The sequence below is a fragment of the Pseudomonas sp. Ga0074129 genome (assembly GCA_001465025.1).
Lineage (GTDB): Bacteria > Pseudomonadota > Gammaproteobacteria > Pseudomonadales > Pseudomonadaceae > Aquipseudomonas.
This window is the reverse complement of sequence record LNDO01000115.1, coordinates 1-48,267: the sequence shown is the minus strand read 5'-3', so window position 1 is coordinate 48,267 and position 48,267 is coordinate 1. Positions and strand designations below refer to the sequence as shown.

General features: G+C 59.3%; 43 protein-coding genes, 2 tRNA genes, 1 other RNA gene and 2 pseudogenes. 17 read left to right on the top strand and 31 right to left on the bottom strand.

The window, feature by feature from the left end:
* Positions 1-81 precede the first annotated feature (81 nt).
* Positions 82-537: an SOS-induced cell division inhibitor SulA gene (gene sulA, locus AUK77_RS18200; protein WP_296132646.1), complete on the top strand. Its 456-nt coding sequence runs from the start codon at positions 82-84 to the stop codon at positions 535-537.
* Between the two features lie 78 nt (positions 538-615).
* Here sulA and AUK77_RS18195 read toward each other — a convergent pair whose 3' ends face one another.
* From AUK77_RS18195 to fadB, 6 genes are all read right to left on the bottom strand, one after another.
* Positions 616-849, bottom strand: coding sequence for a hypothetical protein (locus AUK77_RS18195; protein ID WP_296132643.1), 234 nt, complete (start codon positions 847-849; stop codon positions 616-618).
* A gap of 78 nt (positions 850-927) precedes the next feature.
* Positions 928-1,446, bottom strand: a complete 519-nt coding sequence (locus tag AUK77_RS18190; protein WP_296132641.1) for a DUF6586 family protein — start codon at positions 1,444-1,446, stop codon at positions 928-930.
* Between the two features lie 63 nt (positions 1,447-1,509).
* Entirely contained in the window at positions 1,510-4,119 is a 2,610-nt protein-coding gene (gene topA, locus AUK77_RS18185) for a type I DNA topoisomerase (protein ID WP_296132639.1), read from the bottom strand.
* 125 nt (positions 4,120-4,244) lie between these two features.
* A complete protein-coding gene (locus AUK77_RS18180; protein WP_296132635.1) occupies positions 4,245-4,481 on the bottom strand; it encodes a DUF1653 domain-containing protein in 237 nt (78 codons plus the stop codon).
* Positions 4,482-4,623: 142 nt separating this feature from the next.
* Positions 4,624-5,799 (bottom strand): acetyl-CoA C-acyltransferase FadA, encoded by a 1,176-nt coding sequence (gene fadA, locus AUK77_RS18175; protein WP_296132633.1) that lies wholly within the window; start codon positions 5,797-5,799, stop codon positions 4,624-4,626.
* A 30-nt stretch (positions 5,800-5,829) separates the two neighbouring features.
* A complete protein-coding gene (fadB, locus tag AUK77_RS18170; RefSeq protein ID WP_296132630.1) occupies positions 5,830-7,977 on the bottom strand; it encodes a fatty acid oxidation complex subunit alpha FadB in 2,148 nt (715 codons plus the stop codon).
* Between the two features lie 481 nt (positions 7,978-8,458).
* On the opposite strand from fadB, the gene AUK77_RS18165 reads away from it, so the two are divergent.
* Positions 8,459-9,280, top strand: a complete 822-nt coding sequence (locus AUK77_RS18165) for a hypothetical protein (RefSeq protein ID WP_296132627.1) — start codon at positions 8,459-8,461, stop codon at positions 9,278-9,280.
* A gap of 133 nt (positions 9,281-9,413) precedes the next feature.
* Here AUK77_RS18165 and AUK77_RS18160 read toward each other — a convergent pair whose 3' ends face one another.
* Complete coding sequence (locus AUK77_RS18160; RefSeq protein WP_296132624.1) at positions 9,414-9,848, bottom strand: hypothetical protein; 435 nt, start codon at positions 9,846-9,848, stop codon at positions 9,414-9,416.
* A gap of 84 nt (positions 9,849-9,932) precedes the next feature.
* On the opposite strand from AUK77_RS18160, the gene AUK77_RS18155 reads away from it, so the two are divergent.
* A complete protein-coding gene (locus AUK77_RS18155; protein ID WP_296132621.1) occupies positions 9,933-10,373 on the top strand; it encodes a universal stress protein in 441 nt (146 codons plus the stop codon).
* 79 nt (positions 10,374-10,452) lie between these two features.
* Here AUK77_RS18155 and AUK77_RS18150 read toward each other — a convergent pair whose 3' ends face one another.
* Positions 10,453-11,139, bottom strand: a complete 687-nt coding sequence (locus AUK77_RS18150) for a hypothetical protein (RefSeq protein ID WP_296132618.1) — start codon at positions 11,137-11,139, stop codon at positions 10,453-10,455.
* A gap of 45 nt (positions 11,140-11,184) precedes the next feature.
* Complete coding sequence (locus AUK77_RS18145) at positions 11,185-13,104, bottom strand: ATP-binding cassette domain-containing protein (RefSeq protein ID WP_296132615.1); 1,920 nt, start codon at positions 13,102-13,104, stop codon at positions 11,185-11,187.
* 331 nt (positions 13,105-13,435) lie between these two features.
* Here AUK77_RS18145 and AUK77_RS18140 point away from each other — a divergent pair, with 331 nt between their 5' ends.
* Positions 13,436-15,361, top strand: a complete 1,926-nt coding sequence (locus tag AUK77_RS18140; RefSeq protein ID WP_296132612.1) for a transglycosylase SLT domain-containing protein — start codon at positions 13,436-13,438, stop codon at positions 15,359-15,361.
* A 56-nt stretch (positions 15,362-15,417) separates the two neighbouring features.
* On the opposite strand, the gene AUK77_RS18135 is transcribed toward AUK77_RS18140, so the two are convergent.
* Positions 15,418-16,224, bottom strand: a complete 807-nt coding sequence (locus tag AUK77_RS18135) for an MOSC domain-containing protein (protein ID WP_296132609.1) — start codon at positions 16,222-16,224, stop codon at positions 15,418-15,420.
* On the opposite strand from AUK77_RS18135, the gene AUK77_RS18130 reads away from it, so the two are divergent.
* Entirely contained in the window at positions 16,223-16,702 is a 480-nt protein-coding gene (locus AUK77_RS18130; protein WP_296132606.1) for a DUF1499 domain-containing protein, read from the top strand. The two genes, AUK77_RS18135 and AUK77_RS18130, sit on opposite strands and share 2 nt — an antisense overlap.
* Before the next feature lie 31 nt (positions 16,703-16,733).
* On the opposite strand, the gene AUK77_RS18125 is transcribed toward AUK77_RS18130, so the two are convergent.
* Entirely contained in the window at positions 16,734-17,669 is a 936-nt protein-coding gene (locus AUK77_RS18125) for a chemotaxis protein CheV (protein WP_296132604.1), read from the bottom strand.
* A 304-nt stretch (positions 17,670-17,973) separates the two neighbouring features.
* Here AUK77_RS18125 and AUK77_RS18120 point away from each other — a divergent pair, with 304 nt between their 5' ends.
* The gene (locus AUK77_RS18120) at positions 17,974-18,672 is read left to right on the top strand and encodes a pirin family protein (RefSeq protein WP_296132601.1); all 699 of its coding nucleotides are present in this window, start codon (positions 17,974-17,976) and stop codon (positions 18,670-18,672) included.
* 124 nt (positions 18,673-18,796) lie between these two features.
* Here the strand turns inward: AUK77_RS18120 and AUK77_RS18115 are convergent, their stop codons facing one another.
* From AUK77_RS18115 to AUK77_RS18105, 3 genes are all read right to left on the bottom strand, one after another.
* Positions 18,797-20,356 (bottom strand): FGGY-family carbohydrate kinase, encoded by a 1,560-nt coding sequence (locus AUK77_RS18115; RefSeq protein WP_296132600.1) that lies wholly within the window; start codon positions 20,354-20,356, stop codon positions 18,797-18,799.
* An 84-nt stretch (positions 20,357-20,440) separates the two neighbouring features.
* On the bottom strand, positions 20,441-22,024 hold the full coding sequence (locus tag AUK77_RS18110; RefSeq protein ID WP_296132597.1) for a glycerol-3-phosphate dehydrogenase/oxidase: 1,584 nt from the start codon (positions 22,022-22,024) through the stop codon (positions 20,441-20,443).
* Between the two features lie 2 nt (positions 22,025-22,026).
* Positions 22,027-23,622 carry an FAD-binding oxidoreductase gene (locus AUK77_RS18105; RefSeq protein ID WP_296132595.1) on the bottom strand — a complete coding sequence of 532 codons (1,596 nt, stop codon included), beginning with the start codon at positions 23,620-23,622 and terminating at the stop codon, positions 22,027-22,029.
* A gap of 139 nt (positions 23,623-23,761) precedes the next feature.
* Between AUK77_RS18105 and AUK77_RS18100 the strand changes: the two genes are divergently transcribed.
* The 6 genes and pseudogenes from AUK77_RS18100 to AUK77_RS18075 form a co-directional block, all read left to right on the top strand.
* Positions 23,762-24,784, top strand: coding sequence for an AraC family transcriptional regulator (locus tag AUK77_RS18100; RefSeq protein WP_296132594.1), 1,023 nt, complete (start codon positions 23,762-23,764; stop codon positions 24,782-24,784).
* 591 nt (positions 24,785-25,375) lie between these two features.
* On the top strand, positions 25,376-26,260 hold the full coding sequence (locus tag AUK77_RS18095) for an alpha/beta hydrolase (protein WP_296132591.1): 885 nt from the start codon (positions 25,376-25,378) through the stop codon (positions 26,258-26,260).
* A gap of 95 nt (positions 26,261-26,355) precedes the next feature.
* A tRNA-Gly gene (locus AUK77_RS18090) sits at positions 26,356-26,429 on the top strand.
* Between the two features lie 274 nt (positions 26,430-26,703).
* Positions 26,704-27,711, top strand: coding sequence for a GlxA family transcriptional regulator (locus AUK77_RS18085; RefSeq protein WP_296132589.1), 1,008 nt, complete (start codon positions 26,704-26,706; stop codon positions 27,709-27,711).
* Positions 27,704-27,952, top strand: a complete 249-nt coding sequence (locus AUK77_RS18080) for a DUF1272 domain-containing protein (RefSeq protein WP_296132587.1) — start codon at positions 27,704-27,706, stop codon at positions 27,950-27,952. Before AUK77_RS18085 ends, AUK77_RS18080 begins: the two co-directional genes overlap by 8 nt.
* A 35-nt stretch (positions 27,953-27,987) precedes the next feature.
* Positions 27,988-28,254: pseudogene (locus AUK77_RS18075) on the top strand (MFS transporter); the annotation flags it as partial.
* A 185-nt stretch (positions 28,255-28,439) separates the two neighbouring features.
* Here AUK77_RS18075 and gdhA read toward each other — a convergent pair.
* Together gdhA and AUK77_RS18065 are read right to left on the bottom strand one after the other, a co-directional pair.
* A complete protein-coding gene (gdhA, locus tag AUK77_RS18070) occupies positions 28,440-29,777 on the bottom strand; it encodes an NADP-specific glutamate dehydrogenase (RefSeq protein ID WP_296132583.1) in 1,338 nt (445 codons plus the stop codon).
* Positions 29,778-30,109: 332 nt separating this feature from the next.
* Positions 30,110-30,184 (bottom strand) — tRNA-Arg (locus tag AUK77_RS18065).
* A 117-nt stretch (positions 30,185-30,301) separates the two neighbouring features.
* Between AUK77_RS18065 and AUK77_RS18060 the strand changes: the two genes are divergently transcribed.
* Positions 30,302-30,781, top strand: coding sequence for a GNAT family N-acetyltransferase (locus AUK77_RS18060; RefSeq protein WP_296132580.1), 480 nt, complete (start codon positions 30,302-30,304; stop codon positions 30,779-30,781).
* A gap of 40 nt (positions 30,782-30,821) precedes the next feature.
* Here AUK77_RS18060 and AUK77_RS18055 read toward each other — a convergent pair whose 3' ends face one another.
* The gene (locus AUK77_RS18055) at positions 30,822-34,289 is read right to left on the bottom strand and encodes an indolepyruvate ferredoxin oxidoreductase family protein (protein WP_296132577.1); all 3,468 of its coding nucleotides are present in this window, start codon (positions 34,287-34,289) and stop codon (positions 30,822-30,824) included.
* A 201-nt stretch (positions 34,290-34,490) separates the two neighbouring features.
* Between AUK77_RS18055 and AUK77_RS18050 the strand changes: the two genes are divergently transcribed.
* Complete coding sequence (locus AUK77_RS18050; RefSeq protein WP_296132575.1) at positions 34,491-34,958, top strand: Lrp/AsnC family transcriptional regulator; 468 nt, start codon at positions 34,491-34,493, stop codon at positions 34,956-34,958.
* A 65-nt stretch (positions 34,959-35,023) separates the two neighbouring features.
* Positions 35,024-35,113 (top strand): annotated as a pseudogene (locus tag AUK77_RS18045) (AsnC family transcriptional regulator); the annotation flags it as partial.
* Positions 35,114-35,270: 157 nt separating this feature from the next.
* Here AUK77_RS18045 and AUK77_RS18040 read toward each other — a convergent pair.
* From AUK77_RS18040 to AUK77_RS18010, 7 genes are all read right to left on the bottom strand, one after another.
* Positions 35,271-36,494, bottom strand: a complete 1,224-nt coding sequence (locus AUK77_RS18040; RefSeq protein WP_296132572.1) for an MFS transporter — start codon at positions 36,492-36,494, stop codon at positions 35,271-35,273.
* Positions 36,491-37,240, bottom strand: a complete 750-nt coding sequence (phnP, locus tag AUK77_RS18035) for a phosphonate metabolism protein PhnP (RefSeq protein ID WP_296132570.1) — start codon at positions 37,238-37,240, stop codon at positions 36,491-36,493. Before phnP ends, AUK77_RS18040 begins: the two co-directional genes overlap by 4 nt.
* Positions 37,231-37,866, bottom strand: coding sequence for a phosphonate metabolism protein/1,5-bisphosphokinase (PRPP-forming) PhnN (gene phnN, locus AUK77_RS18030; RefSeq protein WP_296132568.1), 636 nt, complete (start codon positions 37,864-37,866; stop codon positions 37,231-37,233). Before phnN ends, phnP begins: the two co-directional genes overlap by 10 nt.
* A complete protein-coding gene (locus AUK77_RS18025) occupies positions 37,866-39,011 on the bottom strand; it encodes an alpha-D-ribose 1-methylphosphonate 5-triphosphate diphosphatase (RefSeq protein ID WP_296132565.1) in 1,146 nt (381 codons plus the stop codon). Before AUK77_RS18025 ends, phnN begins: the two co-directional genes overlap by 1 nt.
* Positions 39,001-39,726 carry a phosphonate C-P lyase system protein PhnL gene (gene phnL, locus AUK77_RS18020; RefSeq protein ID WP_296132563.1) on the bottom strand — a complete coding sequence of 242 codons (726 nt, stop codon included), beginning with the start codon at positions 39,724-39,726 and terminating at the stop codon, positions 39,001-39,003. The genes AUK77_RS18025 and phnL overlap by 11 nt, the downstream gene beginning before the upstream one ends.
* A 166-nt stretch (positions 39,727-39,892) precedes the next feature.
* Positions 39,893-40,702 carry a phosphonate C-P lyase system protein PhnK gene (gene phnK, locus AUK77_RS18015; RefSeq protein WP_296132560.1) on the bottom strand — a complete coding sequence of 270 codons (810 nt, stop codon included), beginning with the start codon at positions 40,700-40,702 and terminating at the stop codon, positions 39,893-39,895.
* Entirely contained in the window at positions 40,699-41,505 is an 807-nt protein-coding gene (locus AUK77_RS18010) for an alpha-D-ribose 1-methylphosphonate 5-phosphate C-P-lyase PhnJ (RefSeq protein ID WP_296132558.1), read from the bottom strand. Before AUK77_RS18010 ends, phnK begins: the two co-directional genes overlap by 4 nt.
* Before the next feature lie 54 nt (positions 41,506-41,559).
* Here AUK77_RS18010 and AUK77_RS18005 point away from each other — a divergent pair.
* Positions 41,560-41,641: non-coding RNA, sX9 sRNA (locus AUK77_RS18005), on the top strand.
* A 4-nt stretch (positions 41,642-41,645) separates the two neighbouring features.
* Here AUK77_RS18005 and AUK77_RS18000 read toward each other — a convergent pair.
* The 7 genes from AUK77_RS18000 to phnC form a co-directional block, all read right to left on the bottom strand.
* On the bottom strand, positions 41,646-42,707 hold the full coding sequence (locus tag AUK77_RS18000; RefSeq protein WP_296132557.1) for a carbon-phosphorus lyase complex subunit PhnI: 1,062 nt from the start codon (positions 42,705-42,707) through the stop codon (positions 41,646-41,648).
* Positions 42,707-43,318 carry a phosphonate C-P lyase system protein PhnH gene (gene phnH, locus AUK77_RS17995; protein WP_296132552.1) on the bottom strand — a complete coding sequence of 204 codons (612 nt, stop codon included), beginning with the start codon at positions 43,316-43,318 and terminating at the stop codon, positions 42,707-42,709. The genes AUK77_RS18000 and phnH overlap by 1 nt, the downstream gene beginning before the upstream one ends.
* Positions 43,318-43,794 carry a phosphonate C-P lyase system protein PhnG gene (phnG, locus tag AUK77_RS17990; protein WP_296132549.1) on the bottom strand — a complete coding sequence of 159 codons (477 nt, stop codon included), beginning with the start codon at positions 43,792-43,794 and terminating at the stop codon, positions 43,318-43,320. The genes phnH and phnG overlap by 1 nt, the downstream gene beginning before the upstream one ends.
* Positions 43,795-43,807: 13 nt before the next feature.
* Positions 43,808-44,512, bottom strand: a complete 705-nt coding sequence (gene phnF / locus AUK77_RS17985; RefSeq protein WP_296132546.1) for a phosphonate metabolism transcriptional regulator PhnF — start codon at positions 44,510-44,512, stop codon at positions 43,808-43,810.
* Between the two features lie 35 nt (positions 44,513-44,547).
* On the bottom strand, positions 44,548-45,342 hold the full coding sequence (gene phnE / locus AUK77_RS17980) for a phosphonate ABC transporter, permease protein PhnE (protein ID WP_296132544.1): 795 nt from the start codon (positions 45,340-45,342) through the stop codon (positions 44,548-44,550).
* Positions 45,343-45,408: 66 nt separating this feature from the next.
* Positions 45,409-46,413, bottom strand: coding sequence for a phosphonate ABC transporter substrate-binding protein (phnD, locus tag AUK77_RS17975; protein ID WP_296132542.1), 1,005 nt, complete (start codon positions 46,411-46,413; stop codon positions 45,409-45,411).
* Between the two features lie 55 nt (positions 46,414-46,468).
* Positions 46,469-47,305: a phosphonate ABC transporter ATP-binding protein gene (phnC, locus tag AUK77_RS17970; protein ID WP_296132539.1), complete on the bottom strand. Its 837-nt coding sequence runs from the start codon at positions 47,303-47,305 to the stop codon at positions 46,469-46,471.
* Between the two features lie 391 nt (positions 47,306-47,696).
* Between phnC and AUK77_RS17965 the strand changes: the two genes are divergently transcribed.
* The gene (locus tag AUK77_RS17965; RefSeq protein WP_296132536.1) at positions 47,697-48,014 is read left to right on the top strand and encodes an Arc family DNA-binding protein; all 318 of its coding nucleotides are present in this window, start codon (positions 47,697-47,699) and stop codon (positions 48,012-48,014) included.
* Positions 48,015-48,267: the final 253 nt, after the last annotated feature.

The following is a 48,267-nucleotide window of genomic DNA, read 5'->3' as shown; positions in this document are numbered from 1 at the left end:
AGCCCTGCGTCGCTGCGCTCCGACTGCCTGTCCGAATGATCGTGGAACAGGTGTCCGGATCAGCGTGGGCTGAGTGTCCGAATGGCGTGGAATCCGCAGTCTACAGCAGCCAATCTGCAGAACACTGGAGCCGATTGCACAGACCAAAGCACGGCGGCTGCGCACTTTAGTGAGGTATCACTGAGCGGCGCTGCCGACCAATGCATGAACTTACTCGCCCCGATGCTGCGCGAATTAAGTGATAAGCAAGATGGCCGCTGGTTAACCTTAATAGCGCCACCGGCTAACCTTAATCAATCTTGGCTACGCGAGGGTGGTTTGAATCGCGAGCGAATACTGGTGCTGCAACCAAGAGGACGGCAAAGCGATTTTGAACTTGCACAGCAGGCGTTGAGCCTAGGCCGCAGTCATACGGTAGTCAGTTGGTTGCATTCGTTAAGCACAGAGACGCGCAACCAGCTAGAGGATGCTGCACTGCAGGGAAAAGCGCAGAGTTTAAATATTAGTTTGAAAATAACGGCCAAGTTTGATGCGTGAGCGGCATGTCACCGATCAGCGTCAACACATTTAAAAGTCGTAAGTTTCAAATGAGGGATAAGAAATTGTGTCAGGGGGTCAGTGTAGAACGCGCGGACCTTCTTCGTCCTGGAAGTTGTTTTCCGCCAAACGACCTGCCATCTGCACACCAACATTGAGCATGGCCTTGGCCACTTCGATGTGCTGACCCTGCAAAAAGGCTTTAGCATCGGCTGAAAAATCAAGCACAACCAATGATTCTTCATCGTCGCCACGACGCAGGGCTATACGCCCGTCAGGCAATTCGACAATTTCCAGGAAGGATGTAGGCATTGGTTCAACTCTCCACGAAAGATCGACAGTGTATCAGCCGACTTAAGCTCGCCCTAGCCCGCCGATCCATTTGCACCTTCACCACTCACTTAGGGTTTCGCGGAATCGCTGCGCCAACACCTTAAGCTGCTGCCGCCAAGCTTCTAGATCCTGATGTGTGAGAGGTTTTTCTTCTTCATCCAGGCTAACCGCTGTAATCAGCGGCATCGCTGGATCCAACTTGGCTTTTTTGCCAGCTTGGGGGGGCTTGAAGAGCAATGCGTAAGCACTCAACAATTGAGCCAGCCAACTCTCGGATGCCTGTGCCAACTCAACCAACTCACCCAACTCCTGGCTAGGTGCTGACTGCAGAACCGCCGGCGTCAGGAAGCTCTCCGCGCGCGGCGCAGTACTGTCGGTAATACGGTAGTAACCGGCAATCTCATGGCAAAGCCCGAGCAATGCACCGTACAGGTGAAACAATGCGGCTTCACGCTCAGCTTGAATCAACGCCAGAGCGTTCAGGCTTTGTGCTTGTTCAGCCTTACGCCAAGACTCCAGTGCCAAGCCGGCATAGAAGATTTTCTGATTGGTACGGGTATAGAGTTCTTGGGCCATCAGGGCACCCTCCACAGCAGTTGCACCCTGCGCCAGCTATACACCGGCGCAGGATTAGACTCATCAGCTCTTGTCTTCGACCTTCCACTTACCGCCATCAAAGAACGCACGCCAGCCAGTCGGCTTGCCATCGACTTCTGTCTGAACGTATTGCTCTTTGGTTTTGCGGCTGTAGCGGATCACAGCTGCACGGCCTTGCGGGTCTTTCTTTGGGGCGTCACAGAGGAAGTGATACTTGGGATCGATCTCGTCGCGATGCGGGATCAGTTCCAATACCAACGGTGCACGAGTTTCGCGATTCTTCGGAAACTGGCTAGCCGCTAAAAACAGACCCGAAGCGCCATCACGCAGGATGTAAGTGTCGTTGACCTTCTCGCACTTGAGTTCGGGCATCTTCACCGGGTCCATTTTCGGCGGAGCCGCCTCGCCACTTTTCAGCAGCTTGCGGGTGTTCTTGCACTCGCTGTTGGTGCAACCGAAGAACTTGCCGAAACGCCCGGTCTTGAGCTGCATCTGACTGCCGCACTTGTCACAGTCCAGGCTCGGCCCTTCATAACCCTTGATCCGATACTGACCCTGCTCTACTTCATAGCCAGAGCAATCCGGGTTATTGCCGCAGATATGCAGCTTGCGGGTTTCATCAAGTAGATAGGCATCCATGGCGGTGCCGCACTTCTGACAACGATGCTTACCCAGCAATACCAAGGACTCGGATTCGCCCTCGTCGTCTGCGGCAATCTCGTCGCCCGGCACCAGGTTGACCGTGGCCTTGCAGCGTTCTTTCGGCGGCAGGGCATAACCGGAGCAGCCAAGGAAAACCCCGGTTGAAGCGGTGCGGATGGTCATCGGTCGACCGCAATCGCGGCAAGGAATATCGGTCAGGGTCGGCAGGTTGGCACGCATACCGCCCTCGCCCGCCTCGGCCACTTCGAGCTTCTTCTTGAAGTCGCCGTAAAACTCATCAAGCACGTGCTTCCACTCGCGCTCACCTTGAGCGACGTCATCCAGATGCTCTTCCATGCCAGCAGTGAAGCCGTAGTCCATCAAATTCGAGAAGCTTTCGGAGAGGCGCTCAGTAACGATGTCGCCCATCTTCTCGGAGTAGAAACGGCGGTTGTGCAAGGCCACGTAACCGCGATCCTGAATCGTGCCGATGATTGCGGCATAGGTCGATGGACGGCCAATGCCACGTTTTTCCATCTCTTTAACCAGACTGGCTTCCGAGTAGCGTGCAGGCGGCTTGGTGAAGTGCTGGCTGGGGTCGAGTTTTACCAGTTTGAGCACTTCGCCCTGATTCATTTCCGGCAACACATCGTCATCGCCCGGCTTGCTCAGCTGCGGCAACGCACGGGTATAACCGTCAAACTTGAGAATACGGCCCTTGGCGCGCAGTTCGAACTGAGCCGCCGTCACCGTAACCGTGGTCGACAAATATTCGGCTGGCGGCATCTGGCAAGCCACAAATTGACGCCAGATCAGCTCATACAGGCGCTCGGCGTCACGCTCCATGCCTGACAGCTGGGTCGGTTTGAGGTTGACGTCGGAGGGGCGAATCGCTTCGTGCGCTTCCTGCGCGCCTTCTTTGCTGCTGTAGGCAATCGGGTTGGCGGGCAGGTACTTCTTGCCGAACTCGCCTTCGATAAAGTCACGCACCATAGTCACGGCATCGGCCGAGAGGTTGGTCGAGTCGGTACGCATATAGGTGATATAGCCGGCCTCATACAGACGCTGGGCCATCATCATGGTCTTCTTTACCCCGAAGCCCAGGCGGTTGCTCGCGGCCTGCTGCAGGGTGGAGGTAATAAACGGCGCAGAAGGTTTGCTGCTGGTCGGTTTGTCTTCGCGCTTGGTGATGCTGTAGCTGGACGCCTTCAGCGTCGCCAAGGCGGCCATGGCCTGCGCCTCGTTCAGCGGTTTGAAGGCCGCACCGTTCTCACGGGCCACTTCAAAGCGCACATTGGCGCCTTTGGCAGTGCCAAGATCGGCATGCACTTCCCAGTATTCTTCGGGAACGAAAGCGCGGATCTCTTTCTCACGCTCGACCACCAGCTTCACGGCAACCGACTGCACACGACCGGCAGACAAACCACGGGCAATCTTCGCCCACAGCAGCGGCGATACCATATAGCCCACTACGCGATCGAGGAAGCGCCGTGCTTGTTGCGCGTTCACGCGATTGATGTCCAGCTCACCCGGCTTGGAGAACGCTTCCTGGATCGCCTTTTTGGTGATTTCGTTGAACACCACACGCTTGTAACGGCTGTCGTCGCCACCAATGGATTCGCGCAGGTGCCAGGCAATGGCTTCCCCCTCGCGGTCCAAGTCGGTTGCGAGATAGATGGTGTCGGCATCCTTGGCCAAACGGCGCAATTCCTCGACAACCTTCTCTTTGCCAGGAAGGATCTCGTACTTGGCCTTCCAACCATGCTCGGGATCAACCCCCATACGCGCAAACAGCTGACGCTTGGCCTTTTCCTTGGGCGACAGCGACGGCACCTCACCTGCAGCGGCTTTACCACGCTTGGCCGGTTCTTTAGCGGTGCTCGCCGAACCACTGGTGGGTAGGTCACGGATGTGGCCGATGCTCGACTTCACCACGTACTCGTTACCCAAGTACTTGTTGATGGTCTTGGCCTTGGCCGGGGATTCCACGATGACCAGCGATTTGCCCATGGATTGGAAAATTCCTGAAATTCGGTAAATAAATGCGGGAGGCGCTGAACTGCCTGCTAGCGCGGCACCGCTATATATAGTGGTGGTCCGGCCGAGGTCAAGCGCAGCAGTGGCCCGATGTCAGCTCAAGGCCGAGTAAACAATGTGTTTTCAGCCTGAATCAAAGCAAAGCGTGGAACCGTCTCGCCGTCCACTTCAACGCTTTCGCAGAACATATCCAACGGTCGCACCCACAGGCCAAACTCGCCGTACAACGCCTGATAGACCACCATCACCTGTTCCGTTTCGGAGTGCTGGGCGACGCCAAACACACGGTACTCAGGGCCTTTGTAGTGACGGTAGAGACCGGGCTGTAAATGCATGCGTTAAATCCCTGTAGCTGCTCTAAGCCAAAAACTCTCAAGAGCCATTTATGTGGCAATCAAGAAATACCTATAAATCAACAAAAACAAAAACCGGGGCACCAGGCCCCGGTTTTCTTTCTGTCTCTACACCCGTTAAAGCTTACAGGCGTTCGAAGACAGTGGTGATGCCTTGGCCGAGACCTACGCACATGGTGGACACACCGAAGGTGCCGCCATTTTGCTTCATCACGTTCAACAGGGTACCGGAGATACGCGCACCGGAACAACCAAACGGGTGACCCAGGGCGATTGCACCGCCATGCAGGTTGACCTTCTCTTCCATTTTGTCGAGCAACTTCAGGTCTTTGAGCACAGGCAGCGCCTGAGCAGCAAAGGCTTCGTTAAGCTCGATGAAATCGATATCAGCCATGGTCAAACCAGCACGCTTAAGCGCTTTCTGGGTGGACGGCACTGGACCGTAACCCATGATTGCTGGATCTACACCGGCAACAGCCATGGCACGAACCACAGCCATTGGCTGGATGCCGAGGTCTTGAGCACGCTGTGCGCTCATCACAACCATGCATGAAGCACCGTCAGTGATCTGCGAGGAGGTGCCAGCGGTTACGGTACCGCCTTTTGGATTGAACGCAGGCTTCAGGGCAGCCAGGCTTTCCAGGGTCGTCTCAGGACGAATAGTTTCGTCAAAGTCGAAGACCTTCAGGAAGCCATTCTCGTCGTAGCCTTGCATCGGGATGATTTCATCCTTGAACTTGCCTTCGACGGTAGCTTTTTGTGCCAGACGGTGAGAACGCTCACCGAAGGCATCCTGTTGCTCACGGCTGATGCCGTGCATCTTGCCGAGCATTTCTGCGGTCAGACCCATCATGCCCGAGGCCTTGGCTGCGTACAGCGACAGGTGCGGGTTTGGATCAACGCCGTGCATCATGCCAACGTGGCCCATGTGTTCCACACCGCCGACGACGAATACGTCACCGTTACCGGTCTGGATTGCCTGCACGGCAGTGTGCAGAGCGCTCATGGACGAACCGCACAGGCGGCTTACAGTTTGACCAGCCGCAGTGTGCGGGATCTGGGTCATCAGCGACGCCATGCGCGCGATGTTCCAGCCCTGCTCCAGGGTCTGGTTAACGCAGCCCCAGATCACATCTTCAACTTCAGCTGGATCCAGCTTGGTGTTGCGTGCCAGCACGCCGCTGATCAGCAGGGCCGACATGGTTTCAGCACGGGTATTGCGATGCATGCCGCCCTTGGAACGACCCATCGGGGTACGACCGAAGTCGACGATGACTGCATCTCTAGGATTCAGGCTCATAAATTCACTCTCGCTCTAGTCGTTGCGCGATTAACCGAAAAACTTCTGGCCGCTAGCAGCCATTTCGCGAAGCTTGGCAGTCGGGGTGTACAGCGCGCCCAACTCGGCATATTTGTCGGCCAGGGCAACGAATTCAGCTACACCGACGGTATCGATATAACGCAGCGCACCACCGCGGAAGGGCGGGAAGCCGATGCCGTAAATCAGGCCCATATCAGCCTCGGCAGCAGTGTCAACGATGCCATCTTCCAGGCAACGCACGGTTTCCATGCACAGCGGGATCATCATGAAGTTAATGATGTCTTCATCAGTCACTTCACGCTGCTCGGTAACGATAGACTTGAGCAACTCGTAAGCCTGAGGGTCGATGACCTTCTTCGGCTTGCCGCGCTTGTCCGTCTCGTAGGCGTAAAAACCCTTGCCGTTCTTCTGACCCAGACGATTAGCTTCGTACATCACGTCAACCGCAGTACGACCTTCAACCGCCATGCGATCCGGGAAGCCTTCAGCCATTACGTCGCGACCGTGGTGACCGGTGTCAACACCGACCACGTCGGACAAGTACGCCGGGCCCATCGGCCAGCCGAACTTCTCCATAACCTTGTCGATACGCACGAAATCAACGCCGAAACCCAGCAGCTTGGAGAAGCCACCGAAGTAAGGGAACAGCACACGGTTGACCAGGAAGCCTGGGCAGTCGTTAACCACAACCGGGGTTTTGCCCATTTTCTTGGCGTAGGCAACGGTGGTAGCAACAGCTACATCGCTGGACTTCTCGCCACGAATTACTTCAACCAGCGGCATCATGTGCACAGGGTTGAAGAAGTGCATGCCGACGAAGTTTTCCGGACGCTTGAGGGCCTTGGCCAGCAAGTTGATGGAAATAGTCGAGGTGTTGGAAGCGAGGATTGCATCCTCTTTAACAACGCCTTCCACTTCAGCCAGCACGATCTGCTTGACCTTAGGGTTCTCGACAACCGCTTCAACCACGATATCAACAGCGCCGAAGTCGCCATAGGACATGGTCGGACGGATAGCCGTAAGGGCTTCAGCCATCTTCGCCGGGGTCATACGACCTTTGGCAACACGGCCACCGAGCAGTTTGGATGCTTCGGCCAGGCCCATCTGGATACCTTCTTCACGGATATCCTTCATCAGGATCGGCGTACCTTTGGAGGCCGACTGATAAGCGATACCGCCACCCATGATGCCAGCACCGAGAACGGCAGCCAGTTTCACGTCTTTGGCGATTTCGTCGTATTGCTTAGCTTTTTTCTTCAGATCCTGATCGTTCAGGAACAGGCCGATCAAGCTGGCAGCAACCGGCGTTTTAGCCAGCTTAACGAAACCCGCAGCTTCAACTTCCAGCGCTTTATCGCGCGTCATGTTGGCGGCTTTCTGGATAGTTTTGATGGCTTCAACCGGGGCCGGGTAGTTAGGACCGGCTTGGCCTGCCACGAAACCTTTGGCAGTTTCAAAGCACATCATCTGCTCGATGGCGTTCAGCTTGAGCTTTTCCAGCTTGGGCTGACGCTTGGCCTTGTAGTCCAACTCACCAGAGATCGCACGCTTGATCAAATCAAGCGCAGCGGCTTGCAATTTGTCAGCGGCAACCACGGCATCCACTGCGCCTACTTTCAGGGCATCAGCAGCTTTGTTTTCTTTACCGCTAGCAATCCACTCAACAGCGTTATCAGTACCGATAACACGTGGCAGACGAACAGTACCGCCGAAGCCTGGGTAGATGCCCAGTTTGACTTCTGGCAGGCCGACCTTGGCAGTTTCAGCCGCGACACGGTAGTCGGCAGCCAAGCACATTTCAAAACCACCGCCCAAGGCGATGCCATTGATTGCAACAACGGTCGGAACACTGAGGTCTTCAAAATCATTGAAGATCTTGTTGGCTTCGAGGTTGCCCGCCACCAGTTCCTCGTCTGGCAGCTTGAAGCTGTCGACGAACTCGGTGATGTCGGCGCCGACGATAAACACGTCTTTGCCACTGGTGACAATCACGCCCTTGATCGAACCATCAGCCTTGATTGCATCAACTGACTGACGCAGTTCATTGAGGGTTAGACGGTTGAATTTGTTGACGGATTCACCCTTGAGGTCGAAATTCAATTCGACGATGCCGCTCTCAAGAGCCTTAACCGTGATGGCTTTACCTTCGTAAATCATCAACTGATCTCCACGGTATGGAAGCTGAACAGTACACATCGGAGCCAACCAGCAAGCTACTCCACGGCATGGCCGTTTCAGAGTAGCCCCAATCAGCCTGGCACACCCACCGACGCGATAATCGGACTGTAAAGGCGTTGTCATTAGAGGCAAACGCTCAATTCATACGCCCGTTTGATTTGGGTGTGCACACCTTCAAGGAAAAGCCCTTACTTGTCAATTGGCCTTTATGTGGTCTTACGGACGTACAAAAAATAACGTTCCCAGCGGTGACAAGTGACAAATGGTCGCGTATTGAAAAAGCGTGCATCCGCATCGAAAACGGGCGATTTAACGGCTTTTCAACGCATTAGCTGCCCTCAGTCGTGATCTAGCAAAATGAGGATGCTACAGGTACATTCGTCTCAACTCGGCCTTACCCACAAAGCCGAGAGCAAAACAAAAACAATTAAAGCCCAGCCTCGGGCAAACGGAGCCCCCAATGTCGAGCCGTATGCTTGCCATCCTTTTGAGCACTCTGCTCGCCAGCACCTTGAGCCTTTTCAGCATCACGTCCCACGCGGCAGATTCTGCACCCACCCTGCTCAAGCTCCATCAATTACGCCTTGCCGCACAGAAAACCCTGAGTGACTTCTACATGTTTAACGGCATGGAAGGTGATCAGCGCTATGCACGCATGATCAGTGAGTCGGTAACAGAGACCAATACTCTTTTGGGTGCATTGACAGAGATGCCGGGGGAAGGTTCCAAGGCGCTTAGATCAAAGCTTGAAGTGTTATGGCTGGGATACCAGACGGACTTGAATAACCTCACCACAGCCATCAAGGACCAGGGTTACACCGACCTGCAACCAGTGGCCGATTTGGCCTCGCGTAACCAGCAACTGATGAGCCTATGCCTTGAGCTCTATAACAAAATTCAGCAGGAAAGCCGCTACAGCGTCCCAGCCCTCACGCAACTGAGTCGCGAACAGAGCTTGCTGATGCAAAGTATTGCCGTTGATTACGCTTCGCGCAGCGCTTCGGTAGGCGCAACCTTTATGGGCGGCGCCGGCGACGCTCGGCCGATGGAAGAACTGGTTGCCGACTTCGCCACCAAGATGGATCAACTGGAAAAGACGCCGCAGAACACTCCACAGCTCAAGACATCGTGGGAGGGGGTCAATACCAAGTGGCGTTATATCGAAAAATCGCTGATCAATTACAACGAAAACAGCGTGCCTTTCTTGGTCAACAAATACTCCAGCACCATCATTCAGGGCATTGAACAGATCGCAGGGCAATACGCCGCCGCCAGCCTTTAAACCGCATGCACCTATCAGGTCGGTTTACCGCAACCCTGCGCCGCACAAACAACGAGCATTCGTGAAGACAACCTGAAGCCTGCGCCCAGCCCCCTTGCTGGGCGCTCTTTTGCTGCCAGCAAAGGCGCACGGATCAAGCCGTAGACTGCAAAAACTCAACGACCTTGCTCAGCGCTTCTTTACCGCCCCGCTCCCCCCAGTACACCGAGAGCATCTGCTCATTGGCGTCGACCTTAAATACATCCGGCGGCAACGCTTGCAATTGCGTCAATAAAGAAGCGCTTTCACAAGGCTCACGCCATTTATTCACCCACTGGCCCGGTTCCATCTGCCAATAACACCAACTGTCTTTCCCCTGTCGCCTCACAAGGTAATACTGCGGGCATGAGCCAGGCGGCTGGCTGACCAACCAGTAGGGCCATTCCTGCGGGGTCAGTTGCATGGCCACACCCAGGCGCCGGGCCAAAAGACGTGTGTCCATTCGCCCTCGCTGATGGCGAGACGGTGCAAGCATCGACAAAGGGCTCAGCACAATTGCCATGAGTAAAACCAGAAGCCAGGGACTCATATCGTTATCTCGAAGGTAAACCTGTCATCAATGCATACGACGGCCATACTTAAGCCAGCGATTTTTCTAGAGGAGGATCATCCCATGCCCTATCAGCACGTACTGGTTGCCATTGATCTGACAGATGAGTGCGACCCCGTAATGCTCCGAGCACAGAAATTGGCGACCAGCAGCGCGGCAAAATTGTCTGTGGTGCATATCGTCGAACCCATGGCCATGGCTTTCGGTGGCGATGTACCGATGGACCTTTCCATGTTGCAACAACAGCAATTCGATCAAGCCCGCGAACGCCTAGACACGTTCGTGAAAAAGCACCCCGAAATCAGCCCGGATAAGTGCCACCTGGCGTACGGCCAACCCCGCCAGGAGATTCATCGCCTGGCAGAAGAACAGCAGTGCGACCTGATCATCGTAGGCAGCCACGGACGTCATGGCCTGGCCTTGCTACTGGGCTCCACGGCCAACGACGTGCTGCATGGCGCGCCGTGCGATGTGCTGGCGGTACGCTTGAAAAAAGCGCACTAGGCGAAGTCCTTAAATCTGCTGCCAAAATCGCTCAAAACACATGAGAGACGCGGCAGCAGCAATCGATGAGATAGCCGGGTTAATCGCCTGACTCAGAAGCGCCCATGACCATAGGGCGAATTTTCTGCAACTGTGTTTCCAGCGAATATGTGATGCTGGACGCCATGGAGAAGAACGTGAGAAATGCCTTAAGGTTGGAGTCGCCTTCACAGGTAGCATGAATGCGTTGCCAAAACGCCTGATTGACCAATTGCAATTGCTGAAACATCCGCACCAGCCCCTTGAGCTCCCAGTCAGGCGAGCGCCCCTCACGCAGGTTGAAATACTGCTGCGTCAGGTAGAGCGAAACGGTGCGCAGGATAAATTCCTGGCTGCTGGCAAAAGGAAGATGATGCTGCGCCATTGGTTTCAGCTTGCCCAACACAGGGCAGGCACTGGTGGCCATGATCACCCCCAACAAAGCACGCAGACCCTCTTCAAGACCCGCCACCTTGCTGTACTCACGCTCAGGCGTACGCACCCAGACCGACACTTTCTTGAAGGCCGGCAGACCTTGAAAATCCTCAATGACACGGTGCAAATCAACCGCAGCCGGACAATGACTGAACTGATCTTTGCTGAGCGGACAATTGCTGCACTGCTGATGCTCCAGACGCGTCCAGCTCGGTGCGCTCTGCGCAACCTCTGCGGCATAGACGCGATCCAGTTCAATCCTGTAACTGAACTGATGGTTATCGTCGAGAGTGATGCGGTACTCGATGGCCATAGGAGCCTCCGGCAGAGAACACGACGTCCTGTTTAAGATTAACGCTTAGCCTTCCAGCTCAGCCCAACGCTCAACCAACTGATCCAACCCTTCTTGAGCAGACTGCAGTGCAGCCAGCACGGTCGCTGTTTTGTCTGCCGGTTGTTGATAGAAGCCGGCATCAGCGATCTGTGCTTGCAGTTCAGCGATGTTCAGTTCAGCGGCATCAATCTGAGCGGGAATAGCTTCCAGCTCACGCTGGAGTTTATAGCTGAGCTTCTTTTTCGGTGCATCAACAGCCACTACCGGTTCTGCGGCCACAACCGGCGCGGCGACAACAGCAGAGGCTAGTTCAGGCTTACCCGCTTTGCTCTCACCTACACCGAGCAGGCGCGGCGAGCCGCCTTGACGCAACCAGTCCTGGTAGCCGCCCACGTACTCGCGCACAAAACCCTCTCCCTCGAAGACCAGGGTGCTGGTTACCACGTTATCGAGGAAGGCACGGTCGTGGCTGACCATCAGCACAGTGCCGGGGAAGGTCAGCAACACTTCTTCCAGCAACTCAAGGGTTTCTACGTCGAGGTCGTTGGTGGGTTCGTCCAGCACCAGCAGGTTGGCCGGCTTACTGAACAACTTGGCCAACAGCAGGCGGGCACGCTCACCACCGGATAACGCCTTGACGGGCGTACGGGCACGCTGCGGGCTGAACAGGAAATCGCCCAGGTAGCTCAGCACATGGCGGTTTTGTCCGTCGATCTCGATAAAATCACGGCCTTCAGCCACGTTGTCGATCACGGTCTTTTCCAGATCAAGCTGGTGCCGCAGTTGGTCAAAGTAGGCCACGTCAATGCGCGTCCCCTCTGCCACCGTGCCACTGGTGGGCTGCAACCCGCCCAGCATCAACTTGAGCAAGGTGGTTTTACCGGTACCGTTAGCGCCCAACAGACCGATACGGTCGCCGCGCTGCAGCACCATGGAGAAGTCCTTGATCAGGAACGGGCCGCCAGGGTGCGCAAAGCTGACATTTTCCAGCACCATCACCTGTTTGCCGGATTTCTCCGCAGTTTCCAGTTGGATGTTGGCTTTGCCGGTTCGCTCGCGGCGCTCACTGCGCTCTACGCGCAGAGCTTTCAAGGCACGTACACGGCCTTCGTTACGGGTGCGGCGGGCTTTGATGCCCTGACGAATCCACACTTCTTCTTGGGCCAGCTTCTTGTCAAACAGCGCGTTGGCGGTTTCTTCGGCCGCCAAAGTCGCTTCCTTATGCACCAGAAAGCTGGCGTAGTCGCCGTTCCAGTCGATCAGGCCGCCACGGTCTAGCTCAAGGATGCGCGTAGCCAGGTTTTGCAGGAAGGAACGGTCGTGGGTGATAAACAGCACCGCGCCCTGGAAATCGGTCAAGGCTTCTTCCAACCAGGCAATCGCACCGATATCCAAGTGGTTGGTAGGCTCATCGAGCAGCAGCAGATCCGGCTCAGACACCAGCGCTTGAGCCAGCAGCACACGTCGACGCCAGCCACCCGAAAGCTCGGCCAGGGTTTTGTCCGCCGGCAGTTGCAAGCGACTCAAGGTACTGTCGACCAATTGCTGCAAGCGCCAGCCGTCACGGGCTTCAAGGTCTTGCTGCACGTGCATCAGCTTGTTCAGGTCGTCTTCGGTGACGCAGTTCTGCGCCAGGTGATGATATTGCGCGAGCAACTCGCCAACGCCGTCCAGGCCCTGGGCGACCACATCAAACACGGTACGGTCATCGGCAACCGGCAACTCTTGCGGCAACTCGCCGATCTTCAGCCCCGGCGCGCGCCATACGGAGCCGTCATCGGCTTTTTGATCGCCCTTGACCAGCTTCATCATGCTTGATTTGCCAGTGCCGTTACGGCCAATGATGCACACCCGCTCGCCGCGGGCGATTTGCCACGACACCTTGTCCAACAGCGGCATTGCGCCGAAGGCCAGGGAAATTTCGGTGAACTTGAGCAGGGTCATGACGCGCCTCAACAAAAAACAACGGGGATAGCGGGTTTAACTGCCGCAAGTGACACGCTTGCCACGTCGACACGGCGCTGGCCGGCTAAAAACCCAGAAAACCACTCACAGCTGCCACAGCAGCTGCAAAACAGGGCGCGCATTCTAACCGAGAAGCAGGCCAGCATCGCAGGCAATTTAGTCCTTCGGTCACGTAATCTCGATCACTGGCAAGCCGGTACAGCAGCGGGCGGCTCTAGCGAGCGATTACGCGTTGAAACGCTTTGAGCCTTCTCCGCCCCAAGGCAAACGACTAAGCTTGGCCGATACGCACTATTTGCCTGGAAGTGTCATGCGCGGTTCCTTATTCAGCCTGTTGTCCTGCCTGTTGATTTCCACCCTGAGCATTCCCGCCGCCAACGCCGTCACCTTGGCGCAACAACGTCAGTACTACGACCAAGCCAAAGCCGCATTGGCCAAAGGCGATAAAGGCCCTTACGAACGCTACGCCACGGCACTGCGCGACTATCCGCTGGAGCCTTATCTGGCGTATGACGAGCTCACCGCACGGCTGAAGTGGGCGAGCAACGATGAGATAGAAAAATTCCTCGCCGAACACGGTGATCTGCCGCAAATCAACTGGATGAAACTGCGCTGGTTGCGCTGGCTGGCTGAACGCGGCGAGTGGCAAACCTTCGTCAATTACTACAACCCAGCATTGAATTTCACCGAACTCGACTGCCTGTACGGCCAGTATCAGTTGAAACACGGCATGCGCAGCGAAGGCCACGCCACTGCAGAGAAACTCTGGCTGGTGGGTAAATCGCAACCCAACGCCTGCGATCCGCTCTTCGCGCTCTGGGCGGCTGATGGTCAGCTCACGGAGCAAAAACGCTGGCAGCGCGCCAAACTGGCTGCCGAAGCGCGCAACTACGGCTTGGTCACGCACCTGATCAAAACCTTGCCCACCCTCGGCCAGCAGGGCAAAAATCTGTTGGAAGTGGCGCAGAACCCGCTACTGGTCAAACAAACCGGGCGCTTCACACAAAATGATCCGGCCACCGCTGATGCCGTGGGCCTTGGCTTGCGTCGATTGGCGCGCCAGGAGCCGGAAAACGCACTGAAACTGCTTGAAAGCTATGCCCAGCGCATGAAGTTTTCCAGCCAGGAACAGGTCGCCATCGCCCGTGAAATTGGCCTGACGCTGGCCAAGCGCTTCGATGCGCGGGCCTTGCCGATCATGGCCAAGTACGACCCGGAGTTGCGCGATAACTCGGTAAGTGAGTGGCGCGCGCGCTTGTTGCTACGTTTAGGGCGCTGGGAAGAGGCGCACCAACTGACCAACAGAATGCCGCCAGATTTGATTAAAACCAGTCGCTGGCGCTACTGGCAGGCGCGCAGCCTGCAACTGGCGCAACCCAACAACCAAAAGCCCAAAGCGCTGTATCAAGCGCTGGCCAAAGAGCGCGACTTTTATGGCTTTATGGCAGCCGACCAGGTGCAAATGCCCTATTCGCTGAACAATAAGCCACTTGCGCTGAGCCCGCAGACCATCCAGAAAGTGCGTAACTCGGCAGCCATCCGCCGTGCGCTGGAGTTTCATGCACGCGGCAAGATCGCTGATGGCCGCCGCGAGTGGTACAACGTTAGCCGCCTGTTCAGCCGTGATGAGATGGTCGCCCAAGCACGCCTGGCCTACGAAATGGGCTGGTACTTCCCGGCGATCCACACCATCAGCCGGGCTCAGTATTGGGATGATCTGGACGTACGCTTCCCCATGGCTCACCGCGAACACCTGATCCGCGAAGCCAAGAATCGCGACATTCACTCAAGCTGGGTGTTTGCCGTCACGCGTCAGGAAAGCGCCTTTATGGCCGACGCCAAGTCCCATGCAGGGGCCATGGGCTTGATGCAGTTGATGCCGGCTACCGCCATGGAAACCGCCAAGCGCTTTGGCATCCCGCTGTCCTCACCGCAGATGGCCTTTCGCCCCGAGATCAACATTCAATTGGGCGCAGCCTATTTGAGCCAGATCTACGGCCAGTTCAAAGGCAACCGTGTGCTCGCTTCCGCCGCCTACAACGCCGGCCCCGGCCGCGTTCGCCAGTGGCTGCGCGGCGCGGATCACCTGTCGTATGACGTATGGATTGAAAACATCCCGTTCGACGAGACCCGCTCGTATGTGCAGAACGTACTGACGTACGCGGTTATCTACGGGGAGAAGCTCAACGCCTCACAACCGCTAGTGGCTTGGCACGAGCGTTATTTCGATCAATAACTACGCGCTGAGAAATGGCTACGCCACGGCCGGTCTTAACGACTGCCGTGGCTGAGTTAAGCCAAGACCTCAACCGGCATATCCAACGCCAGCCGCCCGCCACCGCAAGCGATAAGGTTTTGTCCGAAATAGACCTCACCATCTCGCTCACGGTAACGGCGCAAGCTGGTGAGCGGCTCGCGGTCTTCGCTGCGCTCGCCAGTTAGAGGGTCAAGGGTGGTCATGATGCAGCGTGAGCATCCCTTCACCACGCGAAACTCCACCTCGCCAATGCGGATGCGCGACCAACCATCCTCGGCGTAGGCCGCACTGCCGTTGACCACAAGATTGGGACGAAAGCGCAGCATCGACAACGCTCGGCCCACACGCGCCGACAAATCCTCCAGCGATGCCTGGCCAATCAACAGCAACGGAAAACCATCTGCAAAAGCCACCCGCTCACCGGGTTGCGCATAGGCGGTGTCGATCTGCCGGGCCCGTTCAGCACTGATATAAACCAGTCGACACGGCCGCTTCAGCCAGCAACTCAGCCACTGCGCCGCCGCCTCACCCGCATCCGGTACCTGCGGATTATCGCGCCAGATCGTCACGGGCCGCAGCGGAGCCCATTCATCCGGAACAGCCACCTGCAGCTCGTCCATGCCCGGTGCGCTCAACACAATATAAGCGTGACCTTGCCAGCGAACATTCAGCTGAGTCATGGACGGTAATAGACGTTGCGTCAGAAAGCGTCCTGTTTCAGCATCAACGGCCATCCAGCGCCGATCCCCCTGGACACCCAGGTCATCGAGCATGGCTTCACTCAACGCCTCACCCGCCGCCGACTTCATTGGATAACGGTACAACCCGGAGAGATGCAACATGAATCCAGCTTCCGTTTGGCAAAATGCTCTTATACGAGCAACCCGCCGCGCTCACAAGCCTGCATTGGCGTTGCCGCTGGTGCTGTTGCTGAGTGCCTGCAGTGGCAGCCCACCCGACAATCTGGGTATCAACGGTGGCAACCTAGCAGCCTGCCCAGACTCGCCTAACTGTGTCAGCAGCCAAGCCAGCGATGCGCGCCATGCCATCGCCGCCCTGCCCCTCGTAGGCACAGCTGAGCAAACCCAGAGCAAACTGAAAACCCTGCTTGAGAGCGAGCCAAGGGCGCGCGTAGTGGAAGAAGCGCCCGGTTACTTGCGCGCCGAGTACACCAGCCAATGGATGCGCTTCGTCGATGATGTGGAATTTATGATCGGCACGCAGGCCGTGGAAGTGCGGTCAGCGTCGCGCCTTGGTTACAAGGACTTCGACGTTAACCGCGAACGCATCGAGCGCTTACGCCAGCGTCTGAGCGAATAACGAAGTACCGGCCTGGCAATGCTGCCAGGCCTTACTCTTCACCGTGCAATATCGCCAAACGCTGGCGCACGACATCGACCAGTTTGTCCGGCTGGAATTTGGAGAGAAAACTGTCACACCCGACCTTTTTCACCATGGCTTCGTTGAAGCTGCCGGAGAGTGAGGTATGCAGCACCACATAAAGGTCCTTCAGGCGAGGGTCGCTGCGAATTTCAGTGGTGAGGCGATAACCGTCCATCTCGGGCATTTCGGCATCGGTGATCACCATGAGCAACTTCTCATGCACGTCCACGCCGTCGTCGGCCCAACTCTTGAGCAAGTTTAAGCCGCGCAAACCATCGCTGGCCGAGTGGCAACGAATGTCCAGTTGCGCCATGGTGCCTTTGAGCTGCGTCATGGCCACGTTGGAATCGTCGACCAGCAAAACCTCACGACCACGGGCAAACTCAAGCAGCGGATCAGCCAGTTTTTCCGGCGAGACCTTGGTGCTCATCGGGCTGATTTCGGACAGCACTTTTTCTACGTCGATCACTTCAACAATCTGGTCATCAACCTTGGTGATCGCCGTCAGGTAATGCTGCCGCCCCGCACCACCCGGAGGCGGCAGGATGGATTCCCAGTTGAGGTTGAGAATGCGTTCGACCCCGCCCACCAGAAACGCCTGCACGGAGCGGTTGTATTCGGTGACGATGATCGTGCTGCGCTCATCTGGGACGATGGGGCGCATGCCGATGGCCTGGGACAGATCAATCACCGGCAAGGTTTGCCCACGCAGGTTGACCACACCGCAGACAAACCGATGACGCTGCGGCATCAGCGTCAACTTAGGCATTTGCAGCACTTCCTGCACTTTGAACACGTTGATCGCAAACAACTGCCGGCCATTAAGGCGAAACATGAGAATTTCTAGGCGATTCTCGCCCACCAGCTGGGTGCGTTGATTCACTGAGTCGAGAATGCCGGCCATCATGCGCTCCTGTTCACGTTACTGATCTAGCCTAGCTCAAATAGCCATGATCGGATGTATCGGCCAGATGCCGCACATCTGAAGGGATATAGCGAGCTGACATCATGCGGTATAGGCGCAACTGGCTGCCAGTGAGAAAACAACGGCAGGCTCACGACAGCGCCTTTCACGACCGAATAAAACTACAAAACCGATCATTTAGAGCAATATTTAGAGTTTTTACATCGCTTTGATTTATAGGACTATCAATGGCACTCAACATGCAGCGGTAAGACCGCTGCAGTTCCCCAACGAGGATCGAGCCATGATTGAAGTACGTCCTTACGCCGACCTGGGCGCCGCCGATTTCGGCTGGTTGAATGCGCGCCATCATTTCTCCTTTGGTCAGTATTACGAGCCCACGCGCATGGGCTGGGGCACGCTGAGGGTGTGGAACGACGACGAGATTGCCGCGCATAGCGGCTTCCCCACGCACCCGCATCGCGACATGGAGATCATCACCTATGTGCGCCAGGGGGCCATTACTCACAAAGATAGCTTGGGCAATCAGGGCCGCACCGAAGCGGGTGACGTGCAGGTGATGAGTGCCGGTACCGGGATTGCCCACAGCGAATACAACCTGGAAGACAGCACGACGAAGATTTTCCAGATCTGGATTGAGCCCAATCAATCCGGGCTACCGCCGTCTTGGGGCAGCAAGCCGTTCCCCATAGGCGAACGTGCTGGCACCTTTATCACCTTGGCCAGCGGTTTTGCCGAAGACCAGGACGCCCTGCCGATCCGCACCCCCGCGCGCATGGCTGCTGCCACCATGCAAGCTGGCCAAAGCACCGAATATCCGCTGGGCGCTTCTCGCAAGGCGTATCTGGTGGCCGCCAGCGGCCGCATTGAGGTCAACGGCGTAAGCGCCCAGGCCCGCGATGGGGTAGCCGTCAGCGATGTCGAGGTGATACGGGTGACAGCTATCGAAGACAGCGAAGTCATCTTGGTGGATGTGGCCTAAAGCGCCACTGAGAAACCGTCCAAAGGCTCGCGCGCTAGAGCCCGTTGGATGGGTCGGGCCGCGCAGGTTAGCCGAAGGCGATACCCATCGATATGCCGATGGGTATCACTGTGTTCAACCCATCCTACGCCGGGTAGCCAGTGATCTTGCGGATCGCCTGATACAGCGGCTTAAGCTGCTTGTACATGCGTTGATAAACCTGTGTGTACAGCTGCTCATAGGTGCGCTGAGCTTCAGGGTTAGGCGTAAAAACCTGCCCCACCCGCGTCATGGCGGCAATCGCCGTGGGGTAATCCGGGTACAAGCCCAGCCCGACCGCACAGTTGATCGCTGCGCCCAGCCCGCTGGTTTCATACAGATGCGGGCGCTCGGCTGGCAGTCCGAAAATATCCGCCGTCAGTTGCATGGCCGCATCGCTCTGCGAGCCGCCGCCAGACACCCGCAAACGGGTGATGCGCGTGCCAGAGCGTTGCTCGATTTTTTCTTTGCCCTGACGCAGGGCATAGGCCAGCCCTTCGAGAATCGCCCGGTAGATGTGCGCGCGGGTGTGCACGTCGCCAAAGCCAATGATCGAGCCTTTGGCCTCCAGCCCCGGCTCACGAATCCCCGGCGACCAGTACGGCTGCAGCATCAGGCCCATAGAACCAGCCGGCACGCTGTTGACCAATTCATCGAACAGCGCCTCGGGCTCGACGCCCAACTCTTTAGCTCGCTGCATTTCGCGCAGACCAAATTCCTTTTTGAACCAGCTGACCATCCAGAAGCCGCGATAAATCATAACCTCGGTGTTGAAGTGATCAGGAATCGCCGATGGGTATGGCGGAATCAGCGGGATGGTTTCCAGGTAGGTGCTGCGCGTGGTGTTGATGGTCGCCGTGGTGCCATAAGACAAACAGGCCGTGCTCGTCGCCACCCCGCCAGCGCCGAGCACCTCGCAAGCTTTGTCGGCACCGGCGGCAATCAGCGGCAAGCCTTCGGGAATCCCGGTATGGCGACTGGCCGCCGCCGTGATATGGCCCAGCAACTCACCCGGTTTGCGTAACTCAGACAGTTGCTCGCGGCGCACCGGTAGTGCCTGCCATTTCCAGTCACCCGGTTTGGCCCACTGCAAGCGTTTGTAGTCAAACGGCAGGTAGGCCACGCAGCTGGTCAGGGAGTCGACAAACTGGCCGCACAGCCGATGGGTGAGAAAGCCCGAGAGCAGCAGTACCTTGTGGGTAGCGGCCCAGATATCCGGCTGATTCTGCGCAATCCAATTGACCTCGGCTTGGGCGCGAAAATAATCCACGGTGGCCTGCGCTCTGACGATCTTGAATAACCAACCCCAAGGCCCTTTGATTGGCTCGCGCACTTCAGCCTGGCGCTGATCGAGCCAGAGCATCGCCGGGCGCAGTGGCTGGCCGTGCGCGTCAACATTGATCAGGGTGCCACGCTGGGTGGTCAGCGATACGCCACGGATTAGGCTGCGATCGATGTCCACCTGCTGCCACAACTGCGCGCACGCCTCGCCCAAGCTAGCCCAGTAGTATTCCGGGTCTTGCTCGGCCCAGCCGGGCTGTTTGGAATAGTAGGCCTCAAGCTCCACCTTGCCCTTGGCGAGCAGGTTGCCCTGAAGATCGAACAGCAGCGCCCGGATGCTCTGGGTGCCGTTGTCGATGGCCAGCAGGTAGTTTTTATCGCTCAAGACACAACCCTTTCTATAAATGCGCGCCGTATTCCGGATCCACTCCGGGAAACCGCTCCCGGATTGCATCCGGGCTACTGTTATTCAGACCTCAGTTGGCAAGCTGTAGCAGTGTTGCCACAGCGCCAAATAATCCTGTTGTTCCTGTTGCCAGCGTGTATCGCTCCAGCCCAGCCGCGCCTGACACAACGCCCGGATACGCGGCAATTCAGCCGCCGCTCCGCGCTCCAACAACAGGCCGAGGCGAGTACGGCGCAGCAACAGGTCATCCAGATGCAGCACCAACTCCTGTTCGGCGGCCCAGGCCAGCTCGGCCCAGAGCGTATCGGTGCCGACCACCTGTTCGGCACCCAGTTCGTCAACCAGCGCTAGCAACTGCGGCAACGCGCGGCCATAGCGACCGATCAGACGCCGCTGTTGAGCCGGACTGAGCGCGGGCATCGGTTGAGGGGCGAGCGCTGCAAATGTCTGCGCGCCATGATCATGCACGGCACGGTCAACAAATGGCGCGCAGGCCTGCAAGACTTCCAACGCCAACAAACGGAAAGTGGTCAGCTTGCCGCCCGCCAAGGTCACGCAACCGGGCTCCACCCAGAGCGCATGCTCGCGTTTTTCATCCGAGGGTTTGCGTCCCGGCGCGCCATCGCTGACCACCGGGCGAACCCCGGCCCAGGTCGACAGCACATCGGCCGCACCGATTCCGGCAGCAGGGAACTGCTGGGCGCAGGCGGCCAGCAGGTAGCCCACTTCATCCGGGCTAATGCGTGCTTCTTCAGCCAGCGGAGCCGGGTGATCCAGATCAGTGGTGCCGATCACCGTCGCGCCTTCCCACGGGAAGACAAACACCGGGCGTTTATCGGCGGCGTGCATAAAGCTGAACGCATGAGCCATTGGCAAGCGCCAGGCCGGGATCAGCAGATGGCTGCCGCGCAGCGGGCGGATGTGTTCCAGCCCGGTTTTCTGCCGCAGCTGATCGGCCCAAGCTCCAGTAGCCTGCGCCACGGCGCGGGTCTTGAAACCGTAGCGCAGGCCAGTCTGACTGTCTTCGGCGAGCAGGCCGGTGACGCGCCCGTCCTCGCGCAGCAGTTCGACCACGCGCATGCCGTTGAGTGCTTCAGCGCCATCGGCACGGGCCTCGCCCAGCACGCGCTGCACCAGCCGTGCATCGTCGGTCACCGCATCGAAGAAGCGCGTGCCACCCAGCAGGCCGTCTTCCTTGATGCCGGGTGCCAGGTAGCGCAGTTGCTGCAACGGGTAGTACAGATGATTACGCTTGCCGGCCAAGGCGTCATACACCGCCAGCAGACCGCCGAATACCTTGGGGCCGGGAAAGCCGCCCTGGTAGTGGGCCATGATAAAACTCAAGGGATCGACCAAGCCCGGCGCTTCCTGCAACAGACGCTGGCGCTCGCGCACCGAATCGCGGGTCAGGCCGAACTGTCCCTTGGCGATGTAACGCAACCCGCCATGCACCATTTTCGAAGAGCGGCTGGACGTGCCCCACGCGAAGTCGCGCTGCTCCAGCAGCAGGCACGTCCAACCGCGCCGCGCGGCTTCACGCAGAATCCCGGCACCGCTGATGCCGCCGCCGACGACGATCAGATCCCAATCGCGGGAGGCCAGTTCAGGCAGTGCTCGCTCGCGCCAGGCGGCGTTCCAGTTGTTCATCATCAATCCTGAATCAACACGCCAGGAGCCAGGCGCTGCTCGGGGTCGAAGTGCCCGGCCAATGCCTTGAGCGTGGCCATGCCCAACTCGCCTTTCTCAATGGGCAGATAGGGCGCATGGTCGCGGCCGACACCGTGTTGATGGCTGATGGTGCCGCGGTTTTCGGCGATGGTCAGGCTGGCGGCATGTTTGAGTTTCTGCCAACGCGCCATGGCCTCGGCATAGTTGCTGCCAGGGCGGAACACGTAGGTGGTGTAGATGCTCGAGCCTTCGTTGTAGACGTGAGACAGGTGGGTAAACACATGCACCTGTTCGCCCTCTTCGCTCAAGCCGTTGCGCAAGCTGGCCTCAACCTTGTTCAGCAGGTTGTCGACATTGCTCCAGTCGGTGGCGGTTTCCAGGGTGTCCACTGCATAACCGGCGGCCCACAGGCCATGGCGCAGGTAGGGGAAACGGAAGCGGTTTTCTGCCCATTTTTTGCCCAGCAGAGTGCCTGTGAAGATGCCGCCAAACCCCTTAAGTAGCTTTTTCGCCTGCTTCAGCGAAGCGGCATTTTGTGTGCGGCTGCCGGTGACGCCGAAGGTCAGCATGCACTTGCCCTCACGCGCGCCGCGCAGCGCTAGGTATTTTTCCAGCCAGGCGATCTGCTGCGGATGGCCGGCCAATGCAAGCTGGGTTTTGGTTTCAATGGCGTTGGACAGGCGCAGCATCGACAGCGGCACGCGAGCCTGAGCAAGGCTGCGAATGGCGCTCAGCGCCTGCTGCCAGTTGGGCAAAAACACCGCGTAGAAATTCTCCTGCTCGGCCAGGCGGGTAATGCGCACCTTGACCTCAGAAATAATGCCGAAGCGCCCTTCCGAACCCATGAGGATTTCGCGTAGATCAGGCCCCGCGGCAGACGCCGGAAAGGTCGGAATTTCCAGAGTGCCGGCAAAGGTCTCGACCTTACCGCCGGCAAACAATTGCTCGATGCGCCCGTAGCGCAGCGACTGCTGGCCACTGGAACGGCTGGCCACCCAACCGCCCAAAGTCGACAGTTCCCACGACTGCGGGAAATGGCCGAGGGTATAGCCCTGCGCGCGCAACTGGCTTTCCACCTGCGGGCCAGCGGCACCGGGGCCGAAGGTAGCGATCAGGCTGTCGTGATCGATCTCGATCAGCTTGCCCATGCGCTCAAGCGATAACGTCAGCACCGGCTTGCTGCTGGCCTGCGGGTTGATATGCCCGGCCACCGAGGTGCCACCGCCATAAGGGATAACGATCAGATCCTGCTGACTGGCCCAGGCCAGCAATTCGCGGATCTGCGCGGCGCTTTCCGGGTAGGCCACGCCATCGGGGAACACACCGAAATCGCCGGAGCGCATCGCCAGCCAGTCCGGCAGGCTTTGGCCACGGGCGTGACGCACGCGGTCTTCGGCATTTAGGCAGATCAGTGGATGAGCCTGCAGACGCGAGGCGGGCACCGTCGCCAGCACTTGCTCCAGGCTGGCATCAGCCAGCGTCTGACCTGCGCCAATCAGCTCAGCCAGAAAAGCCTCACCATGGGCAGGCAGCTCCACCACCGTTGCGTCATCACCCCAGCCGTTCCAACGTCGCATCTGTGTCTCCCGGATATTTCAGTCACCTGCAATGGCTGCCTATACTAGCGGGCCACACGTGGGCGTCACTGTCGTATCGAGCCAGCCGATATCGCCAATCAAGCCATTCAGAATATGCACTCAGAATAAGAACAGGCCCATGGAAAACCTCGGCTACACCTCTGTGCCCTCCCTGCTCAAATACCTGCGCCATGCCGAACAACTGGGTCTGGATACCGATCAGGCCTTGGCGGCAGCCGGCATTAACGCCGCTGAACTGACCGACAACAGCAAACGCATCCCCAGTGAAACCCACGAGCGCCTGCTCGGCCATCTGCTGCAGGCATCCGATGACCCGCTGTTTGGCCTGCACTGTGCACGCTTTGTACAGCCGGGCTCCTGGAGCGTGCTGGGCTATATCACCATGAACTGCGCCACCCTCGGCGAAGCCATGAGCCGCATCATGCCCTATGAAAAACTGGTGGGAGATATGGGTGTCAGCCGGGTCGAGGCGGCCAGTGATCACGTCAAAATGATCTGGACCTGCCGCCATCAGGCCGAGCCGATTCGCCGGCACATGGTGGAAAACGTCTTGGCCTCCTGGCTGCTCTATGCGCGCTGGATCGCCGACATGGACCGTTCCCCCACAGAAGCCTGGTTCGAACATGCCCTGCCGCAGGGTGTGGATGTGGCTGAGTACGAAGCGATTTTCGGCTGCCCAATTCGCTTTGAGCAAAGCTGCAATGCGCTGATCGTGCCGCTGGAATACCTCAGCGTGCCGCTGCGCCAGGCCGACGCCAACCTGCTGCGCACCCTGGAAGAACACGCCCTGACCCTGATGGCCGGGCTGGACGACAACGAGCCGCTGCCGCAACGGGTGAAAAACGCCCTGCGCCTGCTGCTCAAAGATGGCCTGCCGCGCAAAGAACGCGTCGCAGAGAAATTCAACGTGACGGTGCGCACCCTGCAGCGTCACCTGCAACTGGCTGGCACCAGCTATCAGCAGATTCTCGATGAGTTGCGCCAAGAACTGGCCGAGCACTACCTGCTGCGCAGCGACCTGGCGATACAGGATATCGCCAGCTACCTAGGCTTTACCGAATCGCGCTCCTTTCACCGCAGCTTCAAAACCTGGACCGGGCAAACGCCGGGCGAATTTCGCGAAAACAGACGCAACAGTTAGCCCTTCAGGGGGATGAGTAAAGCGCCATCCTCCTACCTCGTATCTGGATGCATGGCTTGCTCAACGCGCACTTAAGGTCTCGCCGTTTTTTGCAGCGCTTACTCATGCTCAGCAACCTTGGGCCAGCGCAAGTGCCTGTGCGATGCGGGGCAGCGCGTCAACAAAACGCGCGAGATCTTATCGAGCAATTGCCCCGCGCAAAATGACAACAACGCCCCTCTGAATCGACGCACAGGTTTTGTGCAGAAAGATAAATTAAGGCTTGTCAGCACCCGCCTTCGCTGCTTAAATCGAACCATAAGGTCTTAATGTGACTTAACAGTCACTAAAGCCATCTAAGCGCTTCATCGGTTGTTTGCGCACTGCGCGAAATGGGTTCCTGCCTGGTCAAAGACGTCGCTCCACACCTGCTCAAGGGTCGTGGACGAACGCTCTCTTTCAGCCCTAACTGATTGAAAATAAATAACTTATAAAATCCTCCAGCCTGACATCGTGCTGTCACGTCCAGGCGCTTTCCTGACTGTCCTACTTAGCCCGGTTTAACGGCGTCGCCGTTTAGCCATGCCCATTTTTGCGCCAGGAGGAAACGACATGAAGCCAGCTATCGCGGTCGTCGATATACACAGGACGTTTAAGGTTCACACGGAGTTCTACGCCAACCCCAGCGCGCGCAAGACCATCATCCTGATCAACGGCTCGCTGGCCACCACCGCTGCCTTTGCGCAAACCATCAAATACCTGCAACCGCAGTTCAATGTGGTGCTCTACGATCAGCCCTATGCCGGCCAGTCAAAAGCCCACAACAGCCACAACAAGCCGATCAGCAAAGAAGATGAAGCGAGCATTCTGCTCGAGCTGATTGAGCACTTTCAGGCCAACTATCTGCTGTCGTTCTCCTGGGGTGGCGTTGCCGCCATGCTCGCCCTGGCGCAGCGCCCAGCACGTATTGAAAAGGCCGTAATCACCTCCTTCTCGCCCTTGCTCAACGAGCCTATGCTCGACTACCTAAGCAAAGGCATGACCCACCTGAAAGCCATCGACGGTGAAAACGTCGGCCAACTGGTCAACAGCACCATCGGCAAATACCTGCCCTCACTGTTCAAACGCTACAACCATCGGCATATCAGCAGCCTGGATAACCACGAGTACCTGCAGATGTACGCCCACATCAACCAAGTGGTGCACATGGACAACCACTGCCAGATGGAATGCCTGTCGGCCATCGACATCCCGCTGCTGTTTATCAACGGCGAGCATGACGAGTACACCTCACCGACCGACGTGCGCCTGTTCGCCAAGTACCTCAACGACTGCCAGTTCGCCACAATCAACAACGCCGGGCACTTTCTCGACATGGAGCACAAAAAGGCATGGTTACAGAGCCAAACGGCCTTGCTCAACTTCCTGCAAGCCACGCCACGCGCCCACTCCAGCTACCGCCCAAGCGAAGACCTGCGCCACGCCATCGCCGTATGAAACACCACCACGGCACAAGCCTGCAGCGCGCAAACCCAGATAGCCGCGCTGCAGGCTTCATTTCAGCCAAGACTTCCGGTATAAAGGCACCCGCTGCGGGCGTCGTATAGTGGTAATACCCTAGCTTCCCAAGCTAGAGCTGTGGGTTCGATTCCCATCGCCCGCTCCAAATTGCAGAATCTAAAGCCCTGAAACCAAACGGTTTCGGGGCTTTTTGCTTTCTGGCTTATGGCTAGGTCGGAAGTGGGTCGGCTATTGGGTTGGGTCGGAGTGCCAGACAATGAAACTCAGCCACTGCAGGTACTGCCACGGGTCTTCGCCTGTACGAGGTCCATCACTAGGGCGGTTCATTCGCAGAAAGTGGCGAGACTTGTGGGATTAATGTCGTTGTCGCCAGAACTGCGCAGGGCCACACTTTGTCCATCGTGCTCGCAGAGATCGCCATGGACACCCGCAAATGCATTGCCGCCCTAATCTACCCGGACTTTATGAGCCTGGATGTCGTTGGCCCGCTGCAAGTTTTCGCCTCGGCCAACGTCGAGCGTAACCGGCAGGGCCTGGGTGACGCTTATCGCCTGCTCCTGCTAAGCGAGCACACCGGCCCGGTAAACAGCTCCGCCGGCATGCGTTTACTGGCCGACGCCAGTTGGGCAGACTGCGACCCCAGCACGCTGGATACCCTGCTGATTCCCGGCGGTGCTGGCGAAACCCTGCAATGCGAGAACCAGGCATTGTTGGCCTGGTTATGCCGTGCCGAACCACAGATTCGCCGCCTTGGCTCGGTCTGCTCGGGGGCACTGATCCTGGCCCGCACTGGCTTGCTCGACGGTCAGCGCGTTACCACCCACTGGGCCGATATGGACAGTTTGCGCGAGCATGCGCATTTACAGGTGGACGCTGACTGTCTGCACACCTATGACCCCGGAGATAGTCGCACGGCTCACCTGTTCACTTCTGCCGGGGTAACGGCGGGTATCGATCTGGCCCTTGCCTTGGTGGAGGCCGACCTCGGGCGCAGCATGGCGCTGGCCGTGGCCCGTCGTTTGGTGATGTTTTTGCGCCGCCCCGGTGGTCAGGCGCAATTCAGTGCCCTGCTCGCCCCTGAACCCAGCCGTACCCCACGTCTAGCCGAGCTGCTGGCCTGGATCCCCTGCAACCTGGGCGGGGATTTATCCCTAGAGGCGTTGGCTGAGCAGGCCCGATTGACACCGCGGACGCTGTCCCGGGTGTTCGCTAAAGAGTTGGGCACCGGCCCGGCACGCTATGTCGAGCGCATTCGCCTGGAGGCGGCCCGCGCCCTGCTGCAAGACGCACAGGCATCGATCAGCACAGTGGCAAGACTCACCGGCTTTGGCCACCCGGAAAACCTGCGCCGGGTTTTCCACAAGCACCTTTCCGTCAGCCCCTTGGAATATGCCGAACGCTTCGGCCGGGAGACTCACCATGCTTGAGCTACGCCCCAATTGCGAATGCTGTGACCGTGATCTGCCCCCGCACGCGCTGGATGCGCGGATCTGCTCGTTCGAGTGCACCTTCTGCAGTGGCTGCGCCGACACTCACCTGCAGGGCCACTGCCCGAATTGTGGTGGTGAACTGGTGCGCCGCCCCATCCGTCCAGTAGCCAAGCTGGACAGCGCCCCAGCTTCACGTGAGCGGGTACACAACCCTGCCGGCTGCCGCACCGCGCCCTAACGTCAACGCCTGTATTTCGCGAGAGTCGCCTTATGTTGCTGTTACGCAATCCATCGATTCGCCTGTTATTCGCCGGGCAGGCGCTGTATTGGTCGTGCTCGATAATCGGTATAACCCTGACCGCCCTGGTCGGGTTACAACTGGCACCATTGAATGGCCTGGCCACCTTGCCACTGTGTATATGGATGCTCGGCAACCTGTTCAGCGTGCAACCGTTATCGCGGTTTATGCAACGCCATGGCCGTCGCCCCGGCTTGATGCTCGGGGCTGGTGCAGGTTTAGTCGGTGGCCTGCTTAGCTCGTAGGATGGGTTGAACATAGCGAAACCCATCACACCCTCCAAACCGCAGAATCCAAAGCCTCGAAACCAACCTGTTTCGGGACTTTTTACTTGCTTACCCAAAGTAAGTTGGCAGCCACACAACCTATAAATCACACCTAAAAAATGCCCGCACAAGGCGGGCATTTTTCCGGGAGGCGAGCAGGTTTACACCACGCCTTGGGCCAGCATGGCGTCGGCGACTTTGACGAAGCCAGCGATGTTGGCACCTTTGACGTAGTTGATGCGGCCGTTCTCTTCGCCGTAGCGCACGCAGGCGCTGTGGATGCTTTGCATGATGCTGTGCAGGCGCTCGTCCACTTCGCCGGCGGTCCAGTTCAGGCGCATGGCGTTCTGGCTCATCTCCAGGCCACTGGTGGCTACGCCGCCAGCATTCGATGCCTTGCCGGGTGCAAAGCAGATGCCTGCCTCGATAAACAGATCCACGGCCTCCAGGGTCGAAGGCATATTCGCCCCTTCAGCCACGCAGTAGCAGCCGTTGCTCAGCAGCGCTTTGGCATCCTCGGCATCCAGTTCGTTCTGCGTGGCGCATGGCAGGGCGATGTCGCACGGCAGGTGCCAAGGGCGCTGATCAACAAGGAAGTTCAGTTTGAAATGCGCAGCCATTTCGCTGAGGCGTCCACGGCGCACGTTTTTCAGCTCCATCAGGTGCTGCCATTGCTCTTCGGTCAGGCCATCTGGGGTGTGCAGAGTGCCTTCGGAGTCGGACATGGAGATCACCATACCGCCCAACTCCATGACCTTCTGCGCGGCGTACTGAGCCACGTTGCCCGAGCCGGAGATGGCCACACGTTGGCCTTCAACGCCGCGATGGATTCGCTTGAGCATTTCCTGGGCGAAGTACACACAGCCGAAGCCGGTGGCTTCTGGTCGAATCAGGCTGCCGCCGTAGGTGATGCCCTTGCCGGTCAGCACAGAAGTGAACTGATTGGCCAGGCGCTTGTACTGGCCGAACATAAAGCCGATCTCGCGGCCACCAACGCCGATATCACCGGCGGGCACATCCAGATCCGCACCAATGTGGCGATACAGTTCGCTCATAAAGGCCTGGCAGAAGCGCATGACTTCGTTGTCGCTTTTGCCCTTCGGGTCGAAGTCCGAGCCGCCCTTACCGCCGCCCATGGGCAGCGAGGTCAGTGAGTTTTTGAACACCTGCTCAAAAGCCAGAAACTTGAGCACGCCAAGGTTGACCGAGGGATGGAAACGCAGGCCACCCTTATAGGGGCCAATGGCGCTGCTCATCTGCACCCGATAACCACGGTTGACCTGCACGCGCCCGGCATCGTCGACCCATGACACGCGAAACAGCACCACCCGCTCTGGCTCGACCATCCGCTCAACAATACCCGCCTGCAGGTAACGCGGGTTGGCTTCAAGAAATGGCCACAGCGAACGCAGCACCTCCTCCACGGCCTGATGAAACTCCGGCTGGTGAGGGTCACGCTGCTTCAAACGGGAGAGGAAAAGCTCGACGGATTCGCTCATAGGGGTATCCCAACAATGCCCAGACACAGGGCTGATCGACTGAAAAGTGCGCCGCACTCTATCAGCCAAGCAAGCACCACAACAGAGCAAAATGTCGCCTTTATGAATCTTTTTGGTGCATTAACATAAATAAGAGAGGTTAGAGCCCTCTAAAACAACAGCGTTATCGCACCACACAAAGGCACAAACCGCACATATTTAGCGCAAAGCCATTATTTGCAAGCACAGCAAAACGCGCCCGACAGGCTCAGGGTGGGCAACGGTGTTGATTGTTGCGATGCAGGTGCGAGGCCGCCAAGCGTTTGATAACAGCATGGACCGCGTGCAGTAGATGGCGTTCCCAACTGGATTCGAACCAGTATCTAGCCCTTAGGAGGGGCTTGTTCTATCCATTGAACTATGGGAACGCAACGGGATAGGCAAGATGACTTGCGGGCGGCATCTTAGCGAGGCCGAGGCGTTTTGTCATGCCGCTGCCATTAAGCGGGCGCGATACTGTGCACTCATCGCTCAAGGAGAATGCCATGCGCCCCGCTGCTTCACTCAACCTGCCGGATTCGCCCTTTGCCGATTTCCACCTGCGCGCCGCTTGCGTGACCGATGCGCCAGCCTTGGCGGCTTTGCTGCAACAACTGGCTCCCGATGAGCCGCGCTGCGACGCCAAGTTATTGGCCTTGCGTTTGAGTGAACTGCCGGTGAGCCGCGTGGTGTTGGTGGCTGAGCGCGAAGGCAAACTGCTCGGCACCTGCGCCCTGCACCTGATTGAGCACTTGGCGCATAACTTTGCCCGCTCGGCGATTGTGGAAGATGTGGTGGTGGATGAGGACGCGCGCGGCTTAGGCGTTGGCCAGGCGTTGATGGGCAAAGCCATCGAACGCGCCCGCGCCTGGGACTGCTACAAGCTGGCGCTGTCCAGCAGTCAGAGCCGTGAAGCCGCCCATGGGTTTTACGCCAACCTGGGCTTCAAACACCACGGCATCAGCCTGGCGCTGCAGCTGGAGTAAGCCGACGCCCCACCGCCGGCCACTCCTTGCGTGATCGCCCTCAGGCTGCGGGCTCAAACAAGCGCACGGCCTGAATCTCACTGACGAGCATCCGCGCCCTGAGTTGCTGACTGCTTTCACGGGCTTTCGCTACAGCGGCTTCTTTGACGTGACCGTAACCGCGAATCTGCTCCGGCAGTTCGGCCAGCGCCAGCGCGGTGCGGTAGTTGTCGGCGTTGAGTTCCTTGAGCAGGTATTCCAGATCGTGCTCGTAGTCATCGATCAGGTCCAGCTCCAACTTGCGTTCGGCGCTGTAGCCAAACACATCCAACGGCGTGCCACGCAGGAACTTGAACTTGGCCAGCAGGCCGAAAGCCTTGAGCATCCAAGGGCCAAACTGACGCTTGCGGATCACCCCCGTGCGCGCATCCGGCTTGCTCAGCCAAGTGGGGGCCAGGTGAAATTGCAGGCGGTAGTCGCCCTCAAACTGCGCCTCTAGCTGGCGGATAAAACTGCCGTCGCTGTACAGCCGCGCCACTTCGTACTCGTCTTTATAGGCCAGCAGTTTGAAGTAGTAACGCGCCACGGCCTTGCTCAGTGCTTGGTCAGCGCTCTTGTCGACCTGCTGCACCCGCGCCACCTGCTCGCGGTAGCGCTCAGCGTAGGCGGTGTTCTGGTAGGCAGTCAGGCGCACAACGCGGTCTGCGATGATTTCTTCCAGCGTCTGGCAATGCGGCGCTTCGATCACTTCTGGCTTGGCCAGACGCTCCACCGCCGCCGCATCGTGCGCGGCACGCCGCCCCCAGAGAAACGCCTGTTGATTGAGCGTCACGCCCACGCCATTCAGCTCGATAGCCTTGTTGATGGCTTCGGCGGAAACCGGCACCAAACCCTTCTGATACGCGAAACCGAGCATAAACAGGTTGGTGGCGATGGTGTCGCCAAGTAGGCGCGTGGCCAGGCGGCTGGCATCAACAAAGTGGGTTTTGCTCGCGCCCACCGCTTCGATCAACGCTTCACGCATCGCCGCACCGGGCACTTGCGCATCTGGGTTGCGGGTGAACTCGGCCGTGGCCGATTCATGGCTGTTGACCACCGCATGGGCGATTTTGTCATTGAGTTTGGCCAGGGCTTCTTCACTGGCCGCCACCACCAGATCGCAGCCCAGCAGCAGGTCCGCTTCACCGGCAGCAATGCGCACGGCAAAGATATCGTCCTGCGTGGCGGCAATACGGATGTGGGTGATCACCGGGCCGAACTTCTGCGCCAGCCCGGCTTGGTCGAGCACCGTGCAGCCTTTGCCTTCACTGTGCGCGGCGATGCCGAGCAACGCGCCAACCGTGGTCACACCGCTGCCACCGACACCGGGCAGGAGGATATTCCATGGGCGTTGCAAGGTCGGCAGGCGCGGTTCGGGCAACGCGATAAACAGCGCGCCCAGCCCCACCGCTTCAGGTTTGCGCAGGCTGCCGCCGTGCACGGTGACAAAGCTGGGGCAGAAGCCTTCGACGCAGCTGAAGTCCTTGTTGCAGGCGTTTTGGTCGATCTCGCGTTTGCGCCCGAGTTCGGTTTCCAGCGGCAGCACGGAGAGGCAGTTGGACTTCACGCTGCAATCGCCGCAGCCCTCGCACACCGCCGGGTTGATAAAGGCGCGTTTCTGCGGATCAACCAGCTTGCCGCGTTTGCGCCGGCGGCGTTTCTCGGTGGCGCAGGTCTGGTCATAGATAATCACCGAGCAACCCTGAAACTCACGCAGCTCACGCTGCACCGCATCCAGATCGCGCCGATGGTGGAAGGTGACGATGGGCGCGAAGGTGGCGCGGGTCTGGTACTTTTCTGGCTCGTCGGTGACCAGCGCGATGCGTTTCACCCCTTCGGCGTACACCTGCTGGCTCAGTTGGTCGACGCGCAACTCGCCGTCAATCGGCTGGCCGCCGGTCATGGCCACGGCATCGTTGTAGAGAATCTTGTAGGTGATGTTCACCCCGGCGGCGACCGACGCGCGCAGGGCCAGTTGGCCGGAATGGAAGTAGGTGCCGTCACCCAGGTTCTGGAAGATATGCGGGGTGTCAGTAAAGGGCGCTTGGCCGATCCAGGTCGCGCCCTCGCCGCCCATCTGGGTAAAGGTGTCGGTGTTGCGGTCCATCCACTGGGTCATGTAATGGCAACCGATACCGCCTTGCGCGCGGCTGCCTTCCGGCAGTTTGGTCGAGGTGTTGTGCGGGCAGCCAGAGCAGAAATGCGGCGTGCGCGTGGTGTGGTGTTTGGGCGCAGCCAGTGAGGCTTCCTTGGCCGCGAGAAAGGCTAGGCGCTCCTCAATCTGCGCGCTGCTATAGATCGGCGCGAGGCGTTTAGCGATGGCGCGGGCGATCATCGCTGGGGTCAGTTCAGAGAGGTTCGGCAGCAGCGAATGGCCGGCTTCGTCGAACTCACCCACCACCACCGGGCGCTTACCCACGGGCCAGTTGTAGAGCTGCCCGGTGAGCTGGTCTTCGATAATGCTGCGTTTTTCCTCGACCACCAGAATCTCGTCCAGGCCATCGGCAAATTCATGCACCGACACCGGTTCCAGTGGCCAGCTCATGCCGACTTTGAGCACGCGCAGGCCCACCTGGGCGCACAACGCGTCATCCAAACCAAGGTCGTCCAGCGCTTGGCGCACGTCGAGATAGGACTTGCCGGTGGTGATAATGCCTAAGCGCGGATTGGGCGAATCAAGTTTGATCTGGTTGAGGTTGTTGGCCAGCGCAAAGGCGCGGGCGGCGTAGATTTTGTAGGTATTGAGGCGCGCTTCCTGGGCCAAGGGCGGGTCCGGCCAGCGGATGTACACGCCGTCTTCCGGCAGCTTGAAATCCTCAGGAATCTTCACCTGCATGCGCAGCGGGTCGACCTCCACCACAGCGGAAGAATCGACGTTCTCGGCGATGGTTTTCAGCGCCACCCAGCACCCGCTGTAGCGCGACAGCTCCCAGCCGATGATGCCGTAATCGAGAATTTCCTGAACGTTGGCCGGGTTAAGCACCGGGATCGAGGCGGCGATAAACGCATGTTCGCTCTGATTGGCGATGCTGGAGGACTTGCAGCCATGGTCGTCGCCAGCCAGCAGCAACACGCCACCATGCTCGGACACGCCCGCCGAGTTGCCGTGTTTAAACACATCACCGCAGCGGTCCACACCCGGCCCCTTGCCGTACCACATGGCAAATACGCCGTCGTAACGTGCGCCGGGGAACAGGCTGGTCTGCTGGCTGCCCCACACCGAGGTCGCGGCCAACTCTTCGTTGACGCCCGGCTGGAAGTGGATGTGGTTGTCTTTGAGGTACTGCTTGGCGTCCCACAGGCTCTTGTCGAGGTTGCCCAACGGCGAGCCTCGGTAGCCGGAAATAAAGCACGCGGTATTCAGGCCATGGGCGGCGTCACGCTGCTTTTGCAGCATGGGCAGGCGGGTCAGTGCCTGGGTGCCGGTCAGGTAGAGGTGACCGGTCGCAAGGCGGTACTTGTCATCCAGGCGGATCTCGGCCAGAGACATGATGGGTGCTCCTATTTTTATTGTGTTGAGCTGGGTTGGCAACGGTGGGTGCCACCCTGTTCTGTTGCGTGCGGGATCGCCGCGCGCAACGACTGGCTAAAAATATGACCGAGCAGTGCTGAGAAATTTTTCCTATTTTCTGGCTCTTTTGCAGATACTGCGCATGATTAATCCAACAAAAACAAAAAACGCGGAACTTTCATGCAAGAAAAACTCAGCCCCATCGACCGCAAGATTCTCCGCCTGCTGCAGCACAACGCTGACTTGTCCGCCGCCGAGATCGCTGAAAAGGTGGAGTTGTCACAATCGCCGTGCTGGCGGCGCATCCACCGCATGCAGGAAGACGGGCTGATCGAGCGCAAAGTGGCCCTGCTCAGCCATAAGCAGCTGGGTTTTGCCATCACCGTGTTTGTCGATATCAAGCTCTCGGCACACGGGCGCAGCAACCTGGAAGAGTTTGAAAAAGCCGTGGTGGGTTATCCCGAAGTGCTGGAGTGCTACACCATGGCCGGCGGCTCGGATTACCTGCTCAAGGTGGTGGCCAAAGACATCGCCAGCTACGAGCGCTTTCTGCGCGACCACCTGCTGCAACGCCCGCATGTGCACGAAGCGCACTCGCACATCGCGATGAGCGAGGTGAAACGCACCACCGAGTTGCCGCTGGATTAGGCAATTTTGTAGCCCGGATGAAATCCGGGGAATTGTGCCGCCTATGCCCCGGATTGCATCCGGGCTACGAGCTGCAACGCCCACACGTGCACGAAGCGCACTCGCACATCGCCATGAGCGAGGTGAAGCGCACCACCGAGTTGCCGCTGGATTGAGCAGTGTTGCAGCCCGGATGAAATCCGGGGCATAGGCGGCACAATTCCCCGGATTGCATCCGGGCTACGGGCTTGAACATTGTGGGAGGGGCTTTAGCCGCGATAGTTTTTAAAGGCTACTGCTTGTCGCGGCTAAAGCCCCTCCCACATAGCCAATCTACATAGCCTCCGCACGCGACTGCCGCAGAGCGCTTTCTGACTGCGCTTTGCCCGCCCACCACAATGCCAGCGGACCGAGCAGCAATAGCAGGCCCATCAAGGCAAAGGCCGCCCACCAGCCCAACAGGCTCTGATCGCCCAACACATCCAGGCTGATGCCAAACAGCAGCGGACCGAGGAAGGCGCCGCTAAAACCGGTGCAGGAATAAATCGCCATGGCCGTGCCCCGGTGACTGGCCGGCGCAGCGGTAATCAACCCCGCCGTCAGCGAGGCGGAGTCGGCGGTGACGGTGATGCTGTAAAGCAGCACCAGCAGCAACATCAGCCAGAACGGCAGAGCTGCACTCAGGCCGATAAACAGCGCCAGCACGGTTGAACTGAGCATCACCGCGATCAGCCAGCGCTGGCGACCAAAGCGCAGTGCCAGTTCGTTGCCGAAGATGCTCGCGGGCATGCCGATCAAAGTCACCAGCATCGCCACCCAGGTGCCAGACAACCAAGGATCGCGGCCCTGCAATTGCCCGGAAAACACCACAAAGGCCACCACCCAAGCGCGCATGGCGAACAGCTCCAGGTTATGCACCGCGTAGGCCAGGCAGTAGGCGACAACAGCACGATTCTTTAGCGGGGCAAAATCCAGCAATTTACGCGACTCATGCTGCACCACGGCTTTGGGTTGCAACCCCCAATAGACCATGGCCCAGGCCAGCAGCGCGCACACACCGCTGAGCAGGGTCGGCAACTGCCAGCCACCAAACTTGGCCAACTCACCGGCGAGGATAAAGGACAGCGCTGTGCCCAAACCGAAGCTCGCCGTGTAGAACGCCACCGCCCGTGATTGCGCTGGCCCCTCAATACGCTCGGACAGTGCCTTGAGCCCCGGCATGTAGGTGCCAGCCAAACCGACGCCCGCCAGCACCCGCCAGGCCAGCGCGGACCAAAAACCATCGGCAAATACGAATCCCGCATTGGCCACAGCTGTCAGCAGCATCGCCGCCAGGTAGATCAGCCGCGCGTCGTATTTATCCGTCAGCCCGGTAAGGATCGGCACTGCAACCATGTAACCGAGAAAGAAACCGCCACCGATCCAGCCCGCCTGCGTGTTGCTCAGCCCCCACAACGCTTGAAAGTCCGGCAGCAAGGCGGCGAACAGGGCGAAACCGGCCATGCCGAGGGTTTCCGCACCGCACAGCAGCAGGGTGATGCGGCGGGCGTTATTCATAACACCCGCCCATCAAAGGCCAGACTCACGCCCGCTGGTAAGGCGTCGGGATGTTCTAGCAGCCAAGTGTCGAAACTGTGGCCGATATGGGTCAGCACGGTTTGCCTTGGCTGCAACTGCTCGACAACTTCCAGCGCGCGGGTCAGGTCGTTGTGGTTGCGCGGGGCAATGGGTTGCGGCGCGGTGGAGCAATCCAGCACCAGCAAATCCAACGGCTGTTGGCGCAACACCTCGCCGCTGGCGTCGGGCACGCCGAGGGTGTCGGTCAGATAGGCGATACGCCGGCCGTCGCCCTCCAGCAAGTAGCCAAAGGTCAGCTTGGAGTGATTCAGCGGCAGCGCCGTGACGCTCAACTCACCCAGCTGCCGCTGCTCGAAGGGCGCAAACGGCTGGCTGAAATCGAGAATACCGGGGTGCTTGTACAGGTCAGCAAGACCTTCCGGGTCATCCGGGCCGTGCACCGGAATAATCAGCCCCTGGCCCCAGCGCAGGTGCAGCAAGCCCTGAGCGTGATCGGCGTGGTAGTGCGTTTGCAGAATGCCGCTCAGGCTATGGGGCGGGAAGCGCTCGGTGAGATCGGTCAGGCCCGAGTCGATCAGCCAGCGCTGCGCGCCGCATTCGATCAAGGCGCAACAGGGGCCGCGACGAAGCGCCGGGGTAAGGCGCGCACTGGCGCAGGCCGCGCAGCTGCAGTTGTACACCGGCACCTGACGGGCATCGCCGGTGCCGAGCAGGGTCAGGCGCATGCGCGGGCATCGCTCAGCAATAGCAGCAATCGGCTTACGGTCTGATCGAGCGGGCCGGAGTTATTCAGCAGGTATTGCGGGTCAACCTCGGCCCTCTCCCCCGGCCCCTCGGCTTGGGCATCCTGCGTCACTCTAACTCCTGCACGCGGGAGAGGGGAGCAAGCAGCATCCGCCTGTAGTTCGCGGCTGCGTGCCAGGCGGGCCTCGATCTGTTCGGCACTTTCCCGACCGCGCGCTTGCAGACGCTGACGCAGTGCTGCTTCATCAACCTGCAGCAGGATCGCCAGCAGTTCGGGATAACGCTCGCGCGCCTGAGGCAGATAACCGCGCGAACCGTTGACCAGCACATCCTGCCCGGCGGCCAGCCAGTCGTCGATCTGCCGGGGAATGCCGTAAGCCAAGCCGTTGGCACGCCAGCTCAGGGCAAAGGCGCCGGCCGCTTCCTGCTGGTCGAACTCGGCCGGCGACACGCCAATGGCGTCCTCGCCCACGGCTTCGGCCGAGCGGGTGATGACCCGCCGGGCAATCACACAGCCACGCGCGGCCAGACGCTCGCGTGCGGCATCCAACAGGCTGTCCTTGCCCGAGCCTGAAGGCCCCATCAGATAGATCAACCGGCCTGTCATCAGAACACCCTTTTTGCTTGTCGCCAGACTTGCTGGATCAACGCCTGCCCATCCTGCACACGCATCTGCAACAGATCGGCGCGCAGCCCCACGCGGATCTCCCCACGGTCATCCAGCCCCGCCGCCTGAGCTGGCACTTGGCTGACGGTAGCGATGGCGCGCGGCAGATCATACGCGTTGTCCTGCCCGGCCAGCAGCAAGGCCGCCTGCAACAGGCTCGCCGGGTAGTAGTCGCTGGAGAGGATATCCAGCACGCCATGCTGAGCCAGTTCGGCGGCGGCGATATTGCCCGAATGCGAGCCGCCACGAACGATGTTCGGCGCGCCCATCAACACCTTCATGCCCAACTCATGGCTGGCCTTGGCCGCCTCCAGAGTGGTAGGGAATTCGGCGATGGACATGGCGAAACTGGCCGACTCCTGCACGTGGGCCAGAGTCGCGTCGTCATGGCTGGCCAGCGACAAGCCACGGGCCTGACAGTCCGCGACAATGGCACGGCGATGGCTGTCGCTGAACGCGCGCGAGTTGGCCACCTGCTCTTCGATAAAGGCATTCATCTCGGCTTCGCTGAGGTGGTATTTGCCCATGTAGTACTCGCGGTATTTGTCTTCCTTGGCAAACTGGCGCTGGCCGGGGGAGTGGTCCATGACCGAGACCAGCTTGACCAACGGGTGATCCACCAAGTCACGGAACACCGCCAAGGTATCGGGGTGACAGACTTCGCAGCGCAAGTGCAGGCGGTGATCGGCGCGCATGTGGCCCGCTTCGGCGGCGGCAGCAATCGCTTCGAGCATGTCCGGCAGTTGCTGCATGCGCTTGCCGCGCGGGTTCACATCGCCAATCGCCAGGGCGTCAAACACCGTGGTGATGCCAGCCGAGACAATCTGCGCATCGTGGGTTTGCACCGCCGAGGCCGAGGGCCAGTCCACCCCGGGACGCGGGCTCATGTATTTTTCCAGGTTATCGGTGTGCAACTCGACCAGGCCGGGCAGCAGGTAATCGCCGTCCAGATTCTGCGCCTGCGGCAAGCCGCTGACGCCCTCTTCTACCTGAGCAATCAGGCCGTCACGCAGCACCAGGGTGCCGACAAACACCTGATCGGCAGTGACAATGCGGGCATTGGTGAAAATCTGTTCAACCGGCATACACATACTCCTGCTGCGCTGCTGCGCCCATGCTCTGGCTCATATCAAGGTAACGGTCGGCCACCGCCTCACGGGCGGCGCGGTCGTGGAAGATGCCAATCAGCGCGCTACCAGCGGCCTTGGCTTCAGCAATCAGCTCCAACACCACCTTACGATTGGCGTCGTCCAAGGAGGCGGTGGGTTCATCCAGCAACATCAGTGGCCAGGCGACCATAAAGCCGCGGGCGATATTCACCCGCTGCTGCTCACCGCCGGAGAAGGTGCCGGGGGCGAGTTGCCACAAGGCCTGCGGAATGTTCAGCCGGCTGAGCAGGCTCTTGGCCCGTGCCTCGGCATCCGCCTTGCTCCAGCCTCGGGCCAAAGCCGGCTCCATCACCACATCCAGGGTCGAGACACGGGGAATCACCCGCAGAAACTGGCTGACATAGCCCAGGGTCTGCCGACGCACCGCCAATACCTGACGCGGTTCGGCACCCACCAGCTCAACCCATGCGCCGTTGTGCAACACGCGAATGCTGCCGCCCGCAGCCAGGTAGTTGCCGTACAGGGTGCGCAGCAAGGTTGACTTGCCGGCGCCTGACTGGCCGTGCAGCACCAGGCATTCGCCGGCACGCACGCTGAAATGCAGCCCGCTCAGTACATTCAGCACCACGCCGTGCTGCTGATGCAGGGTGAAGGTCTTGCTGAGGCCAGAGACCTCAATCAGGTTGTTCATAAAAACCTCAGATACCAATAATTTGCCGATGCCATGCGCGATCTGCCCCCTCTCCCATGCATGGGAGAGGGCTGGGGAGAGGGTGTTACAGACGACTCGGTGCGCTGCACAGGCCCTCTCCCCCGGCCCCTCTCCCGCATGCGGGAGAGGGGAGATAAGCACCGCCTTATGGCTGCAGGACAGACGACACAAGCAACTGCGAATAGGGATGCTGCGGGTCATCGAGAATCTGGTCGGTGAGCCCGGCCTCGACCACATGGGATCGGCGCATCACCATCAGCCGATCCGCCAGCAGGCGCGCCACCGCCAGGTCGTGGGTGACAATCACCACCGCCAGATCCAGCTCACGCACCAGGCCGCGCAACAGGTCGAGCAGGCGCGCCTGCACCGACACATCCAGGCCGCCGGTGGGTTCGTCCATAAAGATCAGCCGTGGGCTGGACACCAGATTGCGTGCGATCTGCAAGCGCTGCTGCATGCCACCGGAGAAGGTGCGCGGCAGGTCATCGATGCGCAGTGGGTCGATCTCCACCTGCTGCAGCCAGTCGATACCGGCTGCGCGCAGTTCGCCGTAGTGGCGCACGCCCTGAGCCATCAGCCGCTCGCCGATATTGGCCCCGGCCGACACGCCCATACGCAGCCCGTCACGCGGGTTCTGCTCGACAAAGCCCCACTCAGTGCGCAGCAGCGTGCGCCGCTGCGCTTCACTGGCGCTGTACAGATCAACCCAGTTGCCGGTCGTGTTGCTATAGCTGACCGTGCCGCGATCCGGCGGGCAGCGCCCGGAGAGCAGGCTGAGCAGAGTCGACTTACCCGAACCGGACTCGCCAACGATGCCGAGCACTTCGCCCGGGTACAGGTCGAACGACACGCCCTGGCAGCCCTTCTCCGGGCCGTACAGACGCGTCAGGTCGCGCACGCTGAACAGCGGCTGCGCCGTTTCGCTGTGCAACTGCAATTTCTCGGCAGCACTCATTGCTCGCCCTCCTCTTCAAGGTCTCGGCGTTGCATGCAGTAATCGGTGTCGGAGCAGACGAAGCGTTTGGTCCCGGCGTCGTCGACAATCAGCTCGTCGAGGTAGGAATCGTGACTGCCACAGAAGGCGCAGCACTCGTCCCAACGCTGGATTTCGAAGGGGTGATCTTCGAAGTCCAGGCTGACCACGCGGGTGAACGGTGGCACGGCATACAGGCGCTTCTCGCGGCCCGCACCGAACAGCATCAGCGCCGGACTCATGTGCAGCTTGGGGTTGTCGAATTTGGGGATCGGCGACGGGTCCATCACGTAGCGCTCATCCACCGTCACCGGGTAGGCGTAGCTGGTGGCGATATGGCCGAAGGTGGCGATGTCCTCGTACAGCTTCACGTGCATCACGCCGTAATCTTCCAGCGCATGCATGGTGCGGGTCTCGGTTTCCGAGGGCTCGATAAAGCGCAGCGGCTCAGGGATCGGCACCTGGTAGACCATGATCTGATCGCCGCTCAGCGGTGTTTCCGGGATGCGGTGACGGGTCTGAATTACCGTTGCTTCCGGCGTGCGCGTGGTGGTTTTGACTCCGGCAGTGCGGGCGAAGAAGCGGCGGATCGACACCGCGAGCACATCGTCAGCGCCGAGAATCGCGGCGGTCAGTTGCATGCCGCCGGTGCCCCAGCCATAGGGCAGCGGCATCTCGCGGCCACCGAAGGGCACCTGATAACCGGGAACCGCAACAGCCTTGAGCAGACCACGGCGGATCATGCGTTTCGTCTGCTCGTCCAGATAAGCAAAGTTGTACCCCACCTCACACGCTACTGCGCCAGCTTGATTCGCGTGCGGGCGGTGCTCGGCATCCTCATGTACAACGTCGTACATTCCGGTGCCTGCGCTCCGGCCGCCCACGACTGAAGCAGGCTCGCTACGCGTGTAGATTTCATTCGTATTCATGCGCGTTGCTCCTCGGCAGCGCGGATCAGCTCCAGCTCGGATTGGAAGTCGACGTAGTGCGGCAATTTCAGGTGCGAGACGAAGCCGGCGGCCTCGACGTTGTCGCAGTGCATCAGCACGAACTCTTCCTGCTGCGCCGGGCCTTCGACCTCTTCGTTGTACTCCGCCGCACGCAGCGAACGGTCGACCAGGGCCATGCCCATGGCTTTGCGCTCGGCATAGCCAAAAGCCAGACCATACCCACGGGTGAACTGCGCCTGCTCGGCACTCTCACCAACGAACTGGTTGACCATCTCGCACTCGGTCACTTCGATATCGCCCAGCGGCACGGCAAAGCCGAGTTCTTCCGGCTCCAGCCAGACCTCGACCTCGCCGATGCGAATCTCACCGGCAAAAGGGTGATTGCGCCCGTAACCGCGCTGGGTGGAATAACCCAGCGCCAGCAGGAAGCCTTCATCGCCTCGGGCCAACGCCTGCAAACGCTCGGCGCGGCTGGCGGGAAAGTCCAACGGTTCGCGGGTGATATCCGGCACGGCAGTGCCCTCATCGATTTCGCGGGCCATCAAGCCTTCGTCGGCAAGAAAATCCAGTACCCGTGGGCACGGCGACCGTTCAGCCTGCGGATCAATCTGCGGTCCCGGTTGTTCGCCCTCGGCCAGCAGGGCGAAATCCAGCAGACGATGGCTGTAGTCGAAGGTCGGGCCGAGCAACTGGCCACCGGGCAAGTCCTTGAACGTGGCCGAGATGCGCCGCGACAGCTGCATCTGCGTGGTGTCCAGCGCAGCGCTGGCACCAAAGCGCGGCAGCGTGGTGCGGTAGGCGCGCAGCAGGAAGATCGCCTCCATCAGATCGCCGGCGGCTTGTTTGATGGCCAGTGCGGCCAACTGCGGGTCGTACAGCGAGCCTTCGCTCATCACCCGCGCCACCGCCAGCGGCATTTGCTCGCGCACTTGCGCCACGCTCAGCTCAGGGATGGCCGTATCACCACGGCGCTTTTTTGCCAGCAGCAAGTGGGCATTATCGATGGCGCGTTCGCCACCTTTAACGGCTACGTACATCAGGCAGCCTCCTCGGCATTGAGCAACACACGGGTGCTGCGCGGCAGGCCAATGACCTGTTCGCCAGCGGCGAAGAAGGCATCCAGGCCACGGGGAAACGCACTGCGCGCCTGACGCTGCTGCCAGAACACCGCCGGCAGCGGCAACTCGACGTTGCGCACGTCCTTGATGCCCGGACCACGCCAACGCAATGCGGCACCGCCGCTTAACGCATCCAGTTGAATCAGCAAGGTGCAGGACTGATCGGGGTAGCGCTCGCTGCCATTGTCGAACGCCGACAGGTCACTCAGTTCGCGCTCATCAAGCAGGGCAAACAGCGCCAGCTCGCGCTCGGCAACAATCGGGCAACCGCAGTGAAAGGCCAGGTTGGCGCGGATAGCCGGGGTGTCGAAACACGGCGCCAGCCACAGCGGCGTGTCGCCATCAAGAAACGCCAGGCATAGGGCGTAAGTCGCCGGGTGGAGGTTCTCCAAAGCCAGGGCGCGGTTCAGCGGTTGCGTCAGACCTGGCTCGGCCAGCGCCTTGAGGGCGCTGCGAAAGCTGGTTTGCGCGTCCAGCACCGGGTCGTTGAAAGCCGGTTGCAGCCATTGCGAGCTATTCGCCGCGTTCATCAGTCTTCTCCTCGGACCAGGGTGAAAAATTCCACTTGGGTGGTGGCGGTTTCGGCGGCCTTGGCCGCTTGTTGGGCGCGCTGTGCCGCGGCCAGGGGTTCGATCAAGCGTTGCTGCCAGTGCGCCTGCTCACTGCCTTGCAAGTGCGCATCGGCCAGGGCCGCCAGTTCGGCGTGCTGCTTGTCGCGACCCGCCACGTAGCTGTAACCAGTGCGGCCGTCGGCCAAGCGCACCATGCAACGGGTCACACTCATCTCACCGAGGTTGAACGGGCTGCCGGTGCCGCCCATGCGTCCGCGTACCAGCGTCATGCCGATTTCCGGGGCGCGAATCAGGCGGTAATCGACTTCCTTCAACACCGACTCGTAAGTGGCCAAGTCGGCGCCAGCACGGGCGAGTACACCCATCCAGCGCTGACGCGTGGCGATCTGCGGGTCGCTGTGCAGCACGTTGCTTTGCGAAACATCGCGGTTCATCAACAAGCCTCCATCAAAGGGCGAGCTGGTATTGGAAGCGGTCGGCGCGGCTGGTCGATAACGACAGCTCCACCGGCCGTCCGGCCAGATCACGGGAAAGGGTTTGCACGCTCAGCAGCGGCGCATGTTTGGGCATCATCAGACGAGCGGCTTCTTCACGACTCGGTAGCCGTGCGCCTATCAGGCTGAAGGTGCGCGTCAGCGCTAGGCCGCGCTGGCTTAGGTACTGGCGAAGCGAGCCGCCCTGGTAGTCGGCGAGCAATTCGGCGTGTTCGCTGCTGAAGGCGTGACGAATCAAGCTGACGGGCTGGCCTTCAATTAGGCGTAAGGTGCTCAGCTCCAGCAGTTGCGCAGCACTGGGCAATTGCAGGTACTCGCGCTCCTCGCAGCTGGCCGGGCGCAGGCGGCTTTCCAGCAATTGCGCCTCGACCTTGTGGCCAAGCGCCGAGAGCGAAGCGCTGTAAGCACTGCCGGCCTGCATTGGGTAAATCAGTGGTTTGGCCAGCACCTGCGTGCCCTTGCCCTGCTGGCGCAGCAAGCGACCTTCGAGCACCAACTCATCCACCGCCCGGCGCAAGGTGTGTCGATTCACTGCAAAGCGCGCCGCCAACTGAACCTCGCCGGGCAAGTAGTCGCCGGGGTTCATGCGCTGCAGTTCATCACGCAGCACGGCGGCCAGTTCTCGGTACAACGGCTCGGGTTGTCTAGACAAGTGCATGCTTAAAAACGGGCGCCCGCAGGCACCCGGCTCCCTCAGATAAATTGTTTGCGCAGGCGCTGCGAAATGATGTCCAGCAAGCTGACCACCAGAATGATCACGATCAGCAAGGCGCAGGTTTGGGCGAACTGGAAGCCGCGAATCGCTTCCCAGAGAATCACCCCGATGCCACCCGCACCGACCATGCCGACCACGGTTGCCGAGCGCACGTTGGACTCGAAGCGGTACAGCGAGTAGGAAATCCACAGCGGCAGCACCTGCGGAATCACCCCGTAGATGACTTCCTGCAGCGCGCTTGCACCAGTGGCGCGCACACCTTCAACCGGGCCCGGATCGATGGCCTCGACCGCTTCGGCGAAGAGTTTGGCCAGCACCCCAGTGGTGCCGATAAACAGCGCCAGCACCCCGGCGAACGGCCCCAGGCCAACCGCCACCACAAAGAGCATGGCGAAGACCATTTCGTTGATCGAACGGCAGGCGTCCATCACCCGGCGAATGGGTTGATAGACCCACCACGGCACGATGTTTTCTGAGCAGAGAATGCCCAGCGGGATCGCGCAGACAATCGCCAGCACCGTGCCCCACAAGGCGATCTGCACGGTGACGATCATCTCTTTGAGATACAGCTCCCAGTTACTGAAATCGGGCGGAAAGAAGTCCGCGGCAAAGGTCGCCATGTTGCTAGAGTCACGCACCAGGGCCAGCGGATTCATTTCCGCGCCTTCCCAGGACCAAGCCAACACAACGAAGAACAGCCCCCAGCCAATCAACTGCAACCACGAACGTTTGGCGGTCAGGTCAGGCACGGGGGCGGTGGTCAAAGTGGTCATAACAACATCTCGATTCAAGCGGCAGAAGAAAACGACCCGCCGAGGCCGGCGGGTCGAGAACTGCGATTAACCAGCGCTGGCAGGGCTTTGCTTGGCGATTTCAGCCATGCGCTTTTCCAGCTTGGCCAACTCGGCATCCAACTCTTTGAGCTTGGCGGCTTTGTCGTCGGCTTTGAGCTTGTCGTTGTTAGCGACTTCGCTGCGCAGCTTGAACAGTTCCAGCTGGCGAATCGGCAGCAGTTGGTCATCAGTCGATGCCTTGAACTTGGCCCACTGCAAACCGGCCAGCACGTCTTTCTCCGCCGGCTTGTCGCCGTAGGTCATGAAGAAATCACGCAGCTTGGCTTTGGTCGCGTCGTCCAGGTTCTTGCGCCATACCATTGGGTCAGACGGGATCAGCGGAGAGGTCCAGATCACTTTCAGCTGGGCGGCTTTGTCTGGCGCAGTCACTTCAAGACGCTGCATGCCTTCGCTGTTGAAGGTGCCGATGTCCACTTGCTTATTGGCCACCGACAGCGCGTTGACTTCATGGCTACCGTTGAGCGAGCGCTTGAAGATTTTGTTGGCATCAACGTTGTTCTGAGCGAACACGTAGTAGCCCGGCACCAGGAAACCCGAGGTGGAGTTTGGGTCGCCGTTGGCGAAGGTCAGGGTCTTGGCGTTTTTCAGCATGTCTTCGATCGACGTGATCGGGCTGTCTTTGTGCGCCACCATCAAGCTGTAATAACCCTGCGAACCATCGGCTGCGACGGTCTGGGCGAACACTTCACCGCCAGCGCGATCAACGGCTTCCATCGCGGCCTTGTTGCCGTACCAGGCCACATCAACCTTGTCGAAACGCATGCCCTGGATGATGCCGGCATAGTCAGGTGCGAAGAATGCATTGATCTTGGTGCCAGTCAGCTTGCCCATGTCAGCCAAGAAGGGGTCCCACATGGCTTTGAGATTTTGTGAGGATTCGGTGGAGATGATGCCGAAGTTGATTTCTTGCTCAGCAGCCTGGGCAGCACCCAGAACAGAGCCAGCCAGCAGCGTGGACGCGGCGAGAATGCGACTGATACGTTTGAACATGCAAAGCACTCCTAGTGCAGATGGACAGATAGGGGTTGGCAAAACAGGTAGCAACTCAGGCCTTGGCCAGAGCCAGCGGAACTTTTGCCTTGCGCGCACGGCGCGGCTTCTCTTCGGTTTGCGGCTCGGTTAGGAGCTCGGCACCGTACAGATCGTTAAGGAAGTTGGTATGCAGTTCGGCAGCCGCGCCGTCGTAATGAATACGGCCCGCCTTCAAGGCCACGGCGCGTCGGCAATAGCGCATGGCGTAGTCAACCTGATGCAGGGTGACCACCACCGTGGTGCCGTCTTCGCGGTTGATGTCGGCAAGAATCTGCATGACCTTGCGTGCGGACTCAGGGTCGAGCGAGGCAATCGGCTCATCGGCCAAAATCACTTTGGCGCGCTGACACAGGGCGCGGGCAATCGCCACACGCTGCTGCTGACCGCCAGACAAGGTTGAGGCGCGCTGCAAGGCCAGATCAGCCAGGCCGACACGGGCCAGTGCGTGCAAGGCACGCTGCTTTTCTTCGGCATTGAACAAACCCAGGCTGCCGCGCCAGCGCGGCATGCGGCCCAGGCAACCGAGCAGCACGTTCTGCAATACGCTCAGGCGGCCGACCAGGTTGAACTGCTGAAAGATGTAGCCAATGTCGGCACGTAAACGGCGCACCTCACCGTTGAGTTTGCCGTCGGCCTGCACCTGGCGACCCAGCACCTGAACGTTACCGCCAGCATTGCGGTCACAACAGGCCAGTCCAGCCACGTGACGCAGCAAAGTAGACTTACCAGAGCCGGAAGCCCCGATCAGCGCCACCATTTCACCGGGCTCGACAGACAACGCTAAATCAAACAGCGCCTGTTTGCGGCCGAACGTTTTGTTCAGGTTCTCAACCCGGATCACTGCGCTCATGGAATGCCTCCTTTATTAGCGGTTACACCACGGCGTAACGCCGCCTTCTGGTGTAGACCAAGGTAGGCAAGTCCTGTGTCAGCACGATTAATGGTGCGTGACACTTGCGTGACCATTGCTTGAAGCTTTTTCTACAGGAGCAGGCAATAACTGACGTTTTGATCAGCAATGCACATTTCTGACAACCGGTGCTGGCAAAAAGCCTTTATCCGACGCAAGCTCTGTCATGTAAATGGCGTCAAATTAACGACCTAGTGACCATTAAGTCACATGAGACACAGGTAGCTTTCTGGCTGAACGGTTAGTGCTAAAGATGGTCAAACCGGTGACAATCCTATAGCTCTTTGCCAGTATCGCTTTCTTGAACTAACCGGTTTACTGTACGCGCCCTATGAAACCAGCACTCTATTCCAGCCGTACCGCTGACAAGTTTGTCGTTCGCCTGCCTGATGGCATGCGTGAACGTATCGCCGATGTCGCCCGCAACCATCACCGCAGCATGAACTCGGAGATCATTGCTCGCCTGGAGCAAAGCATGCTCCAGGAAAGCGCTCTGGGTGATGAGCTGAACATGCGCCTGGACAGCCCTGAGTTGTCACTGCATGAACGCGAATTGCTGCAACGCTTCCGCCAATTGTCGCGCCGCCAGCAAAATGCCTTGGTAGCATTGATCGCTCACGACGCCGAGATGGCCGCAGAAGACAACTGATCCCACTGCACACAAAAAAACCGGCTTAGGCCGGTTTTTTTCTGCACGCACATAATTACCACAAGCCATTTTCAACTTACGGCGCAACGCCTGTGGGCTGGTCAGCCAGGAATGGCAAACAATAAAAACCGCCTGATCGAGCTAGGAAGGTGATGGCTGCGGATTCCACGCCATCCGGCCACCCAGTCCGCTCTCATCTGGCCAGGCATTCCAGGGCCATCTGGCCACCTGTTCCACGGCCATCCGGCCGGGC

Bases quoted from the DNA above. Each gene is read 5' to 3' on its own strand.
- sulA (WP_296132646.1), top strand. From the start codon at position 82: ATGGCGTGGAATCCGCAGTCTACAGCAGCCAATCTGCAGAACACTGGA.
- AUK77_RS18195 (WP_296132643.1), bottom strand. From the start codon at position 849: ATGCCTACATCCTTCCTGGAAATTGTCGAATTGCCTGACGGGCGTATA.
- AUK77_RS18190 (WP_296132641.1), bottom strand. From the start codon at position 1,446: ATGGCCCAAGAACTCTATACCCGTACCAATCAGAAAATCTTCTATGCC.
- topA (WP_296132639.1), bottom strand. From the start codon at position 4,119: ATGGGCAAATCGCTGGTCATCGTGGAATCCCCGGCCAAGGCCAAGACC.
- AUK77_RS18180 (WP_296132635.1), bottom strand. From the start codon at position 4,481: ATGCATTTACAGCCCGGTCTCTACCGTCACTACAAAGGCCCTGAGTAC.
- fadA (WP_296132633.1), bottom strand. From the start codon at position 5,799: ATGAGCCTGAATCCTAGAGATGCAGTCATCGTCGACTTCGGTCGTACC.
- fadB (WP_296132630.1), bottom strand. From the start codon at position 7,977: ATGATTTACGAAGGTAAAGCCATCACGGTTAAGGCTCTTGAGAGCGGC.
- AUK77_RS18165 (WP_296132627.1), top strand. From the start codon at position 8,459: ATGTCGAGCCGTATGCTTGCCATCCTTTTGAGCACTCTGCTCGCCAGC.
- AUK77_RS18160 (WP_296132624.1), bottom strand. From the start codon at position 9,848: ATGAGTCCCTGGCTTCTGGTTTTACTCATGGCAATTGTGCTGAGCCCT.
- AUK77_RS18155 (WP_296132621.1), top strand. From the start codon at position 9,933: ATGCCCTATCAGCACGTACTGGTTGCCATTGATCTGACAGATGAGTGC.
- AUK77_RS18150 (WP_296132618.1), bottom strand. From the start codon at position 11,139: ATGGCCATCGAGTACCGCATCACTCTCGACGATAACCATCAGTTCAGT.
- AUK77_RS18145 (WP_296132615.1), bottom strand. From the start codon at position 13,104: ATGACCCTGCTCAAGTTCACCGAAATTTCCCTGGCCTTCGGCGCAATG.
- AUK77_RS18140 (WP_296132612.1), top strand. From the start codon at position 13,436: ATGCGCGGTTCCTTATTCAGCCTGTTGTCCTGCCTGTTGATTTCCACC.
- AUK77_RS18130 (WP_296132606.1), top strand. From the start codon at position 16,223: ATGAATCCAGCTTCCGTTTGGCAAAATGCTCTTATACGAGCAACCCGC.
- AUK77_RS18135 (WP_296132609.1), bottom strand. From the start codon at position 16,224: ATGTTGCATCTCTCCGGGTTGTACCGTTATCCAATGAAGTCGGCGGCG.
- AUK77_RS18125 (WP_296132604.1), bottom strand. From the start codon at position 17,669: ATGGCCGGCATTCTCGACTCAGTGAATCAACGCACCCAGCTGGTGGGC.
- AUK77_RS18120 (WP_296132601.1), top strand. From the start codon at position 17,974: ATGATTGAAGTACGTCCTTACGCCGACCTGGGCGCCGCCGATTTCGGC.
- AUK77_RS18110 (WP_296132597.1), bottom strand. From the start codon at position 22,024: ATGAACAACTGGAACGCCGCCTGGCGCGAGCGAGCACTGCCTGAACTG.
- AUK77_RS18105 (WP_296132595.1), bottom strand. From the start codon at position 23,622: ATGCGACGTTGGAACGGCTGGGGTGATGACGCAACGGTGGTGGAGCTG.
- AUK77_RS18100 (WP_296132594.1), top strand. From the start codon at position 23,762: ATGGAAAACCTCGGCTACACCTCTGTGCCCTCCCTGCTCAAATACCTG.
- AUK77_RS18095 (WP_296132591.1), top strand. From the start codon at position 25,376: ATGAAGCCAGCTATCGCGGTCGTCGATATACACAGGACGTTTAAGGTT.
- AUK77_RS18085 (WP_296132589.1), top strand. From the start codon at position 26,704: ATGGACACCCGCAAATGCATTGCCGCCCTAATCTACCCGGACTTTATG.
- AUK77_RS18080 (WP_296132587.1), top strand. From the start codon at position 27,704: ATGCTTGAGCTACGCCCCAATTGCGAATGCTGTGACCGTGATCTGCCC.
- gdhA (WP_296132583.1), bottom strand. From the start codon at position 29,777: ATGAGCGAATCCGTCGAGCTTTTCCTCTCCCGTTTGAAGCAGCGTGAC.
- AUK77_RS18060 (WP_296132580.1), top strand. From the start codon at position 30,302: ATGCGCCCCGCTGCTTCACTCAACCTGCCGGATTCGCCCTTTGCCGAT.
- AUK77_RS18055 (WP_296132577.1), bottom strand. From the start codon at position 34,289: ATGTCTCTGGCCGAGATCCGCCTGGATGACAAGTACCGCCTTGCGACC.
- AUK77_RS18050 (WP_296132575.1), top strand. From the start codon at position 34,491: ATGCAAGAAAAACTCAGCCCCATCGACCGCAAGATTCTCCGCCTGCTG.
- AUK77_RS18040 (WP_296132572.1), bottom strand. From the start codon at position 36,494: ATGAATAACGCCCGCCGCATCACCCTGCTGCTGTGCGGTGCGGAAACC.
- phnP (WP_296132570.1), bottom strand. From the start codon at position 37,240: ATGCGCCTGACCCTGCTCGGCACCGGCGATGCCCGTCAGGTGCCGGTG.
- phnN (WP_296132568.1), bottom strand. From the start codon at position 37,866: ATGACAGGCCGGTTGATCTATCTGATGGGGCCTTCAGGCTCGGGCAAG.
- AUK77_RS18025 (WP_296132565.1), bottom strand. From the start codon at position 39,011: ATGCCGGTTGAACAGATTTTCACCAATGCCCGCATTGTCACTGCCGAT.
- phnL (WP_296132563.1), bottom strand. From the start codon at position 39,726: ATGAACAACCTGATTGAGGTCTCTGGCCTCAGCAAGACCTTCACCCTG.
- phnK (WP_296132560.1), bottom strand. From the start codon at position 40,702: ATGAGTGCTGCCGAGAAATTGCAGTTGCACAGCGAAACGGCGCAGCCG.
- AUK77_RS18000 (WP_296132557.1), bottom strand. From the start codon at position 42,707: ATGTACGTAGCCGTTAAAGGTGGCGAACGCGCCATCGATAATGCCCAC.
- phnH (WP_296132552.1), bottom strand. From the start codon at position 43,318: ATGAACGCGGCGAATAGCTCGCAATGGCTGCAACCGGCTTTCAACGAC.
- phnG (WP_296132549.1), bottom strand. From the start codon at position 43,794: ATGAACCGCGATGTTTCGCAAAGCAACGTGCTGCACAGCGACCCGCAG.
- phnF (WP_296132546.1), bottom strand. From the start codon at position 44,512: ATGCACTTGTCTAGACAACCCGAGCCGTTGTACCGAGAACTGGCCGCC.
- phnE (WP_296132544.1), bottom strand. From the start codon at position 45,342: ATGACCACTTTGACCACCGCCCCCGTGCCTGACCTGACCGCCAAACGT.
- phnD (WP_296132542.1), bottom strand. From the start codon at position 46,413: ATGTTCAAACGTATCAGTCGCATTCTCGCCGCGTCCACGCTGCTGGCT.
- phnC (WP_296132539.1), bottom strand. From the start codon at position 47,305: ATGAGCGCAGTGATCCGGGTTGAGAACCTGAACAAAACGTTCGGCCGC.
- AUK77_RS17965 (WP_296132536.1), top strand. From the start codon at position 47,697: ATGAAACCAGCACTCTATTCCAGCCGTACCGCTGACAAGTTTGTCGTT.